This is a genomic window from Thiocapsa marina 5811 (genome assembly GCF_000223985.1).
GTDB lineage: Bacteria > Pseudomonadota > Gammaproteobacteria > Chromatiales > Chromatiaceae > Thiocapsa > Thiocapsa marina.
On sequence record NZ_AFWV01000008.1, the window covers coordinates 227491 to 284417 of the forward strand.

Annotated in this window: 50 protein-coding genes (2 of these 50 only partly in view); 22 read left to right on the top strand and 28 right to left on the bottom strand. The window is 65.7% G+C overall.

Going from position 1 to position 56927, the window contains the following annotated elements; translation table 11 throughout:
- The 4 genes from THIMADRAFT_RS13280 to THIMADRAFT_RS13295 all read left to right on the top strand — a co-directional run.
- Positions 1-62: the final stretch of a cobalamin B12-binding domain-containing protein gene (locus THIMADRAFT_RS13280; RefSeq protein ID WP_007193567.1), read on the top strand. 592 nt of this gene lie to the left of the window's left edge; only the last 62 of its 654 coding nucleotides appear in the window; the start codon falls outside the window, past its left edge; it ends in the stop codon at positions 60-62.
- Entirely contained in the window at positions 59-1147 is a 1089-nt protein-coding gene (locus THIMADRAFT_RS13285; RefSeq protein ID WP_007193568.1) for a uroporphyrinogen decarboxylase family protein, read from the top strand. Before THIMADRAFT_RS13280 ends, THIMADRAFT_RS13285 begins: the two co-directional genes overlap by 4 nt.
- Positions 1148-1158: 11 nt before the next feature.
- Positions 1159-2775, top strand: a complete 1617-nt coding sequence (locus THIMADRAFT_RS24795) for a GGDEF domain-containing protein (protein ID WP_050799570.1) — start codon at positions 1159-1161, stop codon at positions 2773-2775.
- A 152-nt stretch (positions 2776-2927) separates the two neighbouring features.
- Positions 2928-3557 (top strand): hypothetical protein, encoded by a 630-nt coding sequence (locus tag THIMADRAFT_RS13295; protein ID WP_007193570.1) that lies wholly within the window; start codon positions 2928-2930, stop codon positions 3555-3557.
- Positions 3558-3600: 43 nt separating this feature from the next.
- Here THIMADRAFT_RS13295 and THIMADRAFT_RS13300 read toward each other — a convergent pair whose 3' ends face one another.
- Positions 3601-4515, bottom strand: coding sequence for an alpha/beta fold hydrolase (locus THIMADRAFT_RS13300; RefSeq protein ID WP_007193571.1), 915 nt, complete (start codon positions 4513-4515; stop codon positions 3601-3603).
- A 153-nt stretch (positions 4516-4668) separates the two neighbouring features.
- Between THIMADRAFT_RS13300 and THIMADRAFT_RS13305 the strand changes: the two genes are divergently transcribed.
- Positions 4669-5166, top strand: coding sequence for a hypothetical protein (locus THIMADRAFT_RS13305; RefSeq protein ID WP_007193572.1), 498 nt, complete (start codon positions 4669-4671; stop codon positions 5164-5166).
- Positions 5167-5312: 146 nt separating this feature from the next.
- Here the strand turns inward: THIMADRAFT_RS13305 and THIMADRAFT_RS13310 are convergent, their stop codons facing one another.
- A complete protein-coding gene (locus THIMADRAFT_RS13310; protein WP_007193573.1) occupies positions 5313-5855 on the bottom strand; it encodes a glutathione peroxidase in 543 nt (180 codons plus the stop codon).
- Between the two features lie 127 nt (positions 5856-5982).
- Positions 5983-7494 carry an alpha/beta hydrolase gene (locus THIMADRAFT_RS13315; RefSeq protein WP_007193574.1) on the bottom strand — a complete coding sequence of 504 codons (1512 nt, stop codon included), beginning with the start codon at positions 7492-7494 and terminating at the stop codon, positions 5983-5985.
- A gap of 520 nt (positions 7495-8014) precedes the next feature.
- Between THIMADRAFT_RS13315 and THIMADRAFT_RS13320 the strand changes: the two genes are divergently transcribed.
- Together THIMADRAFT_RS13320 and THIMADRAFT_RS13325 are read left to right on the top strand one after the other, a co-directional pair.
- Positions 8015-8239, top strand: a complete 225-nt coding sequence (locus tag THIMADRAFT_RS13320) for a glycine zipper domain-containing protein (RefSeq protein ID WP_007193575.1) — start codon at positions 8015-8017, stop codon at positions 8237-8239.
- Between the two features lie 61 nt (positions 8240-8300).
- Complete coding sequence (locus THIMADRAFT_RS13325; RefSeq protein ID WP_007193576.1) at positions 8301-8795, top strand: DUF1269 domain-containing protein; 495 nt, start codon at positions 8301-8303, stop codon at positions 8793-8795.
- A 90-nt stretch (positions 8796-8885) separates the two neighbouring features.
- Here the strand turns inward: THIMADRAFT_RS13325 and THIMADRAFT_RS13330 are convergent, their stop codons facing one another.
- Positions 8886-10550: a translocation/assembly module TamB domain-containing protein gene (locus THIMADRAFT_RS13330; RefSeq protein ID WP_007193577.1), complete on the bottom strand. Its 1665-nt coding sequence runs from the start codon at positions 10548-10550 to the stop codon at positions 8886-8888.
- A 988-nt stretch (positions 10551-11538) separates the two neighbouring features.
- Here THIMADRAFT_RS13330 and THIMADRAFT_RS26670 point away from each other — a divergent pair.
- Positions 11539-12030, top strand: a complete 492-nt coding sequence (locus tag THIMADRAFT_RS26670; RefSeq protein ID WP_007193578.1) for a hypothetical protein — start codon at positions 11539-11541, stop codon at positions 12028-12030.
- Between the two features lie 617 nt (positions 12031-12647).
- On the opposite strand, the gene THIMADRAFT_RS13345 is transcribed toward THIMADRAFT_RS26670, so the two are convergent.
- From THIMADRAFT_RS13345 to THIMADRAFT_RS13355, 3 genes are all read right to left on the bottom strand, one after another.
- Positions 12648-13283 (bottom strand): DUF3611 family protein, encoded by a 636-nt coding sequence (locus THIMADRAFT_RS13345; protein WP_007193579.1) that lies wholly within the window; start codon positions 13281-13283, stop codon positions 12648-12650.
- Positions 13284-13554: 271 nt separating this feature from the next.
- On the bottom strand, positions 13555-14760 hold the full coding sequence (locus THIMADRAFT_RS13350) for a potassium/proton antiporter (protein WP_007193580.1): 1206 nt from the start codon (positions 14758-14760) through the stop codon (positions 13555-13557).
- A 279-nt stretch (positions 14761-15039) separates the two neighbouring features.
- Positions 15040-15891: an isocitrate lyase/PEP mutase family protein gene (locus THIMADRAFT_RS13355; RefSeq protein WP_007193581.1), complete on the bottom strand. Its 852-nt coding sequence runs from the start codon at positions 15889-15891 to the stop codon at positions 15040-15042.
- A 420-nt stretch (positions 15892-16311) separates the two neighbouring features.
- Here THIMADRAFT_RS13355 and THIMADRAFT_RS13360 point away from each other — a divergent pair, with 420 nt between their 5' ends.
- A complete protein-coding gene (locus THIMADRAFT_RS13360) occupies positions 16312-16695 on the top strand; it encodes a thiol-disulfide oxidoreductase DCC family protein (RefSeq protein WP_007193582.1) in 384 nt (127 codons plus the stop codon).
- Positions 16696-17436: 741 nt separating this feature from the next.
- On the opposite strand, the gene radC is transcribed toward THIMADRAFT_RS13360, so the two are convergent.
- Positions 17437-18111: a RadC family protein gene (gene radC, locus THIMADRAFT_RS13365; RefSeq protein ID WP_007193584.1), complete on the bottom strand. Its 675-nt coding sequence runs from the start codon at positions 18109-18111 to the stop codon at positions 17437-17439.
- Positions 18112-18179: 68 nt separating this feature from the next.
- On the opposite strand from radC, the gene coaBC reads away from it, so the two are divergent.
- The 4 genes from coaBC to argB are packed head-to-tail and all read left to right on the top strand — an operon-like array spanning position 18180 to position 22185.
- Positions 18180-19391 carry a bifunctional phosphopantothenoylcysteine decarboxylase/phosphopantothenate--cysteine ligase CoaBC gene (gene coaBC / locus THIMADRAFT_RS13370; protein WP_007193585.1) on the top strand — a complete coding sequence of 404 codons (1212 nt, stop codon included), beginning with the start codon at positions 18180-18182 and terminating at the stop codon, positions 19389-19391.
- Positions 19375-19833 carry a dUTP diphosphatase gene (gene dut / locus THIMADRAFT_RS13375; protein ID WP_040731479.1) on the top strand — a complete coding sequence of 153 codons (459 nt, stop codon included), beginning with the start codon at positions 19375-19377 and terminating at the stop codon, positions 19831-19833. The genes coaBC and dut overlap by 17 nt, the downstream gene beginning before the upstream one ends.
- Before the next feature lie 13 nt (positions 19834-19846).
- On the top strand, positions 19847-21250 hold the full coding sequence (locus THIMADRAFT_RS13380) for a phosphomannomutase/phosphoglucomutase (RefSeq protein ID WP_007193587.1): 1404 nt from the start codon (positions 19847-19849) through the stop codon (positions 21248-21250).
- A 38-nt stretch (positions 21251-21288) separates the two neighbouring features.
- The gene (gene argB, locus THIMADRAFT_RS13385) at positions 21289-22185 is read left to right on the top strand and encodes an acetylglutamate kinase (protein ID WP_007193588.1); all 897 of its coding nucleotides are present in this window, start codon (positions 21289-21291) and stop codon (positions 22183-22185) included.
- A gap of 203 nt (positions 22186-22388) precedes the next feature.
- On the opposite strand, the gene pyrE is transcribed toward argB, so the two are convergent.
- Positions 22389-23030, bottom strand: coding sequence for an orotate phosphoribosyltransferase (gene pyrE / locus THIMADRAFT_RS13390; protein WP_007193589.1), 642 nt, complete (start codon positions 23028-23030; stop codon positions 22389-22391).
- A gap of 84 nt (positions 23031-23114) precedes the next feature.
- Here pyrE and THIMADRAFT_RS13395 point away from each other — a divergent pair, with 84 nt between their 5' ends.
- Positions 23115-23801, top strand: coding sequence for a sulfite exporter TauE/SafE family protein (locus THIMADRAFT_RS13395; RefSeq protein WP_007193590.1), 687 nt, complete (start codon positions 23115-23117; stop codon positions 23799-23801).
- 186 nt (positions 23802-23987) lie between these two features.
- On the opposite strand, the gene THIMADRAFT_RS13400 is transcribed toward THIMADRAFT_RS13395, so the two are convergent.
- From THIMADRAFT_RS13400 to THIMADRAFT_RS13435, 8 genes are all read right to left on the bottom strand, one after another.
- Entirely contained in the window at positions 23988-24431 is a 444-nt protein-coding gene (locus tag THIMADRAFT_RS13400; RefSeq protein WP_007193591.1) for a DUF4426 domain-containing protein, read from the bottom strand.
- Positions 24432-24670: 239 nt separating this feature from the next.
- Entirely contained in the window at positions 24671-24976 is a 306-nt protein-coding gene (locus tag THIMADRAFT_RS13405; protein ID WP_456119698.1) for a DUF167 domain-containing protein, read from the bottom strand.
- Positions 24977-25002: 26 nt separating this feature from the next.
- Entirely contained in the window at positions 25003-25578 is a 576-nt protein-coding gene (locus tag THIMADRAFT_RS13410) for a YggT family protein (RefSeq protein ID WP_007193593.1), read from the bottom strand.
- A complete protein-coding gene (gene proC, locus THIMADRAFT_RS13415) occupies positions 25575-26405 on the bottom strand; it encodes a pyrroline-5-carboxylate reductase (protein ID WP_007193594.1) in 831 nt (276 codons plus the stop codon). The genes THIMADRAFT_RS13410 and proC overlap by 4 nt, the downstream gene beginning before the upstream one ends.
- Positions 26406-26439: 34 nt before the next feature.
- On the bottom strand, positions 26440-27165 hold the full coding sequence (locus THIMADRAFT_RS13420; protein ID WP_007193595.1) for a YggS family pyridoxal phosphate-dependent enzyme: 726 nt from the start codon (positions 27163-27165) through the stop codon (positions 26440-26442).
- Positions 27166-27176: 11 nt separating this feature from the next.
- Entirely contained in the window at positions 27177-27800 is a 624-nt protein-coding gene (gene rdgB, locus THIMADRAFT_RS13425) for an RdgB/HAM1 family non-canonical purine NTP pyrophosphatase (protein WP_007193596.1), read from the bottom strand.
- A gap of 40 nt (positions 27801-27840) precedes the next feature.
- Positions 27841-28560, bottom strand: coding sequence for a ribonuclease PH (rph, locus tag THIMADRAFT_RS13430; RefSeq protein WP_040731487.1), 720 nt, complete (start codon positions 28558-28560; stop codon positions 27841-27843).
- 72 nt (positions 28561-28632) lie between these two features.
- The gene (locus THIMADRAFT_RS13435) at positions 28633-29559 is read right to left on the bottom strand and encodes a serine/threonine protein kinase (protein WP_007193598.1); all 927 of its coding nucleotides are present in this window, start codon (positions 29557-29559) and stop codon (positions 28633-28635) included.
- A gap of 268 nt (positions 29560-29827) precedes the next feature.
- On the opposite strand from THIMADRAFT_RS13435, the gene THIMADRAFT_RS13440 reads away from it, so the two are divergent.
- Positions 29828-30694, top strand: coding sequence for a YicC/YloC family endoribonuclease (locus tag THIMADRAFT_RS13440; RefSeq protein WP_007193599.1), 867 nt, complete (start codon positions 29828-29830; stop codon positions 30692-30694).
- A gap of 4 nt (positions 30695-30698) precedes the next feature.
- Positions 30699-31559 (top strand): CHAP domain-containing protein, encoded by an 861-nt coding sequence (locus tag THIMADRAFT_RS13445; protein WP_007193600.1) that lies wholly within the window; start codon positions 30699-30701, stop codon positions 31557-31559.
- Between the two features lie 241 nt (positions 31560-31800).
- Here THIMADRAFT_RS13445 and THIMADRAFT_RS13450 read toward each other — a convergent pair whose 3' ends face one another.
- The 7 genes from THIMADRAFT_RS13450 to THIMADRAFT_RS13475 form a co-directional block, all read right to left on the bottom strand.
- Positions 31801-35022, bottom strand: a complete 3222-nt coding sequence (locus THIMADRAFT_RS13450) for a DEAD/DEAH box helicase (RefSeq protein ID WP_007193601.1) — start codon at positions 35020-35022, stop codon at positions 31801-31803.
- On the bottom strand, positions 35019-36881 hold the full coding sequence (locus tag THIMADRAFT_RS13455; RefSeq protein WP_007193602.1) for a GmrSD restriction endonuclease domain-containing protein: 1863 nt from the start codon (positions 36879-36881) through the stop codon (positions 35019-35021). The genes THIMADRAFT_RS13450 and THIMADRAFT_RS13455 overlap by 4 nt, the downstream gene beginning before the upstream one ends.
- The gene (locus THIMADRAFT_RS27475) at positions 36878-37429 is read right to left on the bottom strand and encodes a hypothetical protein (protein ID WP_007193603.1); all 552 of its coding nucleotides are present in this window, start codon (positions 37427-37429) and stop codon (positions 36878-36880) included. The genes THIMADRAFT_RS13455 and THIMADRAFT_RS27475 overlap by 4 nt, the downstream gene beginning before the upstream one ends.
- 11 nt (positions 37430-37440) lie before the next feature.
- A complete protein-coding gene (locus tag THIMADRAFT_RS13460) occupies positions 37441-39834 on the bottom strand; it encodes a DUF1156 domain-containing protein (RefSeq protein ID WP_007193604.1) in 2394 nt (797 codons plus the stop codon).
- Positions 39835-39940: 106 nt separating this feature from the next.
- Entirely contained in the window at positions 39941-41665 is a 1725-nt protein-coding gene (locus tag THIMADRAFT_RS13465; protein ID WP_007193605.1) for an ATP-binding protein, read from the bottom strand.
- 14 nt (positions 41666-41679) lie between these two features.
- Positions 41680-42114: a DUF7680 family protein gene (locus THIMADRAFT_RS13470; RefSeq protein WP_007193606.1), complete on the bottom strand. Its 435-nt coding sequence runs from the start codon at positions 42112-42114 to the stop codon at positions 41680-41682.
- A gap of 65 nt (positions 42115-42179) precedes the next feature.
- Positions 42180-45305 (bottom strand): ATP-binding protein, encoded by a 3126-nt coding sequence (locus THIMADRAFT_RS13475; RefSeq protein WP_007193607.1) that lies wholly within the window; start codon positions 45303-45305, stop codon positions 42180-42182.
- A 408-nt stretch (positions 45306-45713) separates the two neighbouring features.
- On the opposite strand from THIMADRAFT_RS13475, the gene gmk reads away from it, so the two are divergent.
- From gmk to THIMADRAFT_RS13500, 4 genes are all read left to right on the top strand, one after another.
- On the top strand, positions 45714-46325 hold the full coding sequence (gmk, locus tag THIMADRAFT_RS13480; RefSeq protein WP_007193608.1) for a guanylate kinase: 612 nt from the start codon (positions 45714-45716) through the stop codon (positions 46323-46325).
- Positions 46326-46725: 400 nt separating this feature from the next.
- Entirely contained in the window at positions 46726-47028 is a 303-nt protein-coding gene (gene rpoZ / locus THIMADRAFT_RS13490; RefSeq protein ID WP_007193609.1) for a DNA-directed RNA polymerase subunit omega, read from the top strand.
- A 111-nt stretch (positions 47029-47139) separates the two neighbouring features.
- Positions 47140-49359, top strand: a complete 2220-nt coding sequence (locus tag THIMADRAFT_RS13495) for a RelA/SpoT family protein (RefSeq protein WP_007193610.1) — start codon at positions 47140-47142, stop codon at positions 49357-49359.
- A gap of 156 nt (positions 49360-49515) precedes the next feature.
- Positions 49516-49932 (top strand): hypothetical protein, encoded by a 417-nt coding sequence (locus THIMADRAFT_RS13500; RefSeq protein ID WP_007193611.1) that lies wholly within the window; start codon positions 49516-49518, stop codon positions 49930-49932.
- Positions 49933-50084: 152 nt separating this feature from the next.
- On the opposite strand, the gene hemF is transcribed toward THIMADRAFT_RS13500, so the two are convergent.
- Positions 50085-51023 carry an oxygen-dependent coproporphyrinogen oxidase gene (hemF, locus tag THIMADRAFT_RS13505; protein WP_007193612.1) on the bottom strand — a complete coding sequence of 313 codons (939 nt, stop codon included), beginning with the start codon at positions 51021-51023 and terminating at the stop codon, positions 50085-50087.
- A gap of 153 nt (positions 51024-51176) precedes the next feature.
- Here hemF and THIMADRAFT_RS24800 point away from each other — a divergent pair, with 153 nt between their 5' ends.
- Positions 51177-51740, top strand: coding sequence for a hypothetical protein (locus THIMADRAFT_RS24800; RefSeq protein ID WP_007193613.1), 564 nt, complete (start codon positions 51177-51179; stop codon positions 51738-51740).
- 24 nt (positions 51741-51764) lie between these two features.
- Positions 51765-54227 carry a penicillin acylase family protein gene (locus tag THIMADRAFT_RS13515; protein WP_007193614.1) on the top strand — a complete coding sequence of 821 codons (2463 nt, stop codon included), beginning with the start codon at positions 51765-51767 and terminating at the stop codon, positions 54225-54227.
- 187 nt (positions 54228-54414) lie between these two features.
- Here THIMADRAFT_RS13515 and dtd read toward each other — a convergent pair whose 3' ends face one another.
- From dtd to typA, 3 genes are all read right to left on the bottom strand, one after another.
- Complete coding sequence (dtd, locus tag THIMADRAFT_RS13520; protein ID WP_007193615.1) at positions 54415-54852, bottom strand: D-aminoacyl-tRNA deacylase; 438 nt, start codon at positions 54850-54852, stop codon at positions 54415-54417.
- A gap of 300 nt (positions 54853-55152) precedes the next feature.
- A complete protein-coding gene (gene pip / locus THIMADRAFT_RS13525) occupies positions 55153-56103 on the bottom strand; it encodes a prolyl aminopeptidase (protein ID WP_007193616.1) in 951 nt (316 codons plus the stop codon).
- A 236-nt stretch (positions 56104-56339) separates the two neighbouring features.
- Positions 56340-56927 carry the 3' end of a translational GTPase TypA gene (gene typA, locus THIMADRAFT_RS13530; protein WP_007193617.1) on the bottom strand. 1224 nt of this gene lie beyond the right edge of the window, so the window shows 588 of its 1812 coding nt (coding positions 1225-1812); its start codon lies off the right edge, out of view — the gene reads right to left on this strand; its stop codon occupies positions 56340-56342.

Sequence of the window (56927 nt, forward strand, 5' to 3'; positions counted from 1 at the left end):
CCGAGGGCGTCGCCGTGGTGCGCGAGCTCCTTGATCGTTTGCCGAAGGAGCATCGCGCATGAGCGCCCGCCCCATGACCTCCCTCGAACGCGTCCTGACCACGCTTGGCCATCGGGAGCCGGATCGGGTTCCGCTGTTCCTGTTGCTCACCATGCACGGCGCCCGAGAGCTCGGGCTCTCCCTCGAGACCTACTTCTCGCGGCCGGAGTACGTGATCGAAGGTCAGCTGCGTCTGCGCGGCAAATATCGCAACGATTGCCTCTACCCATTCTTCTACGCTTCGGTCGAGACCGAGGCATGGGGCGGCGATGTCTTCTACACCGACGACGGCCCGCCCAATGCCGGTCCTCCCATCATTCGGACACCGGAGCGGATCCGCACGCTCGAGCCGCCACGGGTCGCCGATTGTCCCTGCTTGCTCAAGGTGTTGGAGACCATCAGCGGCCTCAAGGCCGCTGTGGGCGACGAGGCCCCCATCATCGGCGTAGTCATGTCGCCGTTCTCGTTGCCGGTGATGCAGATGGGGTTCGAGGCGTACCTCAACCTCATGTTCGAGCAGCCGGACCTGTTCGAGCACCTGATGCGTCTGAACGAGGCCTTTTGTATCGAATGGGCGAACGCCCAGTTGGCTGCGGGTGCTACGGCCATCTGCTATTTCGACCCGGTTTCCTCCTCGACCATCGTCTCGCCCGAGCACTTTCGCCGGACCGGACTTCAGGTCGCGATGCGCACCCTGGCCGGGATCAAGGGGCCGGTGGCGTTGCATTTCGCCTCCGGCCGCTGCATGCCGATTCTGGACGATCTTCCCCCCACCGGCGCGGCGGTCATCGGCGTGAGCATGCTCGACGATCTCGCCGCGCTCAAGCAAGCTGCGGCCGGCAAGGTCTCCTTGCTCGGAAACCTCAACGGTGTTGAGATGCGTCGGTGGACCCCGGAGCAGGCCGAGGCGCAGGTCAAGGCGGCGATTGCCGCGGCCGGACACGGCGGCGGATTCATCCTGTCGGACAACCACGGCGAGATCCCCTACCAGGTTCCGGAAGACACCCTGCTGGCCATCTCGGAGGCGGTCCATCGCTGGGGGACCTATCCGCTCGCCGTCCCTCGCGAGCAGGCAAGCTCCTCGCCGCCGAAGGGCCCTCGGAGCTGACCGTGGCGGATATGCTGTGTCTGAGGGTTTGCAGCCATTTTCGAAGCGATGTCGAGACCGCGCTGGCAGGCCTCGGCGAGGAGGGTGTACGCGTCCAGGCTTACCCGGCCATCTGCACCCTGCGTCGCGGACGATGCGACCTCGCGGAGGCACGCGTGACCCCGCCGCCCGAGGGTTACGACGGTGCTTTGGTGCTCCTCGGGTGCGATGGCGAGACGCAGGCTGCGCCGCCGGATCCCCGCGTCCATTTGGTGAAGCTCGATCACTGCGTTCACCTCTTGGCCGGTCCCGATGTCTTGGAGCCCGAGATGCAGGCCGGTGCCTATCTCGTCACGGCCGGTTGGATCAAGCAGTGGCGCGAGCACTTGCGCGTGATGGGTTTCGATCGGGAGACGGCGGGGCAGTTTTTCCGTGAATGTACGCGTGAGCTTCTGCTCCTGGATACGGGCAACGACACCCGTGCCGTCGAGGAGCTGGAGGCCATGGCCCGGTATCTGGGTGTCCCGTGCCGCAGCCGCTATGTCGGATTGGACTATCTGAGGCTCTTCCTCTCGGGTGCCGTCGCCAAGTGGCGTCATCTCGCCGCGGAGGCAAAGACGAAAGAGGTCCTGGCCCAGGCCAACCGCAAGGTCGCCGATTACGCCATGGCCTTCGACCTGCTGGTTCGCCTGTCGCATATCACCGACGAGGAGGCCACGATCGCGGCGATTCAGGAGCTCTTCGCGATGCTCTTCGGGTGCACCAACCTGGTCTACGCCCAGGTGGATGAAGGGCGGGTCAGGGAGATCTTCGCCGCGGACGAGCGGCCGCAGGACCGTCTGGATCTGCAGCAGGCGCTCGATGCGCTGCACGAGGGCTATTTGATCATGCCGTCCGGAAACGGCTTCTTTCTCCGGATCGACTACCAGGATGCCGTCTTGGGGTTGATGCTGGTCCGCGAGATCCCCTTCCCTGCCTATCGTGATCAATATCTGAATCTCGGCCTGGCGATCTCCAACCTTTGCGGTTTGGCGATCTCCAACGCCCGCACCTTCGTGAAGCTTCAGGAGACCGAGCAGAACCTGCGCCGAGAGCGCGATATCAATGCCAGCCTGTTCGAGCAAGTGCGGGCCCTCGCCGATATGGATCCCCTGACGGAGCTGCTCAACCGCCGTCGTTTTTCAGAGCTTGCAGAGATCGAGTTTGCCCGTGCCAAGCGGTATTCCAAGCCGATCGCGGTGATCATGCTCGACATCGATCACTTCAAGCGGGTCAACGACACCTACGGACACGGTGTCGGTGATCAAGTCCTCAAGGCCATTGCCGAACGGCTGCGCGCGGTTCGCGTGTCGGACATCCTGGCCCGATACGGGGGCGAGGAGCTGGTCGCGCTATGCCCGGAGACCAGCGCCCGAGAGGCCGAACGGCTCGCCGAGCGACTCCGGCTGGCACTGCGCGGGAGCGCTATCGACACGACGGAGGGGGCGATCCCGATGACGGCGAGCATCGGTGTCGCGGTGCTCGAGGACGGTGTCGACCATCTCGATGCTCTCGTCGATCGTGCCGACCAAGCGCTCTATGCCGCCAAATCCGCGGGACGTGATTGCGTTCGGGTCTACGGGAGCGGCGCGGACGTCTCCGAGCCCTGACCCGGTCTGTCCACGGGCTATCGCTGCGCCAGACCGGCAGCGCCGAGCGCGCAGCGTGTGAGTGTGGGGCGGGAAGTGCTTTTCCTGCGCTGTTCCGCTACGCTAACGGGCCTCGGTGTGCTGCAGGTCGGCGCGTTTCGGACTCCAGGGCTATGATTCCAGAGGTGTTGGGCCGACTGATCGGCTACCACAGATACGGTCGCGGCGGCTATTTCAGCGAACAGCTCAAAGATAAGTACGAGAATCTTGCGGCCTATTTCAACCTCTGCTCGTTGTCGGCCTTACGCTCGTCGGTTAGCTCGCGTCGACAGATCTGCTGCTGCGACGACCTGACATTCGGCTGCTCGCCGGGGGCTTTCGTTCGGTGTTTCGGCAAGCCTCAGCACCGGATCAAGGGTCCGAACGAGCTGACCGATCTACTCCTCGTGTATCGGCAGCAATGGCACAGCTATAAGGTCAAGAGCGAGCTCCACTTCGCGCGCCAGGGTCTCTTCTACTTCAACCGAACCTTTCCGCACCTGTCGCAAGCCCAGAAACAGCAGCTGCTCCTGGTGCTTGCGGACAAATATCACGACGGCGAGCCGGTGGATTTCACGACCGAGAAGCTCGTCGATCCCGTCGGCAACGAGATCATCGTGAGCCAGAATCTCGTCCTCTCGATCGACTATCTCGCAAGGCAAGGCTCGTCCTGCGTCGAGCTCGTCGAGACAATCAGACGCTCGCAGCTCATCAAACAGCGGCAGGCGGACCGTCAGTTGTCCAAGCTATACCATCACCTCTAAGGCGGGGTCGCGCAGGGCCCGTATGCCGCGCGCGCCAAGCGAATCATCGGGTGTCGGGTTGCTCGCCCGATCGCAGGTCGAGCGATGTGGCGGTCAGGAATTCGCGCACCACCCGGTGATAGGCCTCGGGTTGCTCGATCATCGGCAGGTGGCCGCAGTCATCGAGCAGGGCCTCCCGGACGTTTCGGATCCGGGCCGCAAGCGCGCGCGCACCGGACGACGGCATGACGGCATCCGCATCGGCGTTCACGATCAGGGTCGGTGCGGCCATCGTCTCCAAGGCCGCCGCGAAGGCGGGGCTTCCGGCACCGACGGCACACTCGAGCGCGCTCAGCGGATCCGTGCTCAAGAACTCCCTTACGCCGACACGCACCATCTCCTCGTCCGCAGGCAGCTGACGCAGCACGTGCGCAGCGATTGCGCGATACACGAGCGGTTGTGCGCCGAACCAGTCAAGCGCCGGGCGCGAGAGGGCGAGCCAGGGCCGGGACATCGCCAGCCAGGGCCGCCAGAGCGAGAGGGAGAGATGCATCTGATGGTAGGCCTGGGTCAAAGCGAAACGCTCGAGGGCGTTTCGGGCCATGCCCAAGCTGGTCAGGACGAGTCGATCGACCCGCTCGGGCCAGTTTGCCGCGACCAGGATCGCGACCGCAGCACCCCAAGAATGGCCGTTCAGGTCGAAACGATCCAGGCCCAGGCCGTCGGCGAAGTCGATGACCAAGCGGGCCAGTGCCTCGGGTCCGGTCGCGCCGGGGCGTGCGGGGGTGTCCCCGTGGCCCGGGAGATCCAGTGCATAGAGATCGCGGATGTCGGAGAGGTGTTCCGGGGTTTCCTGCCAGTGTCGCGAAGAGCCGCCCCAGCCGTGGATCAGCAGGAGCGGCGGTTTGCCGTCGGCAACCTTCCGATAGACGACCGGGCCGTCGGCGAGCGTCAAGCGATGCCGGGTCGAGAAGTCCATCGGCGTTGCTCCATTCAAGCGGGTTGCGAGACCGGGGCGTGGGTCTCGAATTCCCCGGCGGTGTGCGGTGCAGCATAATGGCCCTCCGAGGGGCTCGCAAGGCATCATCAGGACAATGCGGCAGCCCCCGACCACTCCCGAGGAGGTATCACCATGACCAAACGCACGACGGTTCTGCTGCGAACCGGCATCGCTCTCGCGACAACATCTCTTGTGGTCGCGAGCTGCTCGGGCTCGCGCGAGGACGTGCGCGTGAGCTTCTGCAAGAGTTTGACGGCAACGCAGGTTGCCTCGCCGAGCGCGCTGCGCTGGACCGCCGTGGAGACCCGGGCCGGCGGTCATTCGGGCCTCACGGTCGTGCTGGGGTTCGAGTCCGGCGGCGAGGGCCGGCCTCGGCAGGCGACCTGTCACTATCGCTACAACGCGGTCGAGGACACGGCGTTGACGCTGAGCGACCCCTTATCCGTCTATTCGACCTCTCCGGAGACCATGACGCTCGACGGCGAGTCGCTCTCCAGGCCCGCACTCGCAAGAGCGGTCAAGCAGGCGATGATCGACCAAGGCAAGGCGCTGATCGATCGCGCACAGCAGGGGATCGAGGATGCCGCGGCCATGGCGCGCGACCGGTTTGGCTCCGGAAACGGCAACTGAAGCCGGAGCGGCGAGCGGATCCCGGCGGCGCAGACGCGCTTGAGGTGGTCTAACGATGCCGACGCCGGTTGGAGGGTGGACTTCGCTTTCGCTCGTCCACCCGGCCGGCCGGGTTGTTTCGAGTACGGCCTTGCGCTCGATGGCGGTCAGAGCAGGCGTTCGATGGCCTGCATCATCTTCTCGCTCTCCGGGCCGGTGCGGCTGGGGAAGACCTCGACGACCTTGCCGTCTCGGTCGATCAGGTACTTGTAGAAGTTCCACTCGGGGTAAACCCCCGTTTCTGCGGCCAGTTGATCGAAGAAGGGTGCCGCCGCTCCTTTGCGGACCTTAACCTTCTCGAACATCGGGAACTCGACCGAATAGGTCAAGCGGCAGAACTCTTGGATCTGTTCCTCGGTGCCGGGCTCTTGATTGGCGAAGTCGTTGGACGGGAAGCCCAGCACCACCAGCCCGCGCTCGCGATATTCACGGTTGAGGGCCTCGAGGCCCTCGTACTGGCCGGTGAAGCCGCATTTGCTCGCGGTGTTTACCGCAAGGATCACCTTGCCTTGATAGGCGTCGCAAAGCCGCACCGTCTCGTTGCCGGCGAGGCGACGCATCTCGAAGTCGAGGGCCGGGGCGCAGTCGGCGGAAGCCGCGGCGGGCAGCAGGAGAGCCCCGAGCATCGGGAGCAGGAGGAACAGTCGCATCTCGAAACCTCATCCGGTTGTTCATGATTTGGACAAGATTCAAAATAGGGCGGTCAATCCCTGAACACAATGGCCCGCGGTGGCGGAAGAACATGCGGCTCGGCGTCCGGGGAGGCAGCTGCTCCTTTCAGGGTGATGGCGTATCGACGCCCTGTACTGCGTCCGCCGCGCCGGTTTCGCCGAGCGGCGCATCGGCGATCCCGTCTTCGATGCGCTCGATCAGATAGGGGAAGAAGGGATTCCAGGACAGACGCACCAGCGAGTCCAGACTCATGACCAAGACCCCGCGCTCGCCGCGGATGGCCAACGCCCCGAGGTTGGCACCGAAATCCTCGTTTTCGTTCGGCTCGAGACCGTAAAGCGAATCGTCGATCGGAAACGGCAGCGCGACATGCGAGAGCGAGAAGACCTCGCGCGGATAGGTCAATCCCAACGCTCTGACCCGCTCCGTGGTCGCGCCCGCGTCGACCACGCGCTCGACGACATCGCTGCTGTCCGGGTCGGCGTTGGCGATGACGGTTGTCTTGTAGGGGCGCGGCGTCGGCGGGAGCAGTCGCTCGAGCGCCGTCTCGGTGCCCGGTCGGATCAGCGGCCCGAACTTGGTGTTGCGGTTGATATCGAAGAGCACCAGCTCGCTGCCGTTTTGAGGGAGCTGTGCGTAGAGGCTGGTGACGATGGCACGTGTGCTGACGGTGAAATCGACCACCGACTGGAAGGTGATGATCGGGGGCAGGGCGTCGAGACGCGCCTCGCGCGCATAGCGGGCGAGGCGCGGTTGCAGCGCGCGTGTGAGGAGCGACGACTGGCGTGCCCCGTTCACCGGAAAGGAGTTGTATTTAAAAGGATTGAACTCGGGGATGATGCCGAGCCAAGCCGCACTCGCGAACGCCGGAAAGATTGCAGGCAAGCCGGCGAATCCCGCGAATCGGGCCATCTCCGTGATTCCGATCATCGGCGTGATCAGGATGACCCGATCCGCTTGCCGCATCGAGGGATCCTCGACGGCATCGAGGACATACTTCATCGCAAGCGCCCCGCCGTTGGAGAATCCCACCAGATGCAGAGGGGCGGTAGGCCCGATTCGGCGCAGGGCCTCGCGCACGGCCAAGCGTGTCGCGGCCGACCAATCCTCCCAGTGCACGGTCGTCAGCCCGGCCGGGACGGTCCCGTGTCCGGGCAGGCGGATCCCGATCACGACATAGCCGGATTCGGAATAGTGTCGGCCGATGTGCCGCAGACTGTAGGGGGAGTCGGTCAAACCGTGGAGCAGGACGACCGCGCCCCGTGGCTCGCCGTCCGGCTCGAGGATATAGGAGCGGTTCCAGTCTCGGACGAAGCGTCCCGGATAGAGCGGGCTGCCTTCGAAGTAGCGGTTGGAGAGGATGCGCTCCTGCGGTGCAAGCCTGTCGGTGACCTGTGCGCGCACCTGATCGAAAATCAGTCGCTCCCGCTCCGAATACGCCGCCCAGTCGGCACCGTCGAGCTCCTCGGCGACCATTTCGTCCGGGGTGAAGGTGTGCCACGGGGCGAGCGGTGCACTTTGGTAGGCGTCGTAGGTGCGCACGGCGAGGAAGGTCAATGCGCTCACGGCGATGAGCTGTGCGACCAGTTTCAGTGTTCGGGCGGCCCTCGCAAGCATAAGACGCCTCCGCGTTCGGCGCGATAGTCGGTGTTGAAGGAAAGCGCGGGCCTCCGAGGCGTCGCGGACGCTCACGAAGAGCGCGATGTCCCCGGCTACCGGATCGCATCGAACGGCGTTTGCGCGGATTCGCGGCAATAGGCGGGCACGATCGCCGCCCGCGACGGGTGCGTCGGATGCCTAGCGCGCCTGTCCGGCCCGCATCGTCGCCCTCCCGACAGAGAATCTGAGCTATGATCGCGAAGCCGGAATCCAGCTCGAAAGGGTCGGAAACTACCACGACGGGATGCGCTTGCGACCGTCTGAAGATACGCCGAAGCCCGTCGGTGGACAAGCCGTGCCGGGGTGTGGCGCTGCGGCGACGTAACCAGCGTCGCCGGCCGATCCTGTTGGCCTGCGGGGTTGACCGGGTGCCTCGCGCGATCCGTTCGAGGCGTCCGAGGATGCGTGTCCGACCGCTTGACCTTGAAGGAAACTGCCCGTTCTCGGGGTGTTGATACTGAAATCAGGAGAGACCAACTTGAAAACGATCGCGATCCCTTTGACCCTTGTTGCTGCCGTTGCGCTCTCCGGCTGCGGAAACACCACGGGTGCCCGTGTCGGAACCGGCACCGCACTCGGTCTCGCGACCGGCGCCGCGATCGGGGCTTTCAGTGCCCAGGCCGGAGCAGGCGCGCTGATCGGTGCCGGTGTCGGGGCGCTCGGAGGCTATCTCGTCGACGAGCACAAGAAGGGCAATCTGTAGTGTTCCGGTGCGGGCGCGCAACGCGTCCGCGCCGCAGCGAACCCATTCCGAGGACACCGTCATGAGTGATCTGATCGTCGTTTCGTTCCCAGAGGAGCATCTGGCCTTCGAGTTGCGTGCGCAGCTCGCCAAGATGCAGAAGGCCTACCTCATCGACATGGAAGACGTGGTCGTCGTGACAAAGGACAACGCAGGTAAGGTGAAGCTCCACCAGGCCGTGAATCTCTCCGCGGTCGGCGCGGTCGGCGGTGGCTTCTGGGGCATGTTGATCGGTTTGGTGTTTCTCAATCCGCTCCTCGGCGCGGCGGTCGGGGCCGGAGCCGGCGCATTGTCCGGCAAGTTTTCGGATATCGGCATCAACGACGACTTCATGAAGGGATTGGCGCAGAACTTCCAACCCGGCTGCTCGGCGGTCTTCATCCTGGTGCGCAAGGTCACGGCTGATAAGGTCCTTGACGGGCTCGCGGAGTTCAAAGGCAAAGGCAAGGTGCTGCAGACCTCGTTGGAGAAGGATCAGGAGGAAAGCCTCAAGGCGTTTCTCGAAGGAACGAGCTGATCCGTCTCGGCGGCCGGACGGCGCGGGCGATCCGCGCCGCATCGGCTTCCTCGGTTCTCGGCGGTCCGAGCGTCGCTCCGATGGCGCAGGTCATTCGCCGTCGGTCGCATCGCCCGGCGCCGATTCGGTCTCACGTTTATCGGGCCTTGCCGGCTCGAAGGTCCAAAATAGATCGACACTCGGACGCCGACCGCTCTGGGCTTCGAGCTGAATGCGGTCGGTGAGGTCGTGGCGCAGCCTGAATCGATTCCGGGCATCGCCGAGTCCGGTCTCGTACTCGAGGAAGGTGCCGGGTGCGATGTATCGGCCGAAGGCGAGCGCGGCGCTCTGGTCTGCATCGGCGCCGCCGGGTGCGATTCCGGTGATCAGGAAGGTGATCACGTCCGACTGGCTCATTGCCGGATCCGTGTTCGAAAAGAAGGTGAATCGCGGGTCGGCCAGTGTCCCGATGACCCGGACGTTCGCGACTCTCCTGCCGCCTCCGCGTTCGGCGAGAAAGAGCAGCCCGGGATTCCGGATCGGGTTTCGGACCCAGATCAACTGACCGCGTGAAATCGTCAAGGGTGCAACCAGATTCGCGGTCGGTCCGAAACCGGTCGGAATCCGGTACCGGCCGTCGAGGATCTGCAACTGCCCGTCGCCCGACAGGTCGCGGCCGGGCGTTTGGATCAGGTTGATGTTGCCCGCGAGTCGTCCGGACAAACCGAAGGCATCCAGGGTCACCCCCTCGCCGACACGCAGCCCGATCGCGAGGTCGATCGGATAGCGCGGCGGACCGTCTGCCCCCTTGATGACGACGTCGTTCGAGGGTCTCAGCGTACCCTCGGGAAGCGCGCGTGGGTTGATCCGCGCCTCGGGGACGAGGATCTCGCCGCGCACCCGAGCGCCCTCGGCCGTCGCGTCCAGATCGAGCCTCGGCGAGACCCTGACGAAATATTCGCTCGTGTCGATCAGGACGAGGCGCTCCCCGGTCGCCCGAATCCGGGCACTCGGGCCATCGGGACCGAATCCCCCCTCGCCGGCGATCTCCAGACGTTCGCCGCCGACGTCCGCACTGCCCGACAGTCGAATCCGCTCTGCCGAAGCGGCGTTCGCCGAAAGGGTCAGGTTCGCCACATCCAGGCCGACCAGCGGGATGTTGAATCCTCCGCGCTCGACCCGGACCTCGCCGCGAACACCGGGTTGGGCGAGCGTGCCGCCGAGGGCGATATCCGCGCCGAGCGTGCCTCTCGAGCGGGCCAGTTGCGGGATTGGGTCTGTAAACCGCTCCAATCCATCGAATTGCGCCCGGAGCCGACCGCTCACCGGTTGCGCGGGGCGGAGCGGATCGTCGAGCCGCCAGCCCGTCAATTCGAGATCGACATCGCCTTGGCCCAATCCTTTCAGCGGTACGACCAGCCGGCTGCGCAGGTTGCCGGGTATGGCATCGACATCGAGTCTCGTGCCCGAAAACTCGAAGAGCTGATCCCGACCGCGAGCGGAGGCGAGACGCAATCGACCGGCGGGTAGGTCGGCCGTCGCACGTCCTTCCAAGCCTGTCCCGGCAGCGACGAAGCGCCCGTCGAGCCTCGCGCGACCGTCCAGCGAGAGCCCCTTCGGCAACAGGGGCTCGAGCAGATCGAGATCGAGTCGATCGAGAGTGAGCGCCACCGTCACGGCCGTGCTCGCGTCCCGCGCGATCTCGAGACAACCGGCGGATCCACGCTCGTGCCCGAGGCACGACGGGTCCGGCGGCGAAGGTCGGCCAGGCGACATCGATCGGACTCGCCTGTCGCATGCTCCACGTCTCGAAATCCCGGCTCTCCAAGCGCAGCTGCGTGACCCGTCCGCGATAGCGGTCTGTTTCCGCGAGACCGCCCGTTAGGGTCAAGTCGACGGCGAGCGGATCGCCCGCAAGGGCAAGGCCGAGCCGGTGGTCCGCTCGGCTGCCTTCGGCCCGAATCGAGAGACGCTCCCAAGGCCGGTTCTCGATCAAAAGGCCCTCTCCGTCCAAGCGCATCTCCAGAGGTCCGTCGGGGGCGAGATCCAGGTCGGCGCATGCTGAAAGACGCGCCATGCCGAGTCCGGCGAGCCGCACGTCTCCGGCGCTCAGCTCGATCCGTATGCGCGGCGAGCCCGTGGTGCCGGAGACCGATCCGGATGCTTGCACCCGCCCCGCCGCGCCCGGATAGAGGCTCGCCAGGTCGGGCGAGTCCAGCGCGAAGCGCAGATCGAGCGACCGATCCAAGGCGCCGTCGATGCGCAATGTGCTCGGTCCGGATCGGGCGCGAAAGCCATCGACGCTCATTCGGCCGTCCGCGAGCCGGAAGTCCCCCGTCGCCGAAACCGGATAGCCGCGCAACTCGCCGCTCAGCCCTTCCAGCGCCGCCGTCAACACGGGGCCTGTTTCGGTGAGGCGGCCGCGGCTCGCGAGCTGCAGATCGAGGAGGCCCGACCAACGCTCGGAATCGGCATCCGTGACGAACGCGGCGTGCAATTCGGCAGGGTTCACGGCCGTGCCTCTCAGGTGCAGATCCCAGGCCGGTGCCGAGACCGGGGTATCGGGCCCGGTGGGCCCCGATCCTGCTTCGGCTGCATCAACCCCGGGGGTTGGGTTCAGCTCGATCAGGCCCGTTGCCGAGAGCTGCATCCGCGAGCCGAGACGGCGCAGGTCCAAGGTTCGGATCTCGACCGAGGAGTCTTTCCAAAGCAGATCCGCCGAGGCGGCGAGACGTCCGAGAGCGGGTGGCTCGGAGGGCTCCGCTTGGACCTCGCCGGTGACCGCCGTCGCTGCCCTGTCGCCCTGTATTGCAAGGGCGCCGGTAACCGCGACGTCGCGCAGATCGGCGTCGAAAGCGGGAAGATCCAGGGCTACGAGCGCGAGAGTACCGCTCCACCGTGGATGCCCAAGCGGATCCTCGATCTCGACATCGAGATCCAGGTCGGCGGAGCCGGTCACCGTGCTCAGGACAGCGAGATGTGCAAGGTCGCCTTCCAGATGCGTGTGGCCAAGCACCCGGGCGCCCGGCATCCGCCGCAGCTCCCAGTTCAAGGCAAGTTCCAGCGGGTAGGCGCCGGTCAACCGGGCGGTTCCGCTGCCTTGGGCCTCGAACGCGGGCTCGGCCAAGACGACCGCGACGCGGTCGATGGACAGCAGGCCGTCTTCGAGCCGCCCGGAGAGCTCGGCTCGTTCGACGGCGGTCACGGGCTGGCCGTTGTCCGGCGCGAAGATCCGCAGGCGCTCGATGCGTGCTGAGGCCAGGTCGAGGGATAGCGGCAAGAGAAGATCGGGCAGGTCGATGGGGTCCTCGGAGTCGCGTACGCGATCGCGCGCGACCAGATCGACATCGGACGCATGCATCTCGGCGATCGCCAAGGTTCCGCCGAACGCCCGCAGGGGCGACCATGCGAGGTCGATGCGGCCGATGTGGATCGCGAAGGCGGGCAACTGGATCGAGAGGTCGGCGACGAGGATTCGACCCAATAGTCGCCCTTCAACCCGACCGACTTGAAAACGGTCCGGGACCAGCTCGGCGACCAGATCGAAAAGGGTGCGGAGCCCGGACTGGGTGGTTGCCAGCCAGAGCAGGAGCAACAGGATGACGAGGGGAAACCCGGCAAAAGGTCGCGGGTTCGGGATGCGAAAGGGGCGCGGCCGCCGAGTCGGATGCGAGGCGCGCGCGGCGGTGGTGCCGGATCGGGCGGGATCGGGATCGGATGCCCCGGCGGGCGCCGGCCGATGCGCATCGACCGGCGCCCGGAGGTCCTCGGAGTCGGACAGATCGGTCATCGGCGTCCGAGAAGAAGGCTGAGGACACCGCCGCGTCGGCGCGGCGCGCGACGCGGCGGGATGACCGAGCGGAGGGACCCGGTTTAGACGACGACCTTGCCCCCGCCGTATTCGGGCGAGCCTTCGGTCACTCGGAACAGCAGCCAGAGACTAAACACCATGACGACCAGCTCGGCCAGAAGCGTGAGGACCATGGACATGAGGCTGAGCATATCGACGGCCGACACCCAGCTCGCCGGACCTGCCCCGGTCGTTTGAATGACGGGGACACCGCCTTGCGGCGCGGCCAGGAAGTAGAAGAGCAGGTGTGCAACCTCGACGAACATCACCGTGATGGTGAAGAAGATCGCCAGGCTGCTCGCCAAGAGACCGATCCACACGCTTCCTGCAAGCTCCGTCTCCGTCGGGGAGGTGCCCGGTCCTTTAATCTCGTCGGCGATACGCGTGTACCGAAAAAACCAAAAGGTGGTAAAGATCATCATCGCCAAGCTTCCGAGCGTCAGATACTCGACGATCGGCAGTCCTGCGCGTGGCCCCGTCACCGATTGCGCGAATACGAAGCTGTAGAGCATGAGAACGAGCGGGATGACGCCGACCAAAACCTGAATCCAGAATCCGGTCCAGCCGAGCCGCTTGAAGGATTTCGCCAGGCTTTTGTGCGGCAGTGCACGCGTATCCGAGAGCTTGGTTTCGACCCAGTTTTTGAACACTTTTGACATGTCGACTCGATCCTTAACCTGAGTTGGAATTCGAAAAACCCGCGAACGGGCGGTTGTCGTTACATCGATATCAAGCAACTTCCTGCGATTCTGGAGCAGCCTCGAACGAGCTCGAGCGGTGTCGGGTCTGTCGAAAACCCTCGATGGAATGGGGCAAAAGAATAGTCGCGCCGTCTTGCCGCCGCAAGACGTGCTTCCGGCGCCGCAGACGCGATCGCGTCATGGAGCAAGGCGACGACGCGCATCGACCCTTTCGGGAGTCCACCGTGGATCATGGTGCGGACGCATGCGGCTCGACCTCGAGATCAAGTCGCCGTGCCAGCCAAGGGATGGTCCAGCCCTGCAGAAGGAGCGAGGCGATGACCACCATGAAGACCACATTGAAGAAGTTCACATCGACGGGGCCGGGACTCATGACCGGGATGATCGCCAAGAAAATGGGGACGGCACCGCGCAAGCCCACCCAAGCGATAAAGAGACGCTCTTCGAGACTGAATTTGAACGGTGCCAGACTGATGGCCACGGCGAGCGGGCGCGCGATGAAAATGAGGATAAACGCCACCCCCGCGGCGTGCATGATCCCGCCGGTAAACTGATGCGGCGTGACCAATAGGCCGAGCATGAGGAACATCAGGATCTGACTGAGCCACGCAAGGCTCCCGTGCGTGATATCGAGCTCTTCCCGGCGCAGCCCGCTCATGCGATCCATCAGGACTACCCCGCAGAGATACACCGCGAGATAACCGCTGCCGCCGATCAACTGGGTGCCGCCGAACAGGGCCATGGCCCCGGACAAGGCCAATACGGCAAAGAGCCCGCTCGCCAGCTCGAGGCGGTTGATCAGCCAGGCGAGGATCAGTCCCCCGAGAAGTCCCGCGAGCGCCCCCATCCCCAGCTGCAGCGCGAAGGTGCCGCCGACCTCCCACGAGAGCTCGGCCGCTCCGGCATCGACGAAGGCCACCAAAACGATGGTCAGGAAGATCGCCATCGGATCGTTGAGGCCGGACTCGACCACGATCGTTTCCATGACCCGACCTTTGAGCTTGATTCCGCGCCCCTGCAGCAGCAGGAAGGTCGCCGCCGCGTCCGTCGATCCGACGACGGCGCCGAGCAAGAGGGCCACCAACAAGGAAACCCCCAGCAGCCAGACCGACACGCCGACCACGGCAGCGGTGATCAACACGCCGAGCGTCGCGAGCGTCAGCGCCGGACCCCAGCAGACGCGGATATCGCGAACCCGGGTACCCAAACCACCCGCGAACAGGATCACCGCCAGTGCGATGCTGCCGACTTGGTAGGCGAGATCGAAGTCGTCGAATGCGTATCCCCCCGGCCCGTCCTGACCGACGAGCATGCCGATCCCGAGGAAGATCAGGAGGATCGGCGCGCCGAGACGGATTGCGAGCGGACTGAGGAGAACGCTCGACAGAACCAAACCGGCGACCACCAAGAGTGCCCATTCCAGTGACTCGATCACGTGCTGCCCTTTCTCATCTGACTTGACCTCGCCGGTATCGGGCTATAGGCGCGCGGTGTTGCGCGCGCTTTGGACAATCGCGAACGTACTGCGATAACCTTCGTGAAGGCAACGGGAATCAACGGCGACCTTCGCGCGCGAATGCAAGGGTCGAGCGTATGCGTTTCCGGTTCTCCTCGGCGAATGCCCCTGTGCCCGGCAGAGATCTCGGGGAGGTGGGTCGACTCCGACGCTCGGGTCGGCTGCCGCCGCTGCGGTATTGACTGCCCGTTCGGCGTCTCAGTAGCGCTTCAGCAGATCGTCGTAGGCATCGAATCCGACCAGCTCCCGCAGTGTGCCGAAGTCGACTCTGCGCGTCGGTGTGCGTCCGGCGGCCAGCTCGGCGAGGGCCTCGCGTATGGCGAAGACGGCGGCGCTCAACAGGGTCAGCGGGTAGGCGGCGATGCGGTAGCCGATCTCCGCGAGCTCGCTCGGCGGGAGGATGGGGGTGATGCCCTCTTCGAGCATATTGGCCATCTTGATGCCGGGGATCTCGGTGCAGAAGCGGCGCATCTCGGCGGCGTCGCGGGGTGCTTCGAGAAAGAGGATGTCGGCGCCCGCGTCGGCGAACGCCTGCATCCGACGCAGGGCCTCCTCCAGGCCGAGCGCGGCGCGTGCATCGGTGCGCGCGACGATCAGGGTGCCCGCGCCTGCGTCGCGCGCATCCACGGCAGCCCGTACGCGGCGGATGGCCTCGCTGAGATCGACCACCTCCTTCACGCCGGTGTGACCGCACCGCTTCGGCATGACCTGATCCTCGATCATGACCCCCGCGAAGCCGGCGCGGGCATACTGATCGACGGTGCGCCGAACGTTGGCCGGATTGCCGTGGCCCGTGTCGCCGTCGCCGATGACCGGGATCCGCACCGCATCGCAGATGGCGCGTCCCTGGTCGAGCATTTCGGACACCGAGATCAGCCCGGTGTCGGGCAGTGCGAGGCGGCTCGCCGAGACCGCGAAACCGCTCATGAAGGTCAGCGGGAACCCTGCCTGCTCGATCAACCGCGCCGACAGGGCATCGAAACAGCAGGGCATGACGAGCATGTCGCCACGATCGAGGAGTGTGCGCAGCCGGGCGGCGGGCTCGTTCAAGGGGGGCGATCCTGTCGTTTTTTGCCGGAGGTCGAGTATAGCCGCCGACGGCACCGTGCGCGGCGTGCTGACCCTGCCATGAGTCTCGATGCAACCCCGGTGACCGACAACCTCCGAGCGTGTCTGCGGTTAAACCGCGCCCGGTGCGGTATGCGTAATTTGGTGGATGGCTTGGCCGCGCCGGCTCCGACGACTGTCGGAGCCGGCGCAGTTTAAAGTATTCAAAATCTTAAATTCTAAACCGCGTCTCACTGGGATCAAGGATATCTCCGAAGCTAAATGAACGATGAAAACTACGCATGTCGCTCTGGACGCGGTTTAGAGGGGCTACGCGTCGAGCAATGGGGTTGAGCGATCGCGCGTGCGGATCCATCTCCGTACCATCCTGAGAATCATCCCGGACATCGACGAAACACAACCATGACCGCATTCACGGCCTATTTCGACGGCGGCTGCCCGCTGTGCAGCAAAGAGATTGCCCATTACCGGCGGATCGACAAGGCGGGATCGATCCACTGGGTCGACATTACGGATGACGGCGGCGCATTGGCCGAGGCCGGGATCGACCGCACGGACGCCATGCGCCGCATCCACGCCAAAGAGACCGATGGCAGGATCCTGACGGGCGTTCCGGCCTTCGTCGCGATCTGGCGTCGACTTCCGGGCTACCGTCGTCTCGCGACCTTGGTGGAGGGTCTGCGCTTAGTCAGGCCGCTCGATTGGGGCTACGCGCGATTCGCGGACTGGCGATTGAAGCGCCGCTGCAAGGACGGCGCCTGCATCTTGACGCCTCGTGACGTGTAGGGAGGTTCAGCTACGCGCCGAATCCACGATTGGGCGGAGGGCCTCAAGCATCAAACACCTAAAACCATCGAGGGCGAGCGTGGCGAGCCGCGTTTCGGCGGTTTGTGTCGAGCGCCAACGGCGCGACCGATGTCAGCCCGGGGCCGCGCCCCGGGTTTCAATCAACCAAGACCCTTCAGCCTTGAAAGGGCGGTTTAACCTAGATCCGGCAGTTGACCGCTTCGTACCACATGCAAGGGTTTGACGGCGTTGAGGAGATTAGCCAAATGACGCGTCACCTGTTGGGTGATGGCCGCTACGACCCCTGGAGCACGCCCCGCGCGGCGCCCGACTGCGTTGCAACTCGTTGTCGTAGAACCACTACGACGCCTCGTCGCGCCTTGCCGGACACCACGCGGGACGCACTCCAGGGGCCGTTCAACTGCCGGATCTAGGTTTAAAGATGCTGCCGGGGCTGAGCGTTTTGCACCGTTCGGCCCTTTCCCGAAACGCGCGCCGAAGTTCGACACATCAAAGCGTTGGGTCGCCCCTTCAGGGCTTCGGATGGGGGGTCGTGGTCCCGGGGCGTTGCCCCGGGCTCGCGTGGTGAGCCCCGATGGGGCAGCCGGATACCAGCGGGTTCGATTCGTGGCCACGGCAGGCTCCGTCCGACGGTGGATCAGGGGGCAGTCTGCGCCGATGGGAGGCTCATTCCTTGAGCCTGGCAGACCAACAGCTCTCCCACACCTCGCTCTCCCGCACCTAAAGCAGCCCGCGCTCGGCCAGCGAGGTCCCCTCGCCGTCGCCGATGATGACGTGATCAAGGACACGCACGTCGATCAAGCTCAGCGCTTCCTTCAGACGCTGCGTGATCCGCAGATCCGCCTGGCTGGGTTCCGCCACACCTGATGGATGGTTGTGGGCGAAGATCACGGCGGCGGCGTTGGTGGCGAGGACCCGTTGCACGACCACGCGAGGATGGACACTCGCCCCGTCGATCGTGCCCTGGAACAGCTCGTCGTAGCTGATGACCCGGTGTCGGTTGTCGAGGAAGAGGCAGGCGAAGATCTCGTGCGGTGATCCGTAGAGGCGCAGTTTGAGATAGTCGCGGGTCGCCTCCGGGCTGGTCAGCACATCCTGACCCCGAATCCGCGAGAGCAGATAGCGGTGGCTGAGCTCGAGCACCGCCTGAAGCTCGGCGAACTTGGCCCTGCCGAGCCCCTTGCCCTCGCAAAAACGTCTCTGGTCCGCGGCGAGCAACCCGACGAGCCCGTCGAAGTCGGCGAGAAGCTCGCGCGCCAGATCCACCGCACTCTTGCCGCGCACGCCGGTGCGCAGAAACAGCGCCAGCAGCTCGGCGTCCGAGAGTGCGCCGGCCCCCCGTTCCAGGAGCTTCTCCCGCGGCCGTTCACCCTCCGGCCAGTCCTTGATCGGCATGCGACCTCCGTCGATGGGTTGCGTTAAACTGCGGCCTGTTCCGCAGCGGCAGTGTACACGTTTAGGTCATGGATCCAAGCCCTCGCAATCAGGTGCTGCTCGGTGTCGGCGGCGGCATCTCCGCCTACAAGTCGGTTGATCTTGTGCGACGCCTGCGCGAGCGCGGCTTTGCCGTGCGGGTGGTCATGACACACGCAGCGACGGCGTTTGTCGGCCCTCTGACCTTTCAGGCGGTCTCCGGGCACCCCGTAAGGACCGATCTGCTCGATCCGGCGGCCGAGGCCGGCATGGGGCACATCGAGCTGGCGCGCTGGGCAGACCGGCTCCTGATCGCCCCGGCAACGGCGGATTTGATGGCGCGTCTCGCGGCCGGGATCGCCGACGACCTGCTCACGACCTTGGCCCTGGCGACCGATGCGCCGCTGATCCTCGCCCCGGCGATGAATCAGCAGATGTGGCGTCACCCGGCGACCCAAGACAACCTGGCGCGCTTGGTGGCCCGCGGTGCGCGCATCCTGGGGCCGGGGGTGGGCAGCCAAGCTTGCGGCGACCAAGGCCCCGGGCGGATGCTCGAGCCGTTGGAGATCGCCGAGGCGCTGAGCGGCTCGGACGTGCAACGGCTAGCCGGCGTCCGTGTTCTCCTGACCGCCGGGCCGACCCGCGAGCCGCTCGACCCGGTGCGCTATCTCGGCAATCGCAGCTCCGGGCGCATGGGCTATGCGCTGGCCGGCGCGCTGGCGGATCTGGGCGCACACGTGGTCCTGGTTAGCGGACCGAGCGCCTTGGCGCCGCCGGCGGTGGCCGAGCTGGTCAGGGTCGAGACGGCCCTGGAGATGCACGCGGCCGTGACGGCGCGCGCGCGCGATTGCGATGTCTTCGTCGCCACCGCCGCGGTGGCGGACTATCGGCCCGCCGAGCCCGCCGGGAGCAAGATCAAGAAGGGCGCCGAGACGCTGGAGATCCGGTTGGTGCGCAACCCGGATATCCTGGCCGAGGTTGCCGCACTGCCGAAGCCGCCCTTCACGCTGGGCTTCGCGGCCGAGACGAACGATGTCGAGCAGTACGCCCGCGGCAAGTTGAAGGATAAGCGGTTGGACATGATCGCGGCGAATCGGGTCGGTGGTGACTCGGGCGGCTTCGAGCGCGAGGAGAACGCACTGCTCGTGCTCTGGAACGGGGGGCAGCGCACGCTGCCCATGATGTCGAAGGTCGAGCTCGCGCGCGAGCTGGCCGTACTCCTCGCGGAACGCTATGCCGAACACCATGCTGCATCCTCTTGAGGTCAAGATCCTGGACCCGCGCCTGGGCCGCGATTTCCCCTTGCCGACCTATGCGACCGAAGGCTCGGCCGGGCTCGATCTGCGTGCCATGCTCGAGGCCCCGCTCGAACTTGCGCCCGGTGCCGCCGAGCTGTTGCCGACCGGCATGGCCGTGCACATCGCCGAGCGCAACGTCGCGGGTCTGATCCTGCCGCGCTCGGGTCTCGGGCATCGGCACGGCATCGTGCTCGGCAACCTGGTCGGGCTGATCGACTCGGACTATCAGGGTCCGCTCATGGTCTCCTGTTGGAACCGCGGCACGGCGCCTTTCCGGATCGAGATCGGCGAGCGCATCGCGCAGCTCATCCTGGTGCCGGTCTTGCAGGCGCAGCTAACGATCGTCGAGGACTTCGACGCCTCCGCGCGCGGCAGCGGCGGCTTCGGTCACACGGGCCAAAACTGACACGCCCCCGCCCATGGTCGAGGTCACACCTGCCGCGCCGTCCGAGATCTTCCGCGCTTACGACATTCGCGGCATCCTCGATCGCCAACTGACCCCCGAGATCATGCGGGCCATCGGCCACGCGATCGGTAGCGAAGCCGCGGCGCGAAACGATCGCACCCTGATGGTCGGACGCGACTGCCGCGCCTCCAGTCCTGCCCTCGCCACGGCCCTGATCGCGGGCATTCGTGCCGCCGGCATCGATGTCGTCGACCTCGGGATCGCCCCGACGCCCATGGTCTATTTCGCCTGCTGCGAGGCCGGACCCCACGCCGGGGCGATCGTCACCGCCAGCCACAATCCACCCGATTACAACGGGGTCAAGGTCGTCTTCGGCGGCGTGAGCGCCGATGCCGCGACGATTCAGGGCTTGCGACGACGCATCCTGGAGGGCGACCTGATCCGCGGTGCCGGTGGCCTTCTCGAGCGCGACATCTCCGAGCGCTACCGCGAACGCCTCGTCCGCGACATCCGCCTCGCCCGGCCCATGCGGGTTGTTCTGGACTGCGGCAACGCCACCGTTTCGGGGATCGCGCCTGCCGTCTTTCGCGCGCTCGGTGTCGAGGTGGTTGCGCTCGACTGCGACCCGTCCGCCGGGATGGGCGAACGGATCCCGGATCCGGCTCGCCCGGAGTGTCTGGAAGCGCTCGCGCAACGGGTGACCGACGAGGGTGCGGATCTCGGGCTCGGCTTCGACGGCGACGGCGATCGCTTGGGCGTGATCGACGCGGCAGGCGGCTTCATCGCCGCCGACCGGATCCTCATGTGCTTTGCCGTCGATATCCTGACCCGACACCCGGGCAGCGAGGTCGTCTTCGACGTCAAATGCACCCGCCATCTCGGCGAGGTGATTCGTCGCGCCGGCGGTCGTCCGGTGCCGTGGCGCTCCGGCCATGCGCCGCTCAAGGCGCGGCTGCGCGCGTCCGATGCGCAGATTGCGGGCGAGCTCAGCGGACACATCATGCTCAAGGAGCGCTGGTACGGCTTCGACGACGCCCTCTATGCGGGGGCCCGACTCCTGGAGATTCTGTCGCGCGATCCTCGCCCGACGGACGCGATCTTCCGCGACTTCCCCGGCGGTATCGCCACACCCGAGCTGGCGCTGCCGTTGCCCGAGGGCGAGGCCGAGCGGATCATGGCGCGGGTGATCCCCTTGGCCGATCGCCTGCCCGATCGATTCGGCGATCTCGAGGTGCAAACCCTGGATGGCCTGCGTCTCGACGGCCCGGCCGGCTGGGGTCTGGTGCGCGCCTCCAACACCCTGCCCAAGCTGGTCTTTCGCTTCGAAGGCGACGACCCGGCCGCGCTCGCGGCGATGCAGGAGCGGTTTCGCCTGCTCATGGCCGAGGCCGTGCCCGGGCTCGCGTTGCCCTTCTGACCCGTTCCGACCCATTTCAACCCGAGCGATTCCACGCCATGTCCATCCTCAACGAACGTGCCCATACCATTGCCCATGTCCTGATCGAGGCGCTGCCCTATATCCGGCGCTTCCGCGGCAAGACCATCGTCATCAAGTACGGCGGCAACGCCATGGTGGACGAGACCTTGAAGCAGGGCTTCGCACGCGATGTCGTCCTCATGAAGATGGTCGGGATCAACCCGGTGATCGTCCACGGCGGCGGGCCGCAGATCGGCTCGCTGCTCAAACGGCTCGGGAAGGTCAGCGAGTTCGTACAGGGGATGCGGGTGACGGATGCCGAGACCATGGATGTGGTCGAGATGGTCCTGGGCGGGCTGGTGAATAAGGAGATCGTCAACTTCATCAACCGCCACGGCGGGTCGGCGGTCGGTCTGACCGGCAAGGACGGCGACCTGATTCGCGCCCGCAAGCTCCTCTTGAGACGCGATGCGCCCGAGCTGACCGAGCCCGAGATCATCGATATCGGTCATGTCGGCGAGGTCGAGAGCGTGGATGCCGCCGTCGTTCACATGCTGGTCAAGGGCGACTTCATCCCGGTCATCGCCCCGATCGGGGTCGGCGAGGACGGTCGTTCCTACAACATCAACGCCGATCTGGTCGCGGGCAAGATTGCCGAGGTGCTCAAGGCCGAGAAGTTGCTGCTCCTGACCAATACGACCGGCCTGCTCGATGCCGAGGGCAACCTGATCGCCGAGCTGGATGTCGGCCGCGTCCATGCCCTGATCCAGGAGGGCGTGATCGCGGGCGGCATGCTGCCGAAGGTGCAATGCGCACTCGATGCGGTGCACGGCGGGGTAAAGTCCGCGCACATCATCGATGGCCGGGTCGAACACGCGGTCATGCTCGATCTCTTTACCGACGAAGGTGTGGGGACGCTCATCCGCAGCCGCTGAGCCGCGAAACGCCTAAACCGCGCCCTGCGCGGCATGCGTCGTTTGTTGATTTGGTTTGGCCGCGCCGGCTCCGATCATTGTCGGAGCCGGCGCGGTTTAAAGTATTAAAAGATATAAAATTCTAAACCGCGTCTCCGCTAAGAGCCGTGGATGCACCCGACGTCGAACTCACGCTAAAGTGAGCATCTCGCTCTGGACGCGGTTTAGGTCCCGTAGCGTTCCCGGTAGGCCCGAACGGCCTCGGCGAAGGCGTCGAGCTCGGGGCGCTCCTCGAGGTAGGTCACGAGGTCGGTGAGGCTGACGATGCTGTAGACCGGGATGCCGAAGGTCGCGGTCACCTCGGCGACGGCCGAGCGTCCGTCCTGGCCTTGCTCCTGCCGATCGAGTGCGATCACCACGCCCGCCGGCTTGGCCCCGGCATCGCGGATGATCTGCACCGATTCACGCACCGAGGTGCCCGCGGTGATGACATCGTCGATGATGAGGATACGCCCGGCCAGAGGGCTGCCGACGATGAGACCGCCCTCTCCGTGATCCTTGATCTCCTTGCGATTGAAGGCATAGGCGGTGTCCCGGCCCGATTGCGCGGCGAGCGCCATGCTGGTCGCCGCCGCCAGCGGGATGCCCTTGTAGGCCGGCCCGAACAGCACGTCGAAGGCGGGTGCGGCATCCAGGATGCATCGCGCGTAGGCGCTCCCGAGTCGGGACAGCCGCTCGCCCGTGTTGAAGAGGCCGGCGTTGAAGAAGTACGGGCTTCGGCGTCCGGACTTGAGCGTGAAATCGCCGAAGCGCAGTGCGCCGATCTCGGCGGCGAAGGCCAAAAATTCGCGTTGGTAGTCTTTCATAAGGGGTTCCTTTCGGACCTTTGAGCCGATTGGCGAGAACTGACCGCCAATAGCCGATAGCCCGCTCTAGACGAGGTACGGAGCATGATGGAAACAGCGCCGGGGATCTACTTGACCGCCTTTCTGGTCGGCCTGCTGGGCGGTGTCCACTGTCTGTCGATGTGCGGCGGTCTCGTGGGCTCCTTGACATTGGGTTTGGACCCGCGGATCCGTCGCGACCCCTTGCTCATGTTGCCCTATCAGTTGACCTACAACCTGGCCCGCATCGCGGGATACGCCACCGCGGGCGCGCTGTTCGGCGGACTCGGCGCCTTGCTGCTCCAGCTCGACGCCTTTCAGGTCATGCAGCGCGTCCTCTACGGCCTCGCCGGGGTCGTGATGATCCTGCTCGGGCTCTATCTCGGCGGCTGGTGGCGTCTCATCGCCGTGGTCGAGCGCGCAGGCGCGGTGCTCTGGCGACGTCTCGAGCCCTTGGGTCGACGCCTTTTGCCGGTCCGCAACCCCTTGCAGGCCGCGGCGCTGGGCTATCTCTGGGCCTGGATCCCCTGTGGTCTCGTCTACAGCGTCCTCATTACCGCGGTCGCGACGGGCAGTGTCCTGGACGGTGCGCTCGTCATGCTGGCCTTCGGCGCGGGTACCCTCCCGAACCTCCTCGGCATCGGCTTTTTGGCCGGCGCTGCCGCCCGCATCTCCGAGCGCGCATGGGTGAAGCAAGTTGCCGGCCTCTTGGTCATCGGCTTCGGCCTCTACGCCCTCTGGCAACTCTATTAAATCGCGCTCTTCATTGACATGCCCCGTCATCAGATGAGCCTTGGTCGTGCGCACATGGAACGCTGGAGCTGGCGCGATTTAAGTATTCAAAAATTAAATTGCTTAAACCGCGTCGGCTCCAAGGTCTGTTCGCGGCCAAATCCGGCCCTTTCAACTCGAACCTCGCCTGTCGCAAGAAGACGCGGTTTAATCCGTGAAGAACTGCTGCTGCAGCTCGATCGCCGCGGGCTCGCCACCGGGCGGGGTCACCTGGATCTCGAAATCCACGATCTGCAGATCTGCGATCGGAAACTGACCGACATAGGAGACGCCTTCCCCGACACGGATCTCGCGCATCGGGATCATGCCCGCGGGGCCGTCGCCGGTGCGTGCGGTTGCCTCGACCTGTGCGGGTACGTTTTCACGCGTACCGTCCGGGTGCGGCTTGACGACCGAGACGGTCAACACGCCGTTGAGCTTGCTGCGCTGGATCCGGTAGAGATTCGCGATCTCGGGATTGAGGGTCTCGGCCGTCATGGCATTGGCGTAAATGCTGTAGTCGCCTGCCGTGACCGGGCCTTCGGCCCAAGCGCTTTGGGCGGCGAGCAGACCGGCGGCAATCACAATCCCAAGGGTCCGTTGAATGAACATGGTAAACCTCGTTTGGCGGATAAGATGAACCGCGTCCGTTGCGAGATGCGTTCTCGACACGTGGGCTCGGACGCACATGAATCAACGGCCGTCACAGTCACCGCGGATCAGGAGTTAAGAAATAATCTCAGAACGTCAATCCGGCCTTTGCGTTTCAACGACTCTCTTCAGGCTAAACCGCGCCGTCGACGAGTCGACGGATTTGCCGCGGCACCGCGGGCCGGATGCAAGAGGGTCTGTCACTGCGAGCGCGGTTCAACCGGGATCGGGAAGGTCCGCGGCGCCTGAATCCGCAGACGCTTGTATCGCGAGTGCTCGCCGCCGATGACGGACACCTTGGACGGCGCGACGCCGAAGGCATCGGCGATGAATTTGCGCAGCGCAGTATTGCCCTTGCCCTCGACCGGGGGCGCCTTGATGGCGACCCGATAATGGGTGCCTTCCGCGCCGATGAAGGCGTCCTTGGGTGCGCGCGGTTTCACACGCAACGTCAGCTCCAAGGCGTCCCCGTCCCAGCGAGACCAGGTTCCGGCGTCCAACGCGATGACCGGCGTCGCGCTCGAGGGCGGCTTCAGAACGGACTGCCGACCAGCCACTTGAGCGGCGGGATCAACAGCATCTCGAGTAGGACCAGCCCGATCATCACCACCATGGGCGAGAGGTCGATCCCGCCGATCGGCTGAATCAACCGCTGCGCTGGGCGCATGATCGGATCTGTCAGGCGAGTCAGCAATGCCACGGCGGGGTTGTAGGGATCTGGATTGACCCAGCTCAGGATGACGCGAATCAGGATCCCGAACAGGAAGATGTTGATGAAGAGTTCGACCACGGCAGGTATCGCCCAACCCAGCGCACCGAAGAGCGAGACGTTCAGCCCGAGCACCGCGACCAGCAGCGCCAGCTCGACGGACTTGAGCAGCCAGGCCACCACCAAGGCGGCCAGATCCATGCCGGCGTAGCCCGGGATGACCTGACGCAGCGGGCGCAGCACCGGCGAGGTCAGCTTCACCACGAACTGCGAAATCGGGTTGTAGAAGTCGGCCCGCGCCCACTGCAACAGAAAGCGGATCGCCACCAGCGTGATATAGAGGCCGAACAGGGTCTGGATCAGAAAAACGGCCGGGTTGGTCAGATAGGAACCGCTCATGCTTGCTCCGAAAGGCTCCGTGAGAGATCGACTGCACGATCATGCGCGGCGCGCGCCGCGCGTTTCATCAGGGCGTGTAGATCGGCCTTGAGCAGGTGCTCGAGCGCACGCTCTGTCGTACCGCCCGGCGAGGTGACACGCTCGCGCAGCTGCCCGGGCGTATCCTCGCTCTCCACCGCCATCTTGGCGGCACCCAGCGCGGTCTGGATAGTCAGGAGGCGGGCGGTGTCGGCGTCCAGCCCCAGCGCGATGCCGGCCTCTTCCAACGCCTCCATGAAGAGAAAGAAGTAAGCCGGCCCGCTCCCCGAGAGTGCAGTCACCGCATCGATCTGGGCCTCGGTCTCGACCCAGCGGGTCAGGCCGACGGCGCGCAAGATGGTCTCGGCACGGTTACGGCCCTCCTCGCCGACCTCCGCGCTGGCATGCAGCCCGATCGCGCCGGTCTGAACCATGGCCGGCGTGTTGGGCATGGCGCGCACGACCGGCAAGGTGCCTCCGAGCCAGCGCTGGATCGCCTGCTCGGGCACGCCGGCCATGATGGAGAGCACGAGCGGCGCACGCGCGGTCACGGCATCCGCAATCTCTGCGCAGACCTGTGCGGCGAGCTGCGGTTTGACGCAGAGTACGAGTGTATCGGTCTCGGCCAGTGCGTCGCGATTGTCGGCGAAGACCCGGACCCCGTAGCGGGTTTGCAGCATCCGGCGGCGATCTGCGCTGGGATCGGCGACCTGGAGCGCGTCCGGCGCATAGCCGTCGGCAACGAGACCGGCGATCAGGCTGGTGGCCATGTTGCCGCCACCGATAAAGGCAATCCTGGTTGTCGTCATGTCGAGCCCTAAAGAGATCCGAGGCTGATGAAGGTCATTGCTCCGCATTATACGACCGTGGCCCGAAGACTGCCGTGCCGACCCGAACCAGGGTCGAGCCTTCGAGAATCGCGGCCTCGAGGTCGTCCGACATGCCCATCGACAGACATTCGAGCGGGCGGTTCGGGGTGGCTAGCCGGTCGCGCAGGAGACGCAGGGCACGAAACGGCGCGCGTCGGGAATCGTCGTCCTCGGCGGGTGCGGGGAGCGTCATGAGTCCGCGCACATCCAGGCCGGGCAGGGTCTCGCACGCGGCGATCATGGCGGCGACCGCGTCCGGCTCGACACCGCCCTTTGTGGTCTCGCCGCTGACGTTGACCTGGATGCAGACCTTGAGCGGGGGCAGCTCGCTCGGACGTTGCTCGCTCAGACGACGGGCGTGGGCCGCATCGGACAGACCGTGAACCCAATCGAAACGGGTCGCGATCTGGCGGGTCTTGTTCCCCTGGATCCGGCCGATGAAGTGCCACTCGATATCGGCAAGGTCGGCGAGCAGGGCGATCTTCTCGATCGCTTCCTGGGCATAGCTCTCGCCGAATGCCCGTTGACCGGCGGCGTAGGCGGCACGCACGGCGTCGGAACCGTGGGTCTTGCTCACCGCGAGCAGGGCGACACTGCCCGGCGGGCGCCGAGCGCGCTCGACGGCCGCGCGGATGCGCGCCTGCACCTCGCGCAGACGCACCGGGATGCCGTCGTTGCCGATCGTCTCGAGCCTGTCCATCGTCCGGCCCTTCAGACGTCGGCGCCCGCCGACTCCAAAATGGCCCGCAGCGCATGTAGGGCTTGACCCCGGTGGCTCAAGCGGTTTTTGGTCTGCGGATCCAGCTCCGCGGAGCTGCACCCGTGCGTCGGCACCCAGAAGATCGGGTCGTACCCGAAGCCGTGCTCGCCGCGCGGGGCGGCGAGGATCGAGCCCTCCCAGGTGCCTTGGCAGATGAGCGGTGTGGGATCGGCGGGATGGCGCAGATAGACCAGGACGCACTGGAATCGGGCGGTGCGTTTGGATTCCTCCACCCCCTTCAGGTCGTCGAGCAGCTTTACCAGATTGGCCGTATCGGATGCCCCGGGCCCCGCATAGCGTGCGGAATAGATGCCGGGCGCGCCGGCGAGCGCGTCCACCTCCAAGCCCGAATCGTCGGCTAGGGCCGGGAGATCGCTGTAGCGCGCGGCATGGCGTGCCTTGAGGATCGCGTTCTCCACGAAGGTCAACCCCGTCTCCTCGACGTCCGGCACGGCGAAATCGCTCTGCGGAACCGCCTTGATGCGGGCGCTCAGCAACAGCTGATTGATCTCTCTGACCTTCCCCGGGTTGTTGCTGGCCAGGACGAGGGCTTCCCCTGCGTGCGGGATACTCATGCAATTCTCCTTGTCGAGCGATCGGGTGCGAGCACCCTTGTCATGCGCTTTCGAGCGCGGCGCGCTGAGCGGTTTGGATCTCGCGGATGCCGGCGGCGCCGACCGCGATGAGTGCATCGAGCTCGGCGCGGCTGAAGGGTGCGCCCTCGGCGGTCCCTTGGACCTCGACGAAGCGGCCTTCGCCGTCCATCACCAGGTTCATGTCGGTTTCTGCGCCCGCATCCTCGGCATAATCGAGATCGAGGACCGCAACTCCTTTCACGATGCCGACCGAGACGGCGGCGATCTGCGTGTGCAGCGGATCGGTCGTGATCTCTCCGCGTGCCAGCAGCCCGTCGATCGCGTCGCGCAACGCGACCCAGGCTCCGGTAATGGAGGCCGTGCGGGTGCCGCCGTCGGCCTGCAGGACATCGCAGTCGAGCGTGATCGAGCGCTCGCCGAGTGCGCTCAGATCCATCGCCGCACGCAGCGACCGACCGATCAGGCGCTGGATCTCGAGCGTCCGTCCGCCCTGCTTGCCCCGGGCAGCCTCGCGCGGACTGCGCGTATCGGTCGCGCGCGGGAGCATCCCGTACTCGGCGGTCACCCAGCCCTTGCCCTGGCCCTTGAGAAAGGGCGGGACTTGCGACTCCACGCTTGCGGTGCAGAGCACGCGCGTCTCGCCGAACTCCACCAGCACGGAGCCCTCCGCATGGCGGGTGAACCCGCGGGTCAATCGAATCGGACGCAGCTCGTCGGGGCGGCGCCCGGACGGTCGCACAAGGGCGTTTGCAGGGGTGTCTGTCATGGCGATGCGTGCTCTCGAAACCGGAACGGGTATGGGGTGGCGCGACTACTCTGATTCACTCGGAGGCGTGCCCGAGACCGTATCCGGGTTCGGGTTTCGGGCCACCTGCTCGAGGACCGCCTCAAGGAGCTCCCCGGCATCCTGCGGGCGGTCGCCGATCTCCATCGACATCGACCAATCGACCAGCCTGAGTAAGGGGAAAGGATACCGGGTTTTCAGCTCCTCCGTGGCCGGAATCAGGGTGTCTTCCTTTTGGCGCTCGGGTGCGGGGGGCGGCGTGCGTCCCTCCATGCAGGCGCGGATGCTGGCCCCGACCGCGTAGACGTCCGTCCAGGGTCCGATATGACCGTCGCGCATATATTGCTCGATCGGCGAATAACCGGCAGTGACGACCTGTCCGCCTCGCGCGCGGCTCTTCGCCAAAGGGTGCACTGCACCGAGGTCGAGCAGCATGGGCCGGTTGCCGTGTCGAAGGTGGATATTCCCCGGCTTGACGTCGAGATGGACCATGGAGCGACGATGCAGCAGCGACAGGGCATCGAGAACCGGGATGAAGACATCCAGGATGAAGGTCGTGCTCAGGCCGCCGCGCCGTGCCTGGACATAGGCCCCGAGATTGCGCCCCCGCTCGTTGGGCATGACCAAATAGCCCGTGTCGTTGGCGAGGAAGAAATCCAAGACCCGAACGATCGAAGGGTGCTTCAAAGAAGCCAGCGCCTTGGCCTCTTGAAAGAACAACTTGCGTCCTTGATGAAGATTCTCGGCGAGCTGCGGCTCGCTCGCGATCAACCGTCCGGCACTGTCGCGCCGCGCGATCTTCTTGGGCATGTACTCCTTGATGACGACCTCTTCGCCCGAGTCCTCGTCGTAGGCGAGGTAGATGAGGCTGAATCCGCCCTGCGCGATGGTCTTCACGACCCGATACGGACCCAACAAGGTGCCCGCGGGAAGGCTGTCTCGGGCGACGGCCATGATGGTCTCTGTCGGTCTCCGTTCGGGGTTCGGCGGCACGCAGTCGGCCGCAGGGCGTCAAACGCTCGGGACGGAATCCTGCGCCCGCGCGCGAAACAAGGCAACGTGCGTCTCGCCGTTGCGTCGGGCAGATCGACCCGGATAATGGTCGCCCCGAGCCCGGATCCACGCGAGCGGTCGCACGCACTCGGTCTCGCTGCCGCTTGTCGCGCCCGAGCGGCGACGCCTACAACGTCGCACCCACATCCATCACCGCAGGTAAGACTCCATGATCAAAAGTATGACAGCCTTCGCGCGCGAGTCGCGCGCCGGTGATTTCGGTGAGCTGACCTGGGAGCTGCGGGCCGTCAACCATCGCTATCTCGAGCCGCATCTGCGGTTGCCCGAGGAGCTGCGCGCGCTCGAAACCGGTGTGCGCACGCGACTGGCTGCCCGTGTGCAGCGCGGCAAGCTCGACTGCAACCTGCGCTACGTCCCGGCCGTCGGACTCACGGGAAGCCTGCGGGTCAACCGTGCCTTTGTCGAGCAGCTCATCGCGGCCGGGCAGGAGGTCGGCGCCATCATCGGTCGAGGGGTCGACCCGTCGCCCTTCGAGCTGTTGCGCTGGCCCGGCGTGCTCCAGGAGCAGGACCGCGCCCTGGATCAGGTCACGGCTGCCGCGCTGGATCTTCTCGAAACCGCCATCGACACCCTTCTTGCCACCCGGGAGCGCGAGGGCGAACGCTTGGAACGCCTTCTGCTCGATCGCTGCGACCGCCTTCAGGAGAGCGTGGTGCGCGTGCGCGCCCGGATGCCCGAGGTGATGACCGGCGTGCGCCGGCGTCTCGCCGATCGCCTCGCCGAGCTGCGCGCCGAGCTGGACCCCGCACGCCTCGAGCAGGAGATGGCCCTGGTTGCGGCCCGCCTGGATGTGGACGAGGAGATGGACCGTCTGGAGGCCCACGTCGCCGAGGTCCGGGACGTGCTCAAACGCCGCGAGCCCGTCGGGCGCCGCCTGGATTTTCTCATGCAGGAGCTCAACCGCGAGGCCAACACCCTGGGTTCGAAGTCGGCCGACGTAGAAGTCACCCGAGAGGCGGTCGAGATGAAGGTCCTGATCGAGCAGATGCGCGAGCAGGTGCAGAATTTGGAGTGACGCGATGGCTCCTCGCGAAAAACCCTCATTTCGATGCCCAGGCGCCCTAGCGTGTGTCGGGGCGATCGCCGCGCTCCTGCTGCTCGCACTGACGATCGGACCGCTGTCGGCCGATGCCCCGCCGACCCTGCGCGAGCTGCCGCGCACCGACGGCGAGGGTCTGCCGCCACCGCGGGCGGCCATCGGACCGCTCGAGTGGCCACGCCTGATCGCCGAGAGCCGCCGCGCCTGCGAGGGTCCGTGCGCGACGCCCTTCGGGCAGGTGCTCGGGGTGGCCGACGGGGCCGCGGCCCGCTCGAACTGTGTCTCCACCTGCCTGCACCCCGAGCGGAGCTTTCTCGACCTGGAGACCGGGGAGGTCGCGGTGTCGCGCGATGCGCCGGCGGGGGGTGCGAAGCACTACGTCGGCATCACCTACCAATGTGTCGGATACGCCCGGCTTTGGTGGATGAAGAGCCGTTCCCTGACCTTCGGCGATGTCGAAATCGCCCACGACATCCTCTACCTGACCGAGGCAACCGACCCGCGCACCGGCGCGATCGTGCCGCTGGGGCGCTCGCTCAACGGGACCGCGCGGCGTCCGCCCGAGCGCGGCGACTTGCTGGTGTATCTGGCCGATCGCGAGGATCCGGAATGGCGCGCCGGACATGTCGCCGTGGTCGTCGACGTGGACCGCGAGCAGGGTCTGGTCGCGCTGGCCGAGGAGAACTACGACAACCGGCCCTGGGAGGATCCGCAAGCCTTCGCGCGGCGCATCGAGATGTTCGAGATCAACGGCCGCTTCACGCTGCTGGACGTCGCGCCGAACAGCCGCACCAGTGCCGATGGCGGTCGCATCGGCGGTTGGGTGTATCCGGTGCACTGAGCGACCCTGGGCAGCCCGCGGCGCCGGCGCGCCCGGATCGATCGCCCCACCGCGCGCTTGGCGACCCAATCGCAGGGCGGTGACGGCGCGGTTCCCGTCGAGGGTTGCGGCGATGCGGTTCAACGGGGCGCGAAGCCCTGGGGCCGGTGCGTTGGTCAATAGTCCGAAGGCGTCATCGTGAGGTTGCGCCAGTCGCGCAAGGGCGCCACCAGGCTTGCCCCGCCGTTCGAGCCATCTCCCCTCAGCGCTCGGTTGGGTAGGTCGTCGCCGACTGCCCCGCGACCAGCGAACGAAAGTCCGCGCCTTCAATCTCCTGGCTCTCTGCAACTGCTTCCGGCACCGGGAACACCGGGCTTCCAGGCGACCACAGTTCGGTGCTGTCGGGGTGCTGCTCGTAGTAGTCGGGATCCGTTGTGACGCGCACCGAAGCCGGCATTCCCGGCGCCTGCCAGGACCAGTCGCGCGTGCCGAGCGCCTTGGTTTGAACGCCCGGCGGCAGCAGGTCGGGGCGGGCGAGCAATGCGCCGAGATCGGTCAGGTCATAGCGGGCCGGCGGGCGCTCGGGCGCATCGAGGTCGTCCGCGGTGACCTCGTCGAGGTCGAATCCGGCCTGCTCGGCGGATTCCACCTCGGCGGCGATGTCCGTGACCAGGTTGGCCCTTGCCCTCTCGCGATCCTCCGGCCGGCCCAAGGCGACCTCGGTGATCGCACGGGGCAGGCGGGCGAGGATGGGTTGGAGGCGTCCGACGAAGCTCTGGAAGAGGTTGATGCGGTGGCGTAGCGCCTCGTAGACGTCGGCTTCGACGGTGTCCTGATAGTGCAGATTGACGATGCGGATCTCGGGGTGTTCCTGACCGAGACGGTCGATGCGGCCGATACGCTGCTCGACCCGCATCGGGTTCCAGGGCATGTCGTAATTGACCAGCGCTCCGCAGAACTGGAAGTTCAGACCCTCGGCGGCGGCGTCGGTGCAGACCATGATCTCCGCGAGGCCATCCCGAAAGCGCTTTTTCGTCGCATCGCGTGTGATCACTTGCCAGTCGCCCGCCGGGGTGAGGATCTCGCCGCCGCGCCCGGAGAAGCAGATCACGCCGGGGCCGAAGGTGTCGGCGATGCGTCCGCGCAGAAAGTCCATGGTGTCGGTGTACTGGGTGAAGACCATCGCCTGACGGTAGCCCTGCTCGCGCAGCTCGCTCAGAACCTCCAACAGGACCCCCGCCTTGGTATCCGACGGGAGGCGTTCAGCCGCGGCCAGCAGTGCCCGGATGTCGCCCATCTCTTCCAGGGCGAGGGCTTGGCGTTCCAGATCGATCGCCTCTTCGGCGTCGATCTCGTCCTCGCCGAGCTCGTCGTCGGGCACGTCCTCGTCGACTGCACCGGCCACGCCCAGTGCCGGGCCGTATCCCGTTTGGCCCCCGACGGCCGCCAGTCGACCTTCCAGGGTCCGGCTCAGTGCATGGAAGCTGCTGGCCAGGCGCCGCCGATAAATGGTCATGACGAAGCCCACGGCGGTGCGCTCATCGGCTGCGGCGTTGTCGTAGGTGCTGCCGATATAGTCCTCGACCTGCTCGTAGACCAGACGCTCGGCCGGGGTCATCTCGACGAAGCGATCTTCGACCTTGCGGGTTGCGATCAGTGCCTTGAGCTTGCCGGCCTGCTGGTAGCGGCGCAGCAGCTCGCGGGTGTGCCGCGAGATCAGGGCGCGCAACGGGGTGTGCAGTTTCATCAGACGGACCGCTGCCCGGCGCTCCGGGGTTTCGAGCTGTTTGAGCGGAATGGACGCGGTGTCGCGCAAGGCACGCAGGATCTTGCGCACCTTGAGGCGACTCAGGCCCGGCAGGTGGCGCATCGCATCCTCTTCGGCCAAGGCCCCATAGGTCACCTCGGCGGCCTGGAACAGGTCCGCCATCCGGCGAAGCTGGGCATGCGATTGATTCGGCGCAGCGGCGTACTCGAAGAAGTCCAGGAAGGCACGCAGGTTCCAGTCGGCGGGCAGCCCGAGCAGGGCCATCAGGTCCCAGACCTCGACAGGGCTGACCTGCATCGGGGTCGCGGTCAAGAGCACCAGCCCTTGCGTGCGCTCGCGGAGGCTCTGCATCAGACGCAGCAGTTGATTGGGCCGCTGGTCGGCACCGAGACCGCCGCCGCCCCGTCGGGCATGATGGGCCTCGTCGAGCACCACCAGGTCCCAGGGCTCGGCCCCGGACAACAGCTCGGCCGCACGATCGCGCCGCCGCATCAGGTGACTGGAGACCAGCACGCAAGGCTCACGGTGCCACGCCTTGGCGTCGACCGGACGTTGCGCCTCGCCCTGGAGCCCCCGCGACGCGTACCAGCACAGCCGCTGCCCGTCGTAAATGGGCCAATTCAGATTGAACTTCTCGCGCAGCTCGATCTGCCACTGGCGCAAGACGGCCTTCGGCGCCAGCACCAGGATCCGCTTCGCCCGGCCGGCCAGCCAGGCTTGGCGCAGCAGAAGGCCCGCTTGAATCGTCTTGCCCAGACCCACCTCGTCGGCGATCAGCAGTCGCGGCGGCCAGTGGTCATAGAGACGTTGAAAGGCCCTGACCTGATGGGGCCAAGGGATCACTGCGCTCGTCGCTTCGCCGACCCGTTCGCCGCCATCCGGCCAAGCCGGGGCATGGCGGATGTAGCCCCACACCAGGCGGCGCGGGTCCGACCGGGGTTCCGGGCTCGGTGATTCGGGAATCGGAACGATCGGCTCCGCATCAGCCGACGTCGTTCTCAGCCGACCCGGCAGGTCGTCCTTGGGCAGAAACTTCAGCAGCTCCAGCCGAACGGCCGCCGGCACGTCCATCACGATGGCGCTCGCCGTCTTGTTGGCCCAGAGACGCTGAAAGCTGTCCTCTTCGGCCTGGACATGGGCGGTGCCGCCGCCCCCATCGGCGCCCCAGGTCGTGAAGACATGGAAGCTGTCCCAGTTGTGCTTCCAGCCGAACTCGGTCTCATTGATGCTGCCGCTGAAGGCCAGCCGGTTTCCCGCGCCGTCCTCGAGAATACCGGCCTTTTCGTGAAAGAGACCAAGGCCCGCGATGGGCTTGCGGCCCTCGTCGCAGGGCACGGCTACCTTCACGTCCAGGTGGCCCTTGGCGACCATCCAGGCCAGCAGTCCAAGGGCGTCCACCGCAGTGGCGTCATCCGCGCCGAGTGGCTCGGCCAGCAGCGCCGCCTCCACCCGGTCGCGCAGATCGGCGCCTTGCTGGATGGCAGCAACATCTTGGGGCTTCAGGGTGCATCCCACGACAAGGCGCATCCGACCGCGGTTGCGGACGAGACCCTCGATTCCACGGGCGGCGAGGGCAAGGGCGTAGGCGGAGAAGTAGCCGGTGGAGCGGTCGTAGCGCACGGCGCATTCCAAGGCGGGGACATAGAACCCGGTGACCAAGTCGCCCTGCTCCGGACTGTACTTGGTCAGCCAATCCCTGGCGGTGAGGAGACTCACGCCTCGTTCTCGTCGGAGCTGTCGTCGCCGTTCGACTCGGTGACCGGCTCCTGCTCGGAGGCTTGTTGCAGGACAGCCTTGCCCATCGCCGCGGCAATGCGGGTCACCAGGGCCTCCTCGCGAGCGGCGAAAAAACCCTCGAAGTGGTCGTCTCGAAGTCGCTCTGGATCGATGACGTGGGTCCCGAGGATCTGATCCATGCGCTCGGCATCGATGCCCGCCTGGTCCTGAATGCGCTGGAGATAGGCACTCGGCGCCTGCCCCCCGATGATCCGATTGGTCCGCGCGGACACTGCCGCCTTGTTGACGATGGAGTTGTAGCGTTGGGACGTTATGCCCTGCTTGACGCACCACGCCTGGGGAAAGATGTGGTGGATGTCGATTCGCTCGTCCCAAAAGCTGGCCTCGTCGATGGGTACCCCGGTGCGGAAGTCCTGCGCACCGTCGCGCATCAGTAGGGCATGCAGCCCCTTGTAGGCTGCGCTGTTACGGGTCCTCAAGGTCAGCAAGCGGGTTCTTGAAAAGTTGGCATCGATCACCGTCTGCGGCTCCGGACCTCCGTCGATCCAGGCCAGGACCTCCGGCACGTCGCGTGCGAAGCGGGATTCGACACCCCCGCCGTATAGCTCCCCGAAGACCCCGCACCAGAACCATAGGGCCACCTTTCGCCGAATGCCATCGTCCTCCCAGCGCTTGCCGAGGTTAATGAGGATGGCCGCCAAGGGGATCACCTGGGTCTGGTAGGGCAAATCCCAGGGCGAAAAAATGTTCTGCTGAAACAGGAAACGTGCGGCGCGCTCGAATCCCTCCACCGCCGCGTCGGCCCATTGGCAATAGCCGCTCAAGGGCAGGTTGAGGATCGTTACGCGCTTGCAGCTCACGGCTGCGGCCTGTTCCGGCTTGAATCCGTTGGTCAGATCGGCTTCGCGGCGGGCAATGGTGTAGAGCAGTGCCACAACCTGGAGAAAGTCGGTGTTGGCCAGGCGCTGCAGCACCCTCTTCTGATGTAGGCGCGGCTCCCGTCCGGCAACCTTGCGCTCCTGGTTCCCGAACCAGTCATCCCGCAGGTTGAAGTTGTCCGCCGCGTAGGTGGCGGTCAACAGCTCGAAGGCAGTCAGCGAGACGCCGCCGGTGTTCACCTTCTCGAAGACCTGGCACACGGCCTCTTTGGAGGTCGTCTGATGCAGCACGATCAGCGGGACCTGATACTGCTTGAAGGCGTTCAGCACCCGCTTGCCGAACTCGTTGTAGAACTTCTGCCGCTCCTTGTCGAAGTCCCAGAACTCGGAGTAGGCCATCCGCCAATCGTCGTCCTCGAGGACGTTGCGGATGGGAAAAAGCTCAGCCTCGTACTCGCGCTCGGGGGTCGAGTAGTCGGAGATCAACTCACCGCGGAAGTTGAGCAGTTGGCGGCTCTCCGGCAGACCGACGATTGCCTCCTCCAGATCCTCCGGGGACTGCACGGCCTTGCGCATATCGATGTAGTACCACCGCTTGACCTTCTGTTTCTTGGCGTTGGTCGTCTCCACGACCTCGTCCAGCATCAATGCTTGGTAGAGAGAGGTCAGCCGCTGCTGGCCATCCAGGACCAGGCGCTCGGGCTCCGGCCGGCCCTGGGGCGGAAAGGTCACGCCCTGCACGGGCCTGGGCTGGAAGCGCACGTCGCCGCCGGTCTTGAGCATCATCACGGCACCGATGGGGAAGGATCGGGCGACGCTCGCAAGCACCGAACGGATATGGTCGTCGTCCCAGACCCACCCCCGCTGGAAGTCCGGGAGCTGGGTCTTGCCGTCCCCCAACTGTTTGAGCATGTCGGAGAGGAATTCCTTAGTGGTATCGAAGGTGGTCAGGGTGCTCAAGCGTTGTCCTCCTGCCAAAGCGCCAACTGTGTCGGTTTATCCACGCGGTCCGCGAAGGCGAGGCGGCGTAGATTCTCAAGAACCTCGAAGTCGCTGGCTGACGGGAGCACGGCGTCTGCCGGGTCGAAGCCGGTGAAGGCTCGGGACGGGGGCAGGACTTCGAGCACGGCTTCCAGGGCCGAGAGGAGGAGCGGCTCTTGGGCGACGCCCGAGCGTTCGAGCAGTTCTTGGGCGGCCTGGAGTGTGCGGGTGTGGCCGGCGTGCGCGGCGTGGTGGATGGCGTCGATCCAGCCGCGCGAGCCGTCGGGTGGTCCGAGTGCGCCTTTGGCGGCGCGCATGGCGCTGTCCCAGAGGATGACGTTGCTGGTTTTCTTCTCCGCGACCCGCCCGATGACATCCCGGTCCATGTCCAGGCCGACGACTCGGGCCAGGCGCAGACCTTCGTCGTAGGGAAACTGGGGGGCTTGGAAGGCGTCCCAGGCGAGCACGAACCACTCGGTCAGAGGATCAAGCTCCACTTGGCGCTGCATATGGGTGAGCGATTCCATGCGCCAGCGCTTCACCTCCCGGCGGGCGGCGTCCAGGGCGTCCTCCGGCGTCGCCAGATAGGGATCCCAGCCATCCTCAAACAGCTCCGCTTGGCGTTGACGGCGTTTCGCCTCGGGCACGGGGCGAGGGGTGCCGCGACGCACGGCCAGTGACGGGAGAATTCCTCCAGGGCCGGCCCGAAGCAAGAGAGGTAGAGGTCGACGCCGCGGATCCCGGCATCCTGGAAGTCCTTGATGCGCGAGCGCACGGCAGCTCGGACTTTGGGCTCCAGATCCTCCCAGTAGAGCGCGTCGTCGCCCTCGGCTCGCGCGGTGCGGGGTCGACAAATCAGGAAGATGGTGCTGTTGGCGGCGGACTTGTCCTTGATGTGCAGCGAGCCCTCGGCCTCCGTGTTGATTGGCCAGCTTGCGGTAATCACGAAGCCGGCCTCCATCAGACCCTTGGTCAAGGCATCCCAGGCGCCGGTCGCTTTGTGGGTGAACATCAGGGTCATGATGCCGTCCGGTTTCAGAACGCGCCGGCATTCGGTGAAGATGGCCGCCATGCGTTCCCGATAGTCCTGATTAGCCAGTGATTTGGCGCCCTTCTCGCCGCGGAATTTGGCCGGGTTGGCGACCGCCTCGTGCTCTTTGTCCGTCAGCGCGCGGCGGAACAGCTCCGGGTAGACATAGCCCGCGGTGCGCTTGAGCCAGACATAGAAGAAGTCCGACAGCTCCGCGTACATGACGTTGTCGTAGTAGGGCGGGTCCATCACGACCAGGTCCACTGCGCCATCCGCCAGATGGTCCAGGCTGTCGCCGGACTTGCAGGTGATGGTGACCGGGGGCGGGGTGAAGGGTGGCGCGGCGAATAGATCCGCATGGCGCGTTTGCTTCTTGGCGGCCTTGACGTCGATATCGGGACGGACCAGGTCCACAAGCTCGCCGATGCACTTGGCGGTTTGCTCGATGGCCCAGTCGTAGCCGAGGCCGACGATCAGAGGTGCCATCTCGGCATAGGACCAGTTGAATGCGAAGTTGTGCCGGTTGAATGTGTTGGCGACCACTTCGCGAGTGGGCATCCAAATGGACATCCGGGAGTTGTAGTTCAGCAACTTGTCCAGCGATAACGCGAGGTAGGCGAAGGCAGCCTTGGTCTCGTCTTGCAGTGCGTACTTGGTTTGTTCTGATTCCAGCAGTTCCCGAAAGACCTCGACGCCAATGCCGTGGCACAGCAACTGCCGCGGAGAAAATACGTCGCGCCAGAGGTACATCCCGTACATCCGATGTCCCCTGTCGTAGTTGGACGGTTCTCCGATCACCTCCGTAGGCACCAGACCCAACGCCTCCCACTCCGGCAACTTCTCGGCCAGGCGCTCGGCGATGAGGTCGGAGACCTCGTCCTCCGGGCACGGGGCGCGGTAGCCGCGCACCCACTTCTCGCGCTTCTTGCCAGTCTTGGTGGTGGTCCACGTGCTCCGCTTGTAGACCACCGCGTAGAGCTGCTCTGCCATCCGCCCCGCCTGGGCTTGGCGTTTGACCTCCTCGCCATCAATGGTGCGATCGCAGTCCGGGAAGGGGCACTCGGCGTCTCCCCCCTTCACGGTGCCTTTCGCGTGCTCGGCCGCCTTATTGACGATCTCGAAATCGCAGATTCGGCCAGCGGTACTCGGCCCGTCACCTAAGCGTGGTTTGAGACCTACGCCAGCCCCGCTCGACGCTAAGCGCCAATTTGGCGACAGGGGAATTAGACCGTCGCAGTAGGGGCAGGTGATGGTCCGAGCCCAGAGGTAGGTCGTATCGATCTGGTCGGGCGCGAAGGGTTGAGGAAAAAAGGCGGTCTGGCGAGCCTCGACCTCTGCCCTCCAAGTCTGGCTCAGCCGAAGAAACTCCCGATGAACGTCGAGTCCAAACCGAAGGGGCCAATCAACGGTTGCGCGGAGTATAAGAGCCGCGACCGGATTCAGATCGTTGGCTGCGGTGTTGAGGTTGAGTCGCGTGGCTTCAAACGGGATGCTACCTCCGCCTGCCGTGGGGTCCAAAACAGTCGGGTCATCAATACCAAGACGACGTGCCTCATAACGGAACCACTCCAGATCCTCTTTCCCAGGCAGGTGACCGAAGGCTCGTTTGTATCCGTAAGGGTCTTCAACGCGGACACCGTTGCGGACAGCTCGGTCCATGGCTGCCCGAGCCGCAACCGGATCCCCGTGAATTCCCAGCAAGTGCATGAACCGCTCGCGATCAGCATCCGCCGGGAGCAGCGCGGCAAGGATGGCCGCACGGGAGGCGACCAGCGGGCGGCGCGCCCACCAGACGTGCAGACGGTTGGGCGCCGGGAAGGGCGTCATTGGAGTGCGCTCGCGCAGGCCCTCCAGGCCGATCTCGGCAATCGGCAACCAGGTCTCGATCAGGCGGGTGGTCATGGAATCCTTCAGTCCGGGTCTCGTCGCCGTTGAATGGCCGCAGAAATGCGCGCGCGCATTTCTGCGCGCAATTCCTCAGGGTAAATGCGCGGTAAATGCGCGCCGCTCATTTCCGCGCGCAATCCACGCTGTAGCGGGCCGAGCGTCCCGCACCGCCGAGTCGGATATCCGGGTTCTCGGCCCGCAGCTCCAGCATCAGACGCACCACCTGATTCCTGTCGTAGTGGGTGATCTGTCGGATCTCCTGGTTACTGAGCCCCGGCTCGCCACGGCGGGCGCGGTCTTTCAGCACGCTGAGCGTGCGGGTCTTAGCCGCCTCCCAGGCGATGCGCCGGTTGCGCTCCGGGTGGCCGGGCCCTGCCAGGCGCCGATGCAGATCGGGGCGCAGCACCCAGTAGGTGCCGCGCCCGGTGCCGCCGCGCTCCAGATAGCCCAGGCCGGTCTCCATCTCGTTGAGCAGATCTCGGGCCGCGGGCTCGGTGCGCTGGCATAGGCGGGCGGCGCGGGCGGTGTCCAGCTCGGGATGGCCCAGGAGGTCATGCAGGATCAGCAGGTGCTCGACGCTGAGGATGCGGCCGGCCTGACCTTCGTCGGCGACGAAGAGGCGGAAGGGGCCGGAGATGGGCTGCTTCCGGAAGGAGACCACCACGGATTCGCCGTGCTCCGCCAGGTTGGGCGGGGCCTTCCCCTCCTCGAGCATGGACTGAAACATGCGCCGCACGCCGAGGTTCATGCGATTGACCAGGCGCAGGCGTACCAGGGCGTTGACGAGCAGCGGATTCCGCGGCACCGGGCGGTGGCGCAGGATGTTGTGCGGCGAAACGCCGCCGATGAAGCCGCCGGCGTTGGCGATCTCGATGCGGTCCGGGTATTGGCTGACCAGTAGCGGACCGCCGATGCGGAAGTCCTGATGGCACAGCGCGTTCATCAGGGCCTCGCGGAGCGCGATCTCGGGATAGGCGCGATACTCGTGATGAAAGAGTCCCAGTTCCAGGGTGCTGATCGGGTTGTCCGCCATGATGCGGTCGAGCATGCGGTTGAGGGCGACCGGCAGGGCATCGTTGCCGTCCAGGCGGTCGCTGTAGGCGGTGTCGCTCGCCATGCGCACATGTGTCCAGACGTAGCTCGGCAGGTGACGGCGCAGGGCCTCGGGGTGTCCGGCCAAGAACAGGCCGGCGAAGTTGAGTCGGCCTTGCGTGAGCAGGTCCAGGGCCGCCAGTAGGTCGTGGTCGGAGAGGTGAAGCAGGTCCTCGGGGGCACGCTCACGGCGGGCGGCGTCGCGCAGTTGTTCCATGGCGCTGGCCGAGAGCAGGTCGGCCGGACGGCCCTCGACCAACCCGGCGGTGAAATCGGTCTCTCCGGTCTCGATCAGGACGCGGCGGCGCAGGCTGCCGGTCATGGGCTGGCAGTCCTTGCCGACCCGCACCTTGGCCCCGCCCTGGCTGTCGGTGTACGGGGGCAGCCCGCCGTGGACCTGCATGATCAACAGACGACCGGTGCCTTCGGGGACGAACAGGTCCTCGAAAACCGGGGTCAGGCGTGGATCGGTACGGTCATAGACCGCCTTGAGCAGGAGGTTGACATCGATCTCCGGTGGGACGCCGAGGAGGGCATCCGCGCGTCCCACCACCCGGTCGCGCACTCCGAAGACAACCGTGCCCCCGCCGCCGTTGGCCATGCAGATAGCCATTTCGACCACCTGATCCACGGCCTTTTCCCGGCTGCGCTCGGGCCACTCTTTGAAGTCGAGGTCCTGATCCTCCAGGGCGTCGGCGGGTGCCGCGTCCAGCTCAGGCAACAAAGACTCGAGGTCGCGCAGGCTGCGAGACATGCCGGTCGGCCCCCTCAAGCCTTGGGATCGATCAACAGAAAACGCAGAGACATGAGCACGCGCCTGGGGTACTTGCGGTGCATGGCCATGCCCAGCCAGTAGGCGGCCTCCTCGCGGCCCATCTCCTCGATGCCCTCGGCGCAGGCGCGCATGTACTCGCGATTGCGCATGGGCGCCAGAACCCGGAAGAGGAGCCCGAGATTGAGGGCCAGGTCCTCGTCAAGGCTGAAGACCTGACGCGCGTCGGCCAAGGGTTCGCCGAGCTGGATGCGTGCCTTGGCGAGCCGCCGCAGCACGCGATGCTCGACCAGTGCGAGGTTGCGCCCACGCAAACCGGCGATCCGCACCGGGGCCTTGATGTGTGGCGTGGCGGGGGCCGGGACCTGCCAGATCTCCATCTCCAAGTCTTCCGCGCCATGGGTGCGGACCCACAGCTCATATTTCGGCATGGCTGTATCCGATCCGGCCCCGGCGCGGCCTGATTGGCCGGCTGGTCTGTACGAGGGCAAGGCGTTCACGCGCTGCCCTCGGCGGTGATGGCCACATAGGCCGCGCCGGTGCCGAAGCGAGTCAGTCGCTCGGCGAGCTTTTCCGGGATGTCTCCGGCGAGGCTGAGTCCGGTGTCGTCGAAGTGGATGTCGAAGCGAGCCGACAGATCCTTTTCTTTGGCCGCGCGCAGTTGGGGGTCCAGAAAATCTTTGACGGGTTGGGCGTCCGCGGGTGGACCGGTGAACTCGATCTCCAGCATTCCGCCCTCTGCGGTCTCGTAGCTGCCGGTGATGACAACCTGTTTGGTGGCGCCCTGGACGGCCGCGACCAGGCCCAGCAGGCGGAAGGCGTCGGTCGCGTCGAAGAGGCGCAGCTCCAGCGTGCGGATCCGGGTGAATTTGCGGGCGCGCGCCCGTTCCCAGAGCGTGGTGAGGGCCTCTTTGAGGACGCCCTCTTCGGTGAGGGTGTTCGATGGCTCCGTCGTCTTGCCGGTGGAGCCGGTACCAGTGCCCGTGGTGCCTCCGCCGGACGTGCCTGCGCCGGGGTCTTTCCCGCCTGCGGTGCCTTCGGATCCGCCCGATCCGGTTGATCCGCCCGAGGCTGTACCAGTGCCGCCATTGTTGCCCGTTCCGCCGCCGGAGCCGCCGACCGGGCCGGATCCGGGCGGGGCCTCGGAGACCTTCGGCCAGATGCCGCTCTCCTGTGCATAGGCGGCGGTGTGGACGAAGGACTGCTCGTCGATATGGATGTTGGCCCAGGGGTCCCCTTTGGCGTGGATCAGATCGCCGCTCTGATACACGAATTCGCCTCCCTCGATGCCGCGACGGATGCCTTTCACGAAGCAGTCGTCGCCCACCAGGATGGGCAGGCCGGGGTCGCGTCGGAACTCGGCGCGCAGGGCAGCCGTGGTGATGGTGCCCTTCTTCAGGGGCGTGCGGTCGCGGATATAGGTCGGCGAGTCCGGTTCGTCCTCGGGCAGGCGCAGTTTGTTGTTGGCGCGCAGGACTTCGACCACTTGTTTCTGGCCCTGGCCGGGTTTATCCGAGGCACTCTGGGTATCGATGGCGCTGTGCGCGAGGTCCAGCTCCGCGCCCTCGATCCGGTGCTTTGAGGCATAGAGGACGTGCCGGTAGCACTGCTGGATGGCCAGGGCAAGGTCGTGCTCGGAGCGTTGGTACCACTCCTTGATCCGGTCCTGTTGATGATCGGGCAGCTCGTTGAGCCGTTCCGGGCGGCGCAGCTCGTTCAGCGCCAGGCGCCGAACCATCTTATGCCGCATCTCCTCCTTGCGGGCCTGATCGGCCAACAGGAAGACGAGGTTGTTGCGGTTGAGGCGCAGGCCGCCACTCGCATCCTTCTGCGCGTAGATGCGACCGACCAGCTCGGGGACGGCGACATTGTCCGATGCAACCTCGACGGCATCGAACCCCATGAGAACCAGGGTCGGCTTGCCGTCGCCCGCGTCGTCCGGCACCTCGTAGGGACCGCCGGGGAAGGGGTAGAGGTTGAAGACGGTCCCGCCGAAGATCGATTTGATGCGGTCGTTGAGCTGTGCACGGGCCTCGCCGGGATCCGCGTGCTGCTCTTGACGGCGCAAGATCTGGGTCAGGTTGGCCTCGGCCAGAAACCGCAGCGGGACGTTCGGGCGGTCATCCAGATAGGCCGAGCCCTGCACGAAGCGCCGCCGGGCGTCGTCGATAAAGCTCAGGTCCGTGCCGGGCGAGAGGATCGACCAGCGAAGCTCTTCGGGGGTGGCTCCCTTTAAGTTCTCGTTGAAGGCCATGGTGTGAAACAGGATCGCCCGACCGACGTAGGAGCCATAGGGTGCGAGTCCCTTGTAATGATCGGCATCGAGCTGCTGGGCCAGCGCGCTTTGATCTCCATCCACTGCGGCAACGTCGGACTTGATGGCGGGGACGAATTGGCGCTGGCCGAGCCGGGTGACGATCTCCTGTCGAATGGGCTCGAAGCCAGGGTCGAGGTGATGCAGATGAATGGCGTAAACATCGGCGGGGCGCTGCTCCCAGAGCCGGCCGACGGTGCGGGCTAGCAGGCGCAGCATGCCGCGAACCCGCTGGAAATTGCCCAGAGTGGACATTTTTTCGCGCAGGGTGTCGATCAGCTCGGGGTGCAGGGGGTAGCCTGACGCGAAGGCTTCCAAGCGCGCGTCGCGGCCGCCGACCGGGGGAAGGTTGTCGCGGTGCTGCTCCCAAAGCTGGCGGTAGGATTCGATGACGGCGGTCGCTGCGGCGTCGTCGATTCGGTCGAAGAGTCGGCGGCGTAGGATCTTGACCGTTTCGTCTTCCTCTGTCGGGTCGAGCAGCGCGGCCTTGCGAGCCGAGACGCTCTCCGCCTCTTCCATCTTGTCGGCGATGAACTGATTTTCGTCGCTGTAGGCGTCGGTGGCCTTGCCGCCTTTGCCGATGGCCAAGGTGTAAACCACGGCGGCGTTGGGCGAGCTTTCCACTGCCTTGAACAAGGCGGTGAGGAAGGCCGTGAGTTGACCGCCCGCGGCCTCGCGGTCCCGGACCTTGAGCTTGCGCAGGTAGACCGACAATTCGTCCATCAGGATCAGCGTCGGCTCTCCGCCGAACAGTTCCTGGATGGTTGCTGCACCTGGCGCTCCGCCCTGCTCGTCGCTGCGCCGCAGCCGCTCATAGCCGTCTCGCCCGGCGAGGGCGTAGGCGATCTCACCCCAGGGTGTGTACGCACGCAAGTCGGATTCCAGCGGCCGGCCGTTCAACGGGTCGGCGTTCTCGCCGTCGAAGGCGGCGATGCGGACCTTGGTCGTGGGTAGGATGCCGGGGTCCAGGAACTCCGCGGTGTTGGGGACACCGGTCATCCCTTTGATGGCGTGGGTCAGGGCGATGAGCGCATGCGTCTTGCCGCCACCGTAGTTGGTGTCCAACCGGAAGATGGACGCGACCTGATCCGGACTGCCGGCGAGCCGCAGGCACACATTGCGCAGCAGGTCCTTGAGTCCGCGGGTCGGGTGCGTGTTCGCGAAGAATTTGACCGGGTCGAGGTACTCCTCGGGCGCGTCGCCGCGCAGAACCTGCGCAAGGTCGGCCGCGAAGTCCGATTCGGAGATCGTGCCCTTCAGAACGTCCTGGCGCGGTGTGCAGATGTCGAAGATGGTCGGCAAGGTCATAGTCCGTGAGATCTCGCGTCATGAATCCGAGGCGGTCGGTAAGGCCGGCCGATTTTCCAGTCAACCGGTTGGAGCTCGAAGCCTCGGCCTGCTCGGTTCCGATTGTCCAGTGGCCCTCGTGGTCATAGGGTTTGTAGCACGTCGCGGCAGACGAAACCAACTCCGCCGCGCTATCTCGGCGGCAGGAATGCTTCGATCGTCGCTCCCCGCGCTTGATCCGCGTGCGTGCCCGGCGCGGGCGCGATATTCTGAACTCCTTATCCGGTGGCCGAGGTCGCGTGCCGGCCGCCCGATCGCGAGTCTCGCCTCGACCCTCGGTGTCGTGCGGGATGTTTCGGCAGCCCGGTATCCGCGCGGTCGGGGTCAGCATCGGCCGGCCAACCCCTGTTTCAAATGGTTGAGCGCATCATGAGCGAAGGTATCCTCTTTATCGTCTCGGCCCCATCCGGCGCCGGGAAGACGTCTTTGGTGAAGGCGCTTCTCGCGCGCGATCCTGGTCTGTCCCTGTCGGTCTCCTGCACGACGCGTGCGCCCCGCGCCGGAGAGCAGGACGGCGTCCACTATCATTTCATCGATCAGGCGCGGTTTCGGGAGTCGGTCGCCGCGGGCGAGTTCCTGGAGCATGCCGAGGTCTTCGGCAACCTCTACGGGACGCGCGAGGTCGATGTCCGCGAGGCACTGGCTGCCGGGCAGGATCTGATCCTGGAGATCGACTGGCAGGGCGCGCGGCAGGTGCGCGAGCGCTTTCGCTCGGCGGCCGGGATCTTTGTCTTGCCGCCGTCGATCGTCGAGCTCGAGCGACGTCTGCGCGGGCGGGGTACCGACAGCGATGCGGTCATCGCGGGTCGGATGGCGCAGGCGCGCGACGAGATGGCGCATGTCGAGGAGTACGCCTATCTAGTCGTCAACGCGGTGTTCGATACGGCGCTGGATGCGCTGGCGGCGATCGTCCTCGCCGAGCGACAGCGTTTCGAGCGGCAGCGGCCGAGGTTGGGGCCGCTGCTCGATGCCCTGGCGTGATGCGGGCGCGTCGCTGCTCGCTGCTGCTTCGCCATGTATGTTAGGCTCTTAGACCGCGCCCTAGCGCGTCATGCGATGTTTTTGGATGGGATCGGCCCCGGCAGATTTGACGGCCGCTGGAGACGGCGCGGTTTAAGATATTATAGAAATATCAGTTCAAACCGCGTCCCCGCTAAGGGCTGCGGATGCACCCAACGCCGAATTCACTCGAAAGCTAGCATCTCGCTCGGGACGCGGTTTAGCACAAGGCTGCCGTGTGGGCGGCCGGCTCCGAGGAGCATGAACGGCGAGCCCGCCCGCCTGTCGAACGTAGACGAGTCCTCGCACCCGCGTCCGTCGTATTCCCGGCCCCGTGCGCCGGCGCCCCGGATTTTCGAGACCCCGATGGAGAACATTTCGCATGGCCAGAATTACCGTTGAGGACTGCCTCAATCACGTCGACAACCGTTTCGATCTGGTGCTGCTCGCCACCAAGCGCGCCCGCCAGTTGGCGAACGGTGTCGAGCCGATCCTGCCTTGGGCCAACGACAAGCCCACCGTCATGGCGTTGCGCGAGATCGCCGCGGGCCATATCTCGACCGCAATGGTCCAGGCCGCGCAGCGAGAGATCGACGAGACCACGGCTGCATTGGAGCAGGCACTTGCCGAGGAGCTGGCCTCCGAGCTCGGCGAGGCGGAGCCCAAAGGCGATCCGCGCGAGTAGGTCCGGTATGCGGCTCGACGAGAATCGGCGAACGACCGCGGGGGCAGATCACGGACGAAAGGTCTCTGCGACCGCGCGCGCCTCGCCGTGAGTCCGTTCGATCCGAAAACCATGCAAAGTATCCTCGCCACCCTTGTCGATCCGGCAACGACTCCGCCGGTTCATCCCGTCGGAGCCGAATCCGATCGTATGCCCGTGGCCCGTTATTTGATCAGCGACCTCTGCGCCTATCTCGAGACCTATCTCCCGCCCGAGCAGGTCAGCGAGTTCTATCGGGCCTATCTGTTCGGCGCCGAGGCGCACGAGGGTCAGAGCCGCAAATCGGGCGAGCCCTACATCTACCATCCGGTCGCGGTCGCGCGCATCCTCGCCGAGATGCACATGGACTATAAGTGCTTGATCGCGGCACTGCTTCACGACGTGATCGAGGATACCCCGGTCGACAAGGAGCAGGTCGCGGAGGTCTTCGACGAGGAGATCGCGGATCTCGTCGACGGCGTGAGCAAGCTCTCGCAAATCGAGTTCGAGTCGCGCGCCGAGGCCCAGGCTGCGAGCCTTCAGAAGATGCTGCTCGCCATGACGCGCGACATCCGCGTCATCCTCATCAAGCTTGCCGATCGGCTCCACAACATGCGCACGCTCGGGTCGATGCACCCGGATGCTTGTCGGCGGATCTCGCGCGAGACGCTCGACATCTTCGCGCCCATCGCCAACCGTCTCGGCATCAACCGCGTCCGCGTCGAGCTCGAAGAGCTGGGCTTTCTGCATCATTGGCCTTGGCGCCGTCACGTCATTCAACGCGCCCTGCAGAAGACCTGCGGTGTGCGCGTCGAGATGGTCTCAACCGTGGAGACGGCGCTCAAACAGGCCCTGCATCAGGAGGAGATCCACGGCGAGGTCGAGGGGCGGCGCAAACATCTCTACGGCATCTATCGCAAGATGCGCGAGAAGCGTCGAGCCTTCTCGGAGGTGGTGGATGTCTTCGCCTTCCGGGTGACCGTGGATCGGATCGACACCTGCTATCGGGTGCTCGGGCTGGTCCACAATCTCTACAAGCCGGTGCCGGGGCGCTTCAAGGATTACATCGCGATTCCGAAGGCGAACGGCTATCAGTCGCTCCACACGGTGCTCATCGGTCCCCAAGGCATCCATATCGAGATCCAGATCCGCACCGAGGACATGCAGCGCATGGCCGAGTCGGGGATCGCCGCGCACTGGCTCTACAAGAGCGGCGAGCAGTCCACGGCCAATGCCACGACACTGGCCTCGGAGTGGTTGCAGAATCTGCTCGTGATGCAGCGCGCGGCCGGCAATTCCGTGGAGTTCCTCGATCACGTGAAGATCGATCTCTTCCCCGACGAGGTCTACGTCTTTACGCCCAAGGGGCGGATTTTGACGCTCAAGCGGGGTGCGACGGTGATCGATTTCGCCTACGCGATCCATTCGGATGTCGGCAACACCTGTGTCGCCGCGCGGATCGACCGGCGCATGGTCTCGCTCAGCACGAACCTGCGCAGCGGCCAGACCGTGGAGATCATCAACGCACCCGGGGCCAAGCCGAATGCGGCCTGGCTGAATTTCGTCGTGACCGGCAAGGCCCGCGCGAGCATCCGGGGGTATCTGAAGAACCTCAAGCAGCGCGAGGCCCAGGTGCTGGGACGGCGTCTGCTGAGCGCGGAGCTCGGCACGTTCGGCGTCGATCTGGATAGCCTCGACCCGATCCGAGTCGCGGCCTACTTGGAAGAGGCCAATCAGCGCACGCTCGACGACCTGCTCGGCGACATCGGCCTCGGCAATCGTCTCGCTGCATTCGTGGCCCGTCGCCTCGCCGGAGGTGATGAGGACGAGACGACCCAAGCGATGCAGGCCGACAAGGATCTGCATCCTCACCGCTTGGCGATACGCGGCACCGAGGGGATGGTGGTCAGTTTTGCGCGCTGTTGTCGGCCCATTCCGGGCGATACCATTGCCGCGCTCTTCAGCCCCGGCCGCGGGATCGTGGTTCATCGCAGCGAGTGCCGCAACCTCGGCAGCCTGGAGACCAAGCGCGACAAGCGTCTGGACGTCGAATGGGCCAACGAGCCGGACGGGGAGTTTCCGACCGAGATCCGGGTGGAGATCGGCAATCGACGCGGTGCGCTCGCGGTGGTCGCCGGGGCGATCGCCGAGCTGGGCTCGAACATCGAGAACGTCCATTCGCGCGAGAAGGACGGCATGACGACGGCCTTGGAATTTCTCATCCTCGTGAAGGGCCGCGCCCATCTCGCACGCATCATGCGCCGCTTAAGACAGATCCCCTTGGTCCTGCGCATTACCCGTATCCCGCGCTGAGGACCGCGATGGAGGCGCGAGCCCGGTGCTCCGCTGTCGGGTTGCATCCGTTGCCTGTCGGCGCCATCTCCCTCGTCACACGCGTGGTTGGCGATCGTCCGACCCGCGACCATCAAGCCGTACGCTCCGGAGCGTGCCTCAGACAAGGGTCGATTCATGTCCGAACTCACGATCGACGAGCGCTGCTCGCTCACGCGTCGCATTATGTCGCTGCTGGAAGGCTGGAATCTCGGTGCGAGCGATATCCTGGTGCTTCTTCAGCTGCCCGCCACTATCAAGGCCCGGAACCTCTCGCGCTACCGGGACGAGGAGTGCTTCCCGGACGACCCTCAGGTCAATCGCCGGCTCTCCTACCTGATGCGGATCGAAGACGCCCTGCATACCTACTTTCCCCGAAACCCCGAAATGCGCCATCTCTGGGTCAAACGCGCCAACAAGCAGTTCAACAAACGCGCCCCGATCGCGGTGATGGTCGAGGACGGCGAGAGCGGGCTGATCTCGGTCCTCTCGCATCTGGACTGCACCTTCGCGTGGGATATGACCGGGTCGAAGGCCGAATACGGCAAGGGCTGACCTGTCGCCTTTCACGCCTGGCTCCGTGAAGGCCGGCCGGTAGGGTGGACGAGCGAGAGCGAAGTCCACCGAGGCCTGCGCCGGCGTCGGTGGACCGCGCTACGTCTGTCCATCCTACAGATCGTAAGCAGGTTTGAGCACGCTCGACTGCATCAAGCCACGGTCGCCTCGTCGGCCAGCCAGTCCCGCGGCTTGAGGAAGCGCTCGTAGAGCTCGGCCTCCGGGCTTCCCGGCTCCGGGCGATAGTCGTAGCGCCAGCTCACCTCCGGCGGGAGCGACATCAGGATCGACTCGGTGCGCCCGCCCGATTGCAGTCCGAACAGGGTGCCTCGGTCGTAGACCAGGTTGAACTCCACGTAGCGACCGCGGCGGTATTTCTGGAAGGCACGCTCCTCGTCGCCGTATTGCTTCGCCCAACGGCGATTCACGATGGGCAGGTAGGCCGGCAAATAGGCCTCCGCGACGCTGCGCATGAAGGTGAAGCTGTGGTCGAATCCCCCTTCGCTCAGATCGTCGAAGAAGAGCCCGCCGACCCCGCGGGGCTCCTCGCGGTGCTTCAGATAGAAATAGCGGTCGCACCACTCCTTGCAGCGCGGATAGACGTCCTCGCCGAACGGCAGACAGGCCTCGCGCGCCGCGCGGTGCCAGTGCCGCACGTCCTCCTCGAAGCCGTAGTAGGGCGTCAGATCGAAGCCGCCGCCGAACCACCAGACCGGTTCGGCGTCGGGTCGCTCCGCGATGAAGAACCGCACGTTCAGATGCGAGGTCGGTACATAGGGGTTTTGCGGGTGTACGACCAAGGACACGCCCATGGCCTGAAAGCCGCGCCCGGCCAGCTCGGGCCGATTCGCACTTGCCGAGGGCGGCAGTCGCTCGCCGAAGACATGCGAGAAGTTGATCCCGCCGCGCTCGAAGACGGCCCCGTCCTGCATGATGCGCGTGCGCCCGCCACCGCCGCCCGGACGCTCCCAGGCGTCCTCGCGGAAGCCCGCTCCGCCGTCGGTCTCGCGCAGTGCCGCGCAGATGCGGTCCTGCAGATCGAGCAGATAGGTCTTGACGGCGTCGGCGTCGGCGTCGGGTCGATCGGACATCGCGGCAACTCCTCGCAGGTGCGGTTATCATGAGACGGTTGGTCCGATAGTACCCAATCTCGACCCGCTGCGGTCGCTCTCGCCCGACTCGACCCGATCGGCCTTCCGGTCCTGCGAGTCCCGCGAGCCATGACACCATAAGGAGACAAACCGATGTCCATCGCCCTGCGCTCGCTGCTGATTGCCCCCGTCCTGCTCGCCGGCTCCGCTCTTGTCGCGGCCGATCAATCCGTCACCTTCCTGAGCTACCAGTCGTCGGTCCCGGATGCCTGGGTCTCGGAGACGCCCAAGAGCGAGATGCGTCAGCTCCAGTTCAAGGTGCCTGCGTCCGGTGCCGAGGGCGGCGACGGGGCCGAGTTTGTCGTCTACTTCTTCGGACCCGGTCAAGGCGGGACGCTGGAGGCCAACATCGAGCGCTGGCAGTCTCAGTTCCAAGGTCCGGACGGCGCGCCGGTTGAGCCGACCGTGACGCAGATCGGCACCGAGACGATCCCTGCCACCCTGGTCGAGCTCCGCGGAAGCTACGGCCGCAGCGTCGGCATGGGTCCGGGCGACGACGTGCTGGCCGATCGGATGCTCCTGGCCGGCGTCATCGAGACGCAGGAAGGTAACCTCTACCCGCAGATGCACGGCCCGGCGGAGCTGGTCGCGGCCCAGCGCGAGGGTTTCATCGCGTTCGTGAAGGGGATCCAGCCGGTGGCTCCGACGACGCCGTAAGCCGAGCCCCGGGAATCAAGCCGCATGCCGCGTCGGATCCTAGTGCTAGTCGTCGCGATCCTGGTCATCGCCATCTCGGTCGGTGCCGCCGGCCTGTTCCTGGTCGCCAAGGGCGGCGAGCCGAGCTACTCGGGGAGCCTGGCGGTGCCGGGACTCGAAGCCCCGGTGCGCGTTAGCTACGGGCCACACGCGATCCCGACGATCGAGGCCGACAGTCTCCATGACCTGCTGTTCGCTCAAGGCTACGTCGTGGCGCGCGAGCGGATGTGGCAGATGGATCTGCTGCGCCGTCTCGCCGGCGGGCGTCTCGCGGAGGTGTTCGGTGTCCGGGTGCTGCCGGCGGATCGCTTCTTTCGCACCATGGGGCTCGATCGCGAGGCGGAGCGCAGTCTGGCTGTATTGAACCTCGAGGAGATGTCTCTCCTCGAGTCCTATGCGGCGGGCGTGAACGCCTATCGCACCGAGGCGGCGGCCGAGCGTCGCCTGCCGCTCGAGTACCTGGTCGTGCGCGCCGAGCCCGCGCCGTGGACCCCGCAGGATAGCCTCCTGATCGGCGGCTATATGGCCTGGACACAATCCTACAACCTGCGTGCCGAGCTGACCTTCCTGCGTCTGGCGGCCCGCATCGGGGCGGAGCGTGCGCGCGAGCTCTTTCCGACCGATGCGGGGATCCCGGCGCCGGAGGTGTCGTCCGAGCTGGTGCGTGAGTTGGCGCAGCAGCAGGGGCGGATCCGGATGCGCGGCGACCGGGAAGGGCCGACGATCGAGCCCGTGCTCGAGATCGTTGACCGACTCGGCCTGCCCTTGCCGGCGGCGGCCAGCAACGGCTGGGCGGTGAATGGACCCCGCACGGCCGACGGCGCGGCGTTGCTCGCCAACGATCCGCATCTGGCAGGCTCCATGCCCGGGATCTGGTACATGCTGGAGCTGATCGCGCCGGACCTGCATGTCGCCGGGGCGAACCTGCCCGGCGTCCCCTTGGTGATGATCGGGCATAACCGGGATCTCGCTTGGGGCTTCACCAGCACCATCGCGGATACACAGGACATCTTCGTCGAGCGTCTCCTGCCCGACGGCATGAGCGTCGAGCGTGCGGGCGGGCGGTCCGAGCCGATCGCGACCCGGGTCGAGCGCATCTCGGTGAAGGGCGCCGAAGCGCTCGACCTGATCATCCGCTCGACCGGCAACGGCGTGATCGTCAACGACATCCTGGGTCCGATCACCAAGACGCCGATGGATCTGCCGAGCCTGGACACGCCCCATCTGTTGGCCCTGCGCGAGACCAACGATCTCCCGGATCGCGCCTTTGCCGGGCTGCTGCGTCTCAACCAGGCCGAGACGCTCGAGGAGGCCGGTGAGGCCATCCTGGAATTCAAGCACGTCGTCCTGAACCTCATGTCGGCGCACCGCGACGGCGGGATTGCCCTGCAGGTCAGCGGGATCCTGCCGCAGCGCGGCAAGGGCTCGGGCGCATTCCCCTCGCCGGGGTGGGTCGATGGCTATGCCTGGCAGGGGCTCATACCCCAGACGCGCAACCCGCGGCGTGTCGATCCGCCCGGGGCGGCCTTGATCACCGCCAACAACCGCATCGTCCCGGTTGAGTACCCGGTGACCATCAGCAACGCCTGGATGGCGCCCTTTCGCGCCGAGCGCATCGCCGAGCGGCTCGATGCAGCCGGCCGGCTGACGCCCGAGGCGATGGCGGAGATCCAGACCGATCGCATCAGCACCCAGGCGCGGCTCGCCCAAGCCGCCTTGCGCAGGATCGAGATCGATCTGCAGGCGGTGGATCAGGCCGCTTGGAACATCGCCGCCGAGGAGTTGCTCGATTGGGACGGCGACATGGCGGGGTCCAGCCGGCCCGCGGCCTTCTTTGCCCTGCTCGAACCGGCGCTCTACAGGGCGCTCTACGAAGACGAGCTGGGCGAGGATCTCGACGCCATGACGGCGATGGCCATGTTCGCCTACAGCCCTTTGCAGGAGATGCTCCGCAGCGGCCGGTCGAGCTTCTGGGACGATGTGACGACGTCCTGGATCGAGGGTCCGGCCGAGATCTGGGCGCGGGCGTTGAAAGCTGCCAAGGCGGATCTCGAGGCCCGGATCCCCAACCCGGACGATGCGCGTCTGGACCGGATCCGTACCCTGACCTTCCCGCATGCCTTCGGGACCTTGCCCCTGGTCGGGCGTCTCTTCAACGTCGGTCCGATCGGTGTCGGCGGAAACGCTGATACCGTGAACGTCATGAAGCCGATGCCGCTCGCACCCGAGGAGTCCGTCTTTATCCCCTCGATGCGGGTCGTCTACACCCCGGCGGATTGGGCAGGCACCCGCGGCGTGCTGCCGCTCGGTCAGTCCGGACACCTCTTCTCGCCCCACCGAACGGATCAGCTCGAGGCCTGGTTGACGGGCCAGACCTTCGCCTGGCCTTGGAACGGGCCGAGCGAGCAAGAGGCGATCGGGATTCTGATGCTGGCGCCGGGTCTTTAAACCGCGCCCTGTGCGGTATGCGTCGTTTGATGAAGCGGCTTGGCCGCGCCGGCTCCGACGACTGTCGGAGCCGGCGCGGTTTAAAGTATTCAAAAATATAAAATTCTAAACTGCGTCTCCGCCAAGAGCCGTGGATGCACCCAACGTCGAACTCACGCGAAAGTGAGCATCTCGCTCTGGACGCGGTTTAGGTCTCCAACCAAAAGGTCACGGGCCCGTCGTTGACCAGACTGACCTGCATGTCGGCACCGAAGCGCCCGGTCGCGACCCGGGCGTGAGCGGCCCGTGCCCGAGCGACGAGGTGGTCGAACAGGCGCTTGCCTTCCTCCGGCGGGGCGGCGGAGGTGAAGCTCGCGCGGGTCCCTTTGCGGGTGTCGGCAGCGAGTGTGAATTGGGGCACCAGGAGAAGCCCGCCGTTGATGTCGCGCAGGCTGAGATTCATGCGGTCATCGGCATCCGGGAAGACCCGATAGCCGAGCAGACGCTCCAGCAAACGTTCTCCGCGGGCGGTCGTATCGCCCCGCTGCACGCCGACCAAGACCAGGAGGCCGCGCTCGATGGCGCCGATCGTCTCGCCCGAGACCTCGACATGGGCGCGGGAGACACGTTGCAGTAAACCGATCATGCTGAATCGCGTCCGGAGCGGCAGGCCACTTCAGAGGTTTGGGTCGCACTTGTCTTGATCCGCGACATCGGTGAGACGCGATTCAGGAGATTGAAGGCGATTTCCGGAATTAAACCGCGCCCGGTGCGGTCTGCGTCATTTGTTGGAGTGGATCGGCCGCGCCAGCTCCGACGGCTGTCGAGGCTGGCGCGGTTTAAAGTATTCAAAAATATTAAATTTTAAACCGCGTCTCCAAAAAGGTCGGAAAAATCCTTGAGCCAGACACAACATGAAAATAACGCATGTCGCTCTCGACGCGGTTTAACCAAGCTCATCGGCAAAGCGCTCGGTCGCCGCCACCAAGGCCGTTCGGATGCCGGGCTCGAACGCCGAGTGACCGGCATCTGCAATCACCTGCAGCTCGGCCGTCGGCCAGGCCTGATGGAGATCCCAGGCCGAGTGCATCGGGCAGATGGTGTCGTAGCGACCCTGGATGATGATGCCCGGGATGTCTTGGAGACGATGTGCATCTTCGAGCAGCTGATTCGGGCGGAAGAAGGATCGGTTCATGAAATAGTGGCACTCGATCCGCGCGAGGCTAAGCGCGACGTGCGGATGGGCGAAATGCGCCTCGATGTCCGGATTCGTCCGCAATGTTGCCGTGCGCCCCTCCCAGACCGACCAGGCTCGCGCCGCGGTGAGACGGGTCGCCTCGTCCTCGCCGGTCAGGCGTTTGTGATAGGCGATGAGCAGATCGTCGCGCTCCTCGACCGGGATCGGGGCGAGAAACTGCTCCCAATAGTCCGGATAGATCCAGCTCGCACCCTCTTGATAGAACCAACGAATCTCCTCGTCGCGGCAGAGAAAGATTCCGCGTACCACAAGTGCCGTGACACGATCCGGATGGGTTTGGGCATAGGCGAGGGCCAGGGTCGAGCCCCAAGAGCCACCGAAGACCAGCCAGTGCTCGATCCCGAGTCGCTCGCGGATCCGCTCGATGTCGGCGACCAGATCCCAAGTCGTGTTGGCCGTCAGGGACGCGTGGGGTGTCGAGCGTCCGCAACCGCGCTGATCGAACAGGACCGCATGATAACGTGCCGGGTCGAAGAAGGCGCGATGGGCCGGCTCGCACCCCGCACCAGGCCCGCCGTGCAGAAAGATCGCGGGGATGCCGTCCGGCCGACCGCATTCCTCGACATAGAGGCGATGATCGTGGTCGACGTCAAGCCGATGGATCGCAAAGGGTTCGACGGGGCGATAGAGATCGGGCATGGGCCTTGTTCGATGGTGTGTTCGTTACTGTTCAGCCGCCAGCCGCCAGCCGCCAGCCGCCAGCGGTCCTACTTGGGCCTAGCAAGGTGCCGTCAGCTCTCGGCACCAGGATAGCCGGTCCTTGGATACTCCGTTTTCATTAACCTAAACCGCGTCCCGCCGTCGCCGGTTGTTGCGTCGAGGCTGAACTCGCACGCAATCCATGCCGATTGCTCCGGACGCGGTTTAGCCGGGGTTTAGCCGCGACTGGCCCGCTTGCGGTCGTTCTCGGTGAGATGCCGCTTGCGCACACGGATCGCCGTGGGCGTGATCTCCACCAGCTCGTCGTCTTCGATGAACTCCAACGCCTGCTCGAGCGTGAACTTCACCGGCGGGGTCAGCAGGATATTCTCGTCGGAGCCGGCCGCGCGGATGTTGGTCAGCTGCTTGGCCTTGAGCGGGTTGACGGTGAGGTCGTTGTCGCGCGAGTGGATCCCGACCACCTGGCCTTCGTAGACCTCGTCGCCCGGGGAGACCATCATGCGTCCGCGCTCCTGTAGGCTGAAGAGCGCGTAGCCGAGCGCCTTGCCGGTGCCGTTGGAGATGAGTGCACCGTTGCGCCGCGGGGCGATGCCGCCCGGATTGGCGGGACGATAGCGATCGAAGATGTGATACTTCAGCCCGGTGCCCGAGGTCATGGACATGAAATCGGTCTGAAAGCCGATCAGGCCGCGCGACGGGACCTCGTAGTCCAGGCGCACCCGGCCCTTGCCGTCCGGAACCATGTCCTTGAGCTCGCCGCGACGCTCGCCGAGCGCCTGCATGATCGCGCCTTGGGAGGTCTC

What these genes read in the sequence shown, in the direction of transcription:
- THIMADRAFT_RS13285 (WP_007193568.1), top strand. Translation starts at nt 59, where the DNA reads ATGAGCGCCCGCCCCATGACCTCCCTCGAACGCGTCCTGACCACGCTT.
- THIMADRAFT_RS24795 (WP_050799570.1), top strand. Translation starts at nt 1,159, where the DNA reads ATGCTGTGTCTGAGGGTTTGCAGCCATTTTCGAAGCGATGTCGAGACC.
- THIMADRAFT_RS13295 (WP_007193570.1), top strand. Translation starts at nt 2,928, where the DNA reads ATGATTCCAGAGGTGTTGGGCCGACTGATCGGCTACCACAGATACGGT.
- THIMADRAFT_RS13300 (WP_007193571.1), bottom strand. Translation starts at nt 4,515, where the DNA reads ATGGACTTCTCGACCCGGCATCGCTTGACGCTCGCCGACGGCCCGGTC.
- THIMADRAFT_RS13305 (WP_007193572.1), top strand. Translation starts at nt 4,669, where the DNA reads ATGACCAAACGCACGACGGTTCTGCTGCGAACCGGCATCGCTCTCGCG.
- THIMADRAFT_RS13310 (WP_007193573.1), bottom strand. Translation starts at nt 5,855, where the DNA reads ATGCGACTGTTCCTCCTGCTCCCGATGCTCGGGGCTCTCCTGCTGCCC.
- THIMADRAFT_RS13315 (WP_007193574.1), bottom strand. Translation starts at nt 7,494, where the DNA reads ATGCTTGCGAGGGCCGCCCGAACACTGAAACTGGTCGCACAGCTCATC.
- THIMADRAFT_RS13325 (WP_007193576.1), top strand. Translation starts at nt 8,301, where the DNA reads ATGAGTGATCTGATCGTCGTTTCGTTCCCAGAGGAGCATCTGGCCTTC.
- THIMADRAFT_RS13330 (WP_007193577.1), bottom strand. Translation starts at nt 10,550, where the DNA reads ATGTCGCCTGGCCGACCTTCGCCGCCGGACCCGTCGTGCCTCGGGCAC.
- THIMADRAFT_RS13345 (WP_007193579.1), bottom strand. Translation starts at nt 13,283, where the DNA reads ATGTCAAAAGTGTTCAAAAACTGGGTCGAAACCAAGCTCTCGGATACG.
- THIMADRAFT_RS13360 (WP_007193582.1), top strand. Translation starts at nt 16,312, where the DNA reads ATGACCGCATTCACGGCCTATTTCGACGGCGGCTGCCCGCTGTGCAGC.
- radC (WP_007193584.1), bottom strand. Translation starts at nt 18,111, where the DNA reads ATGCCGATCAAGGACTGGCCGGAGGGTGAACGGCCGCGGGAGAAGCTC.
- coaBC (WP_007193585.1), top strand. Translation starts at nt 18,180, where the DNA reads ATGGATCCAAGCCCTCGCAATCAGGTGCTGCTCGGTGTCGGCGGCGGC.
- dut (WP_040731479.1), top strand. Translation starts at nt 19,375, where the DNA reads ATGCTGCATCCTCTTGAGGTCAAGATCCTGGACCCGCGCCTGGGCCGC.
- THIMADRAFT_RS13380 (WP_007193587.1), top strand. Translation starts at nt 19,847, where the DNA reads ATGGTCGAGGTCACACCTGCCGCGCCGTCCGAGATCTTCCGCGCTTAC.
- argB (WP_007193588.1), top strand. Translation starts at nt 21,289, where the DNA reads ATGTCCATCCTCAACGAACGTGCCCATACCATTGCCCATGTCCTGATC.
- pyrE (WP_007193589.1), bottom strand. Translation starts at nt 23,030, where the DNA reads ATGAAAGACTACCAACGCGAATTTTTGGCCTTCGCCGCCGAGATCGGC.
- THIMADRAFT_RS13395 (WP_007193590.1), top strand. Translation starts at nt 23,115, where the DNA reads ATGATGGAAACAGCGCCGGGGATCTACTTGACCGCCTTTCTGGTCGGC.
- THIMADRAFT_RS13400 (WP_007193591.1), bottom strand. Translation starts at nt 24,431, where the DNA reads ATGTTCATTCAACGGACCCTTGGGATTGTGATTGCCGCCGGTCTGCTC.
- THIMADRAFT_RS13410 (WP_007193593.1), bottom strand. Translation starts at nt 25,578, where the DNA reads ATGAGCGGTTCCTATCTGACCAACCCGGCCGTTTTTCTGATCCAGACC.
- proC (WP_007193594.1), bottom strand. Translation starts at nt 26,405, where the DNA reads ATGACGACAACCAGGATTGCCTTTATCGGTGGCGGCAACATGGCCACC.
- THIMADRAFT_RS13420 (WP_007193595.1), bottom strand. Translation starts at nt 27,165, where the DNA reads ATGGACAGGCTCGAGACGATCGGCAACGACGGCATCCCGGTGCGTCTG.
- rdgB (WP_007193596.1), bottom strand. Translation starts at nt 27,800, where the DNA reads ATGAGTATCCCGCACGCAGGGGAAGCCCTCGTCCTGGCCAGCAACAAC.
- THIMADRAFT_RS13435 (WP_007193598.1), bottom strand. Translation starts at nt 29,559, where the DNA reads ATGGCCGTCGCCCGAGACAGCCTTCCCGCGGGCACCTTGTTGGGTCCG.
- THIMADRAFT_RS13440 (WP_007193599.1), top strand. Translation starts at nt 29,828, where the DNA reads ATGATCAAAAGTATGACAGCCTTCGCGCGCGAGTCGCGCGCCGGTGAT.
- THIMADRAFT_RS13445 (WP_007193600.1), top strand. Translation starts at nt 30,699, where the DNA reads ATGGCTCCTCGCGAAAAACCCTCATTTCGATGCCCAGGCGCCCTAGCG.
- THIMADRAFT_RS27475 (WP_007193603.1), bottom strand. Translation starts at nt 37,429, where the DNA reads ATGGAATCGCTCACCCATATGCAGCGCCAAGTGGAGCTTGATCCTCTG.
- THIMADRAFT_RS13460 (WP_007193604.1), bottom strand. Translation starts at nt 39,834, where the DNA reads ATGACCACCCGCCTGATCGAGACCTGGTTGCCGATTGCCGAGATCGGC.
- THIMADRAFT_RS13465 (WP_007193605.1), bottom strand. Translation starts at nt 41,665, where the DNA reads ATGTCTCGCAGCCTGCGCGACCTCGAGTCTTTGTTGCCTGAGCTGGAC.
- THIMADRAFT_RS13470 (WP_007193606.1), bottom strand. Translation starts at nt 42,114, where the DNA reads ATGCCGAAATATGAGCTGTGGGTCCGCACCCATGGCGCGGAAGACTTG.
- THIMADRAFT_RS13475 (WP_007193607.1), bottom strand. Translation starts at nt 45,305, where the DNA reads ATGACCTTGCCGACCATCTTCGACATCTGCACACCGCGCCAGGACGTT.
- gmk (WP_007193608.1), top strand. Translation starts at nt 45,714, where the DNA reads ATGAGCGAAGGTATCCTCTTTATCGTCTCGGCCCCATCCGGCGCCGGG.
- rpoZ (WP_007193609.1), top strand. Translation starts at nt 46,726, where the DNA reads ATGGCCAGAATTACCGTTGAGGACTGCCTCAATCACGTCGACAACCGT.
- THIMADRAFT_RS13495 (WP_007193610.1), top strand. Translation starts at nt 47,140, where the DNA reads ATGCAAAGTATCCTCGCCACCCTTGTCGATCCGGCAACGACTCCGCCG.
- THIMADRAFT_RS13500 (WP_007193611.1), top strand. Translation starts at nt 49,516, where the DNA reads ATGTCCGAACTCACGATCGACGAGCGCTGCTCGCTCACGCGTCGCATT.
- hemF (WP_007193612.1), bottom strand. Translation starts at nt 51,023, where the DNA reads ATGTCCGATCGACCCGACGCCGACGCCGACGCCGTCAAGACCTATCTG.
- THIMADRAFT_RS24800 (WP_007193613.1), top strand. Translation starts at nt 51,177, where the DNA reads ATGTCCATCGCCCTGCGCTCGCTGCTGATTGCCCCCGTCCTGCTCGCC.
- THIMADRAFT_RS13515 (WP_007193614.1), top strand. Translation starts at nt 51,765, where the DNA reads ATGCCGCGTCGGATCCTAGTGCTAGTCGTCGCGATCCTGGTCATCGCC.
- dtd (WP_007193615.1), bottom strand. Translation starts at nt 54,852, where the DNA reads ATGATCGGTTTACTGCAACGTGTCTCCCGCGCCCATGTCGAGGTCTCG.
- pip (WP_007193616.1), bottom strand. Translation starts at nt 56,103, where the DNA reads ATGCCCGATCTCTATCGCCCCGTCGAACCCTTTGCGATCCATCGGCTT.